Below are 42491 nucleotides of genomic sequence, written 5' to 3'. Positions count from 1 at the left end.
CGCCGTAGCGCCGATGGTAGTGTGGGGCCTCCCCATGCGAGAGTAGGGAACTGCCAGGCATCCAATTGCGATAACCCTGACCTCACGGTCAGGGTTTTTTGCATTTTCAGGCCCGTAAAAAGGTGCTGAGAGATCGCTCATTCAGCACGATAAATGGCGTTATGTCATGCCTAACCAGCCGGCAATAAAGGCGGTAATCTCGTCGGGACGATTGAGATCCAGCAAGGGCACGTCGGTTTCAAAGTGGCTGTCGCTGGCGACAGCAATAACGTGCTCGTCTGTCAGCGGCAAAGCATCCCCTTTAACACCCGCACGCCACAGGATAATTTTCGGCACTGGCTCATCTTTGAATCCTTCAACCAGCACTACATCCAGCAAAGCGGGATCCATCCGACTCACCAGATAGCGTAGATCGAGGGGGGTATCCGGCGTTTCACACATCAGCGCCCAGCGCTGCGAACTGGCGACAATCACCTGATCCGCACCCGCTTTTCGCAGCAGATAGCTGTCTTTTCCCGGCGTATCGATCTCCATCTGGTGATGAGTATGCTTTATTAGCCCGGGCCGAATACCTCGCGCTTTCAACAGTGGAATCACCTGCTGCAATAGCGTGGTTTTTCCGGTGCCGCTCCAGGCGGCGATAGCCAGTAACGGCAGCGTCATAACGCGTTATCCTCAAGATCCTCAGGCGTATTCACGTTGCGAAAGGCGGCTTCATCCTGATTCAACGTCACCGCATGGCCACCCTGCTCGCGTAAAAATTGCATCAGGCGACGCTCCCCGCGCTGCAGGTAATCAGCCAGCGGCTGCGCCAGACTGCGATGTAGTAAAGCCAGCGCAGGATGATCGCGCTCGCTTGAGCGCGCCCATACGCACAGCGTCTCTGCTCTCTGCCGCCTGAGCTGCTCCACGTAATCAGTCGGGACAAAGGGCGTATCGCAGGAACAGAAGGCTACCCATTCCGTTTGCGCGGCTTGCAGGCCGCTGAGCATGCCAGCCAGCGGCCCCGGATAGTCGGGTAAGGTATCTGAGATCACGCGACACCCGCTGGAATGATAACGATCAAGGTTACGGTTAGCGCTTATCATGACAATGTCGACTTGCGGCCTGAGCCGTTGAAGAACATGCTGATAAAGCGGGATGCCGCGAAACAGCACCAGCCCTTTATCCTGTCCGCCCATGCGACGCCCCTGTCCGCCGGCCAGAATAACGCCGGTTAATGCTGTCATGCCGATACTCCTGTTTAAAGGCTTATAACCAACCCGTTATGAGGAAAAACAGATGAAATACCATCGCCTTAATGAACTGCTCGAGCTGCTGCGCCCTGCGTGGCAACAGGATCCCGACCTCAACCTGACGCAATTTTTACAAAAGCTGGCGCAGGAGTCGGGTTTCAGTGGCCCATTAAGTGAATTAACCGATGACGTATTGATTTACCATCTGAAAATGCGCGATGCCGATAAGTATGCGGAAATTCCCGGCCGACAAAAAGATTATGAAACGGATTTTAAAACTGCGCTGCTGCGCGCGCGCGGTGTGATTAAGGACGATAACTAATGCTATGCTTGGCGGCTTCCAGTAAAGACAGTAACGGATAATCCTATGGATGCCGCTTTTAACTTCCAGACGCTTAACCCTGACGCCATTCTTGATGCGCTATGGGAAACAGGACTCCGGGTTGAGTCTGGATTAACCGCGCTCAACAGTTATGAAAACCGCGTCTACCAGTTTAGTGATGAAGAGCGGCATCGCTACGTGGTGAAGTTTTATCGCCCGCAGCGCTGGAGCGCGGCGCAGATTGAAGAAGAGCATCGCTTCACGCGCGATCTGCAGACGGATGAGGTGCCGGTTGCCGCTCCTTTGCTGCTGCAGGGAAAAACGCTGCATACCCACGCGGGCTTCTTGTTCACCGTATTTCCCAGTCTTGGCGGCCGTCAGTATGAAACTGACAATGATGAGCACCTGGAGTGGGTCGGCCGCTTTCTGGGGCGCATACACCAGACCGGGCGCAAGCAGCGCTTTGAGCATCGCCCTACGATGGGGTTAGAGGAGTATCTGCATCAGCCGCGCGCCGAACTGGCGAGCAATGCTCTGGTGCCCGCTTCCCTGAAGCCAGCGCTATTGCAGGCCATCGATAAGCTTGGCGTTGCTCTTGAGCAGCGCTGGCATCACAGCTGGCAGCCGCTGCGCCTTCATGGCGATTGCCATCCAGGCAATATTCTGTGGCGCGACGGGCCGCTCTTTGTCGATCTCGACGATGCGCGTAACGGGCCGGCGGTGCAGGATCTCTGGATGCTGATCAACGGCGATCAGCAGGAGCAGCGCATCCAGTGGGATATTCTGCTGGAGGCTTATACTGAGTTCAGTGATTTTGATATTAATGAATTGTCACTGATTGAGCCTTTACGCGCCATGCGCATGGTTTATTATCTGGCCTGGGTTGCGCGCCGCTGGCAGGATCCCGCTTTCCCACGAGCGTTTCCATGGATGACGGATGAGGATTTCTGGCGCAGACAGATTTCGCAATTTACCGAGCAGGAGAAGCTGTTGCAGGAACCACCGCTACAGCTGACCCCGCAATTTTAAATAGAGAAGTCAGGAGAATTTTGCACAATGAAGAAAATTTGGTTTGCGCTGGTTGGTTTAATGTTGGCGTTCAGCGCCTCTGCTGCCCAGTTTACCGATGGACAGCAATATGTCAGCCTGCCGAAACCGGTTGCTGGCGAACCGCAGGTGCTGGAGTTCTTCTCCTTCTTTTGCCCGCACTGCTATCAGTTCGAGCGTATTTACCATGTTGGCGAGGCTGTGAAAAAGAATCTGCCTGCTGACACCAAACTGGTTAGCTATCACGTCGACTTTTTAGGCGGCGATTTCGGTCCGGTTGTGACGCAAGCATGGGCGGTCGCAATGGCGCTGGGCGTCGAGGATAAAGTGACCGCGCCGCTTTTCGACGGCATTCAAAAAACGCAGACCATTACCGATGCTGCGAGCCTGAAAGCCGCCTTTATTAACGCGGCGGGCATCTCTTCACAGGAATATGACGCCGCCTGGAACAGCTTTGCTGTGAAAGCGCTGGTTGCGCAGCAGCAAAAAGCCGCTTCTGACCTCGATCTGCGCGGCGTGCCGGCGATGTTTATCAACGGCAAATATATGGTCAACAACGGCGGCCTCGACACCAGCTCCAAAGATAACTTTGTCGCGGACTACGCCAACGTGGTGAAATTCCTGGTCAGCCAGAAATAATAAACGCGTCTTACGCCTGAAAACGCCGACACTGTCGGCGTTTTTTTATAGTTGAAATCATTTAGCAAAATAGTCCATCTGCGTCCTTTCTAATTTAATATCCACATAAGCCACTGCCTGTGTAGAAAGGCACACCCTGTCACAGCAATAAATTAAGATACTGATTTAAAATGACTTTATAAATCAAGCCGGCATTTTATAGCGCGGCCAGCAATACGTTATGATTTTTGCGCACAAAGTTATCCACAGAAAGATCCTTGCGATCCACGCTGGAAAAGCGTGAAAAAATCGCAGCACAGACGCCCTGCGTTCAACATTCTGCTCAAGCTGTGGCATCCTTATAGTCCAATCCCTGGCAACGAAGATTACACAGACTTATGGCGCAAATTGCAGAAAATCCCCTGATTCTGGTTGATGGCTCATCCTACCTTTACCGCGCTTACCATGCGTTTCCGCCGCTTACTAACAGCGCGGGCGAGCCTACCGGCGCTATGTATGGCGTGCTGAACATGCTGAAGAGTCTGCTGGCGCAATATAATCCAAGCCACGTTGCCGTGGTCTTTGATGCCAAAGGCAAAACCTTCAGGGATGAGCTGTTCGAGCATTACAAGTCGCATCGCCCGCCGATGCCGGACGATCTGCGCTCGCAAACTGCGCCGCTGCACGAAATGGTGAAGGCGATGGGCCTGCCGCTGCTGGCGGTAAGCGGCGTCGAGGCGGACGACGTAATCGGTACGCTGGCGCTGCAGGCGGAGAAAGAGGGCCGTCCCGTGCTTATCAGCACCGGCGATAAAGATATGGCGCAGCTGGTAACGCCCAATATCACCCTGATCAACACCATGACCAACACCATTCTCGGCCCTGAAGAGGTGGAGCAGAAGTATGGCGTGCCGCCAGCGCTGATTATCGACTTTCTGGCGATGATGGGTGACAGCTCGGATAACATTCCTGGCGTGCCGGGCGTTGGTGAGAAAACCGCGCAGGCACTGCTGCAGGGACTGGGCGGCATGCAGTCGATTTATGACAATCTGGATAAGGTCGCAGAGCTCTCTTTTCGCGGTGCAAAAACCATGGCGGCGAAGCTGGAGCAAAACCGCGAGGTCGCCTTCCTCTCTTATCAGCTTGCCACCATTAAAACCGATGTCGAGCTTGAGCTTAGCTGCAGCGAGCTGACGGTTGCCGAGCCGGACGTCGCCGCTCTGCAGGCGTTATTCAGCCGTTACGAATTTAAACGCTGGCTGGCCGATCTGCAGGATGGCAAATGGCTGCAGGGTAAAAAGAGCAATCTGAAAGCGCAGCAGGCGCTGCCGGATGAGGCGCCTGTTAAGCCAGAGGCGACCAGCGTGCTCGCCTCTGACGGCTACGTTACTATTCTCGATCAGGCGACGTTCGACGCGTGGCTGGAGAAGCTCAAACAGAGCGATCTGTTTGCTTTTGATCTTGAAACCGACTCGCTTGATACCCTCAGCGCCAACATCGTCGGCATCGCGCTGGCCGTCGCACCGGGCGAGGCCGCCTATCTGCCGGTAGGCCATGACTATCTTGATGCGCCAGATCAGCTCGATCGCCGCGAAGTGCTGGCGCAGCTCAAGCCGATCCTTGAGGACGGCAGCGCGCTGAAGGTGGGTCAAAATCTGAAGTACGACCGCGGCGTTCTGAAAAACTACGATATCGAGCTGGCCGGCATTAAGTTCGATACCATGCTTGAGTCCTATATTCTTAACAGCGTGGTGGGCAAGCACGATATGGACAGCCTGTCGGCGCGCTGGCTGAATCATAAAACCGTGACATTCGAAGAGATCGCCGGCAAGGGGAAAAACCAGCTGACGTTTAACCAAATCGCGCTGGAGCAGGCGGCGCACTACGCGGCGGAAGATGCCGACGTCACGCTACAGCTGCACCTGAAAATGTGGGCGGAGCTGGAAAAAGAGGCGGGGCCGAAGCACGTCTTTGAAGAAATCGAAATGCCGCTGGTTACGGTGATCTCACGCATCGAACGTAACGGCGTGCTTATCGATCAGAACATCCTGGCGCAGCACTCCAAAGAGCTGACGCTCAGGCTGGCGGAGCTGGAGCAGAAGGCGCATGAGCTGGCGGGCGAGCCTTTTAATCTCTCCTCTACCAAGCAGCTGCAGACCATTCTGTTTGAAAAGCAGGGCATCAAGCCGACCAAGAAAACGCCGGGCGGCGCGCCTTCTACCAGCGAAGAGGTGCTGGCCGAGCTGGCGCTCGATTACCCGCTGCCGAAAGTCATTCTCGAACATCGCGGCCTGTCGAAGCTCAAGTCTACCTACACCGATAAGCTGCCGCAGATGATCAACCCGCTTACCGGCCGTGTCCATACCTCCTATCACCAGGCGGTCACTGCAACAGGTCGACTCTCCTCTACCGATCCTAATCTACAGAACATTCCGGTGCGCAATGACGAGGGCCGCCGCATCCGTCAGGCGTTTATCGCTGGCAAAGGCAACCGCATCGTCGCGGCGGACTACTCGCAAATTGAGCTGCGCATCATGGCGCATCTGTCGCAGGACAAGGGGCTGCTGGACGCCTTCGCACACGGTGAAGACATTCACCGCGCGACCGCCGCAGAAGTCTTTGGCGTTGCGCTGGATAAGGTAAGCGGCGAACAGCGCCGCAGCGCTAAGGCGATCAACTTCGGCCTGATTTACGGCATGAGCGCCTTTGGCCTGTCGCGCCAGCTCAATATCGGCGCGGGCGAAGCGAAGCGCTATATGGATCTCTATTTTGAACGCTATCCTGGCGTGCTGCGCTACATGGAAAACACGCGCGAGCTGGCGGCCAGCAAAGGCTATGTTGAAACGCTGGACGGGCGGCGCCTGTGGCTGCCGGACATTAAGTCCAGCAACGCTATCCGACGTAAAGCCGCTGAACGCGCGGCTATCAACGCGCCAATGCAGGGCACGGCGGCGGATATCATTAAGCGCGCAATGATTGCGGTGGACGACTGGCTGCAGCAGAGCAACGACGGCGCGGTCAGAATGATCATGCAGGTGCACGATGAACTGGTGTTTGAAGTGCAGGGCGATGCGGTGGAGTCCGCCAGCCAGCAGATCCGCGCGCTGATGGAAGGCAGCATGAAGCTGGACGTACCGCTGCAGGTTGAGGTTGGCGTCGGCGAAAACTGGGATGAGGCGCACTGATTGAGATCGCTCAGGCTGGCGACTCATCTTCGTCTCCAGCCCGATCTGGATATAAGAAAAAAGTTTGTTTAACCGATTCAGCGTGAGAGAAAAGCGCGCAGTTTCTAACTGCTTCTCGGTTAAGCATTTTTTTGGTAATTAAACTACAGTCAGAAGCGATTTTTGTGACGAACACATGAAAAATCATGTCGTTTGATGAAAGCTAACTACAAAAAACCCTTTGTCCGTCAGAAAAAATCAGGTAAAGTTCGAGGCGTAGGGTACAGAGGTAAGATGTTCTATCTTTCAGACCTTTTACTTCACGTAATCGGATTTGGCTGAATATTAGCCGCCCCAGTCATTTATGACTGGGGCGTTTTTTATTGGGCTTTTGCCAGACCTGCCGATGCCTTACGCCTCAGCGGAGTCGTCCTGCGCAGGCGCCAGTTCGTTAAACCAGATATCCAGTTTCTGACGCAGCTTGTCGACGCCCATCTTTTTCAGGGAGGAGAACATCTCCACCTGCACATCGCCCATAAAGGCCAATGCAGCTTCGCGCACCATATTGAGCTGCGCCTTGCGCGCGCCGGAGGCGAGCTTATCCGCCTTCGTCAGTAGCACCATCACCGGAATGCCGCTCTCTACCGCCCACTGGATCATCTGCTGGTCGAGATCTTTTAACGGATGACGGATATCCATCAGTACCACCAGGCCTTTCAGCGCTTCGCGCTTCTGCAGATATTCACCCAGCGCGCGCTGCCATTTGCGCTTCATCTCTTCCGGTACTTCGGCATAGCCGTAGCCGGGCAAATCCACCAGGCGTTTGCCGTCAGCGACTTCAAACAGGTTGATCAGCTGGGTGCGCCCTGGGGTTTTACTGGTGCGCGCCAGGCTTTTTTGGTTAGTCAGCGTGTTCAGCGCGCTGGATTTACCCGCATTAGAGCGCCCGGCGAAGGCGACCTCAATACCGGTATCGGCTGGCAAATGACGGATATCGGGGGCGCTGAGGATAAAGTGGGTAACGTGATAATTCAGTGCAGACAAAGTTTAACTCCAGAGACGAATGCGGGCATTGGCGCTGATTATACGCGTTATGGCGCAAAAGTGCCCGACAGCATCGATCGGCTGGCTTTTGTAAGATATCAGCTATAAAAGCTGCCAGTGATTACTGCTTTTATTAAAAAATTTGAAAATTTAAAATCATTATAATCAATGGCTTGAAGATGTGGCGCCGTTTAAATGCGCAAATAACGCAGATGTCAGGTTGTGGGTTCCGCAGGTTGGTCTACATTATTGGGCAGTGCAGGGCAGCACCCATCAGGATGATGTGCTCAGGAGCGTCGGGACGACCGCGAGCAAAGGAAAGGATACGGTCAGGGATAGCAGACCGGACAGGGACAGGGATTCGCTCAGGAGTTGAGCAGGCGCGGGATCGACCGGGACGTTGCGAGCCAAAAGGGATTAAAAATATGATTCCTTCTGCGGAAGGTGCGAAATAAGGCGACAGCATTAGGCTGTCGCCTTTTTTCTTTGTCCGCTTTCTGCTAGATTTCGCCGCAATTCTGTTCCCTCTAGTGTCAGACGAGCTTGAGAAGAGGATACGTACATTAAGGTGCGCATCGCCGACAAAAAAGTAGCGTCAGGAGTGAGAGGGTTATACTGATACTGATTAAAACAGTGAGACCTAACATCATGAAGCAACCTGTACGCGGCGCGCACGCTAAACCGGCAAGCAAAACAAAGCGCAAATCGCGCGAAGAACTCAATGCGGCCGCACGCGATCGCAAGCGTGACAAAAAGCATCGCGGCAACGCATCTGGCAGCCGCGCCAATCCTGCTGCCAGCGCAGAAAAATCTGGCCAGGGCAGCAAAGCCAAAGATCCGCGCATCGGCAGTAAAAAGCCGATCCCGCTGGTGGCGGATGGCGCAACGGTAAGCGCGCCGGTAAAAAAAGCGGCGAAGCCGGCTGCGAAAAAAGTGCGCCTTAGCCCGGAAGAGGAACTGGCACAGCTGGAAAACAGCGAGCGTCTCGACGCGCTGCTGGATCGCATGGAGAGCGGCGATACGCTGTCAGCGGAAGAGCAGGCCTGGCTGGATGAAACCCTGGACCGCATCGATGAACTGATGGAGCAGCTCGGCATCAACATGGATGATGAGGCGGACGACGAGCAGGCAGAAGAAGATATGTATCGCCTGCTGAAAGGCAACTGAGTTTTTTGATCGGCATGCGTTCCGGCGCATGCCGCGCCAGACAGGTAAATCGTTATGTTTTGGCCTGGATCAATTTTAGCGCTGCTGCTGACATGTTATCTCATCTGGTTATTGGCTAAACTACGCCGCCTGTCGCGTCTGAAGTCTCGTTTACGTCGGGTTCAGTGCCGCCCACCTTTCCTCTCTTCTGCATCGCGACCTTCTCTCAGACGTCACCGGAAGGAGTAAGCATGTCTTTGCAACCTGTCTCCTGGGACCAGCGGCTTATTGAAAAGTACAACTACGCCGGTCCGCGCTATACCTCATACCCCACTGCGCTTGAATTCAGCGACAGCTACGGCGAGGCGGATTTTCAGCGTGCCGTGGCGCGCTATCCGGAGCGCCCGCTGTCGCTCTACGTGCATATCCCGTTCTGCCATAAGCTCTGCTATTTCTGCGGCTGCAATAAGATTGTAACGCGTCAGCTGCACAAAGCAGACCGCTATCTCGACGCGCTGGCGCAGGAGATTCGGCAGCGCGCGCCGCTGTTCCGCGATCGACGCGTCACGCAGCTGCACTGGGGCGGCGGCACGCCGACGTTTCTCAACCATGACCAGCTTTCACGGCTGGTGGCATTGCTAAGGGATCACTTCAGCCTGGCGGAGGATCTGGAGATGTCGATCGAGGTCGATCCGCGCGAAATCGATCCCGATACCATCTCGCACCTGCGTCAGCTCGGCTTTAACCGGCTGAGTATGGGCGTGCAGGACTTTAATAAAGCGGTGCAGGAGCGGGTGAATCGCGTTCAGGATGAAGAGGCGATCTTTGCGCTGATGGCGCGGGCGCGCGAGCAGGGATTTCACTCTACCAGCATCGATCTTATCTACGGATTGCCGCTGCAAACGCCGGAGAGCTTCGCGTATACGCTGCAGCGGGTGATAGCGCTTAATCCAGACCGCATGAGCGTGTTCAACTACGCACATCTGCCGGCGCTGTTTGCGGCGCAGCGTAAAATCAAAGAGCAGGAGCTGCCGTCGGCGCAGCAGAAGCTGCAAATCTTGCAGCAGACCATCGCGACGCTGACGCAGCAGGGCTATGAATTTATCGGCATGGATCACTTTGCGAAGCCGCAGGACGAACTGGCTCAGGCGCAGCGCGCCGGGCTGCTGCATCGCAACTTCCAGGGCTATACCACGCAGGGCGACAGCGATCTGCTGGGGCTCGGCGTCTCCGCCATCAGCATGATCGGCGACAGCTACGCGCAGAACGAGAAAGAGCTAAACCGCTGGTACGACGCGGTGGCGACGCGCGGCGAGGCGCTCTGGCGCGGCGTCGCGCTTACCGCAGACGATTGCCTGCGTCGCGACGTGATCAAGACGCTTATTTGCAACTTCTCGCTCGATTTCAGCGCTATCGAAGCGCAGCACGGGATTCGCTTCTGCGACTATTTCGCGGAGGATTTAGCCCTGCTGCAGCCGCTGGTCGACGATGGGCTGGTGGAGCGGCGCGCGGGCGGTTTGCAGGTTACCGGCGCAGGCCGTTTGCTGATCCGCAACATCTGTATGTGCTTTGACGTTTATCTGCGCCAGAAGGCGCGCCAGCAGCAGTTTTCACGCGTGATTTAAGGCGAAAACGCGCTGGCGCGGTGTTCAGTTAAACAGGGTGACCATAATTGCGCACAGCACGGTCGCGAAGGCAGCCTGCGGCGAGTGGCCGAGGGCGCTGCCGATCGCGGCGGCATTTTGCGAAATCATGTGAAGAAAGGCATCTGTCATCGTTCATCTCCCGATAGCCGCCCGTATGATACTGAACGGCATCGGCATGTAAAGCGGGGCAAGGCGACGCTTCATGTAAAGGTCGCCCTGACCGATCGCCTGTTACTCCATGCCCAGCTCTTTCAGCTTGCGCGTGAGGGTATTACGTCCCCAGCCCAGCAGCCTTGCCGCTTCCTGCTTGTGTCCCTGCGTATGACGCAGGGCGGTAGTCAGCAGCGTACGCTCCATCTCCGGCTGCGCTTCAGAGAGCAAGTTTTGATGACCGGAACGCAGCGCGCGGTCGGCCCACTGCGCTAGCAGGGTCGCCCAGCTGTCCGGCAGCGACTGCACCGGATTTTCCGGCGTGCTGGACTCAAAGAGTTCAGGCGGCAGATCCTGAATCAGCACCTCCTGACCGGCCGCCATCACCGTCAGCCAGCGACAGGTGTTCTCCAGCTGTCGCACGTTGCCGGACCAGTGCAGTCGGGTCAGCGCCGCTTCGGTTTCCGGATGGAGGATTTTCGCCTCGACGCCCAGCTCGCGGGCCGCCACCTGCAGGAAGTAGCGCGCCAGGCGAGGAATATCCTCACGGCGCTCGCGCAGCGGCGGCAGATGCACGCGGATCACGTTCAGACGATGGAATAGATCCTCGCGGAATTTGCCTTCCTGCACCCGCAGCTCGAGATTCTGATGCGTCGCCGCAATAATGCGCACGTCGACTTTGACCGGCGCATAGCCGCCGACGCGGTAAAACTGTCCGTCGGCCAGCACGCGCAGCAGGCGCGTCTGCACGTCGAGCGGCATATCGCCGATCTCATCCAGAAACAGCGTGCCGCCGTCCGCCTGCTCGAAACGCCCCTGACGAATCTGATTCGCGCCGGTAAAGGCCCCTTTTTCATGGCCAAACAGCTCTGACTCGATCAGATCTTTTGGGATGGCCGCCATATTAAGCGCGATAAAAGGCGCTTTGGCGCGCGGGCTGTGACGATGCAGCGCGTGCGCGACCAGCTCTTTCCCGGTGCCCGATTCGCCGTTGATCAGCACGCTGATCGACGAGCGCGACAAACGGCCAATAATGCGGAACACATCCTGCATTGCCGGCGCTTCGCCGATGATATCGGTGGTTGGGCCGCTGACCGGCTGATTACGCGGCTGCTGCTGCTCCTGATAGTGGCTGATGGCGCGCTCGACCAGCGCTACCGCTTCATCAATATCGAAAGGCTTGGGCAGATAGTCGAACGCCCCTTGCTGATAAGCGCTGACGGCCGCGTCCAGGTCGGAATGCGCCGTCATAATGATGACCGGAAGCATCGGATGACGCTGTTTAATCTGTTTCAGCAGCGCCAGCCCATCCATGCCCGGCATGCGAATATCTGACAGTAAAACGTCTGGGGTTTTGCTCGAGAGCGCGTCCAGCACCTCATTGCCGCTGTCGAAAGTGGCGCAGCTTAACCCGGCTCCAGTAAGCGCGCGTTCAAGCACCCAGCGGATGGAGCTATCGTCATCGACGATCCAGACTATCCCTCGTTGCATAGAAACCTCACTGGCGAATAGGCAGATAAACCGAAAATTCGGTGTGTCCAGGCCAACTATTAAATTCAATTTTTCCTGAATGCTGATCAATCAGGCTACGGGCGATAGAGAGACCCAGGCCGGTGCCGCCTTCGCGCCCGCTCACCATCGGATAGAACAGCGTATCCTGCAGCTGAGCCGGGATACCGGGGCCGTCATCCTCAACGTCGATACGCGCCACCAGCCGATAGCGCGTGCCGTGCAACGTAAGCTGGAAGGCGGTGCGAGTGCGTAAAATAATGGTGCCGCCCTCGTCGCCCAGCGCCTGCAGCGCGTTGCGTACCACGTTCAGCAATACCTGCTCAATCTGATCGGGATCGTGCGGCAGCTCCGGCAGGCTGGGATCGTAATCACGCACCAGCGCGACATTCTCCGGCAGCTCCATCGACACCAGATTGACTACTCGCTCCGCCACCTGGTGAATGCTCTGCGTGATATGCATGCCTGGCTGTTGCGGGCCGAGCAGGCGGTCCACCAGATTACGCAGGCGGTCAGCCTGCTCGATAATCACTTTGGTATATTCGTTCAGCGACGGATCGGGCAGGGCGCGCGACAGCAGCTGCGCCGCGCCGCGAAGTCCACCCAGCGGATTTTTAATTTCGTGAGCGAGCCCCCGCACCAGATCGCGCGCTGCGACCTGCTGCGCATGCTGAAGCTGCTCCTGGCTAAGGCGGCGCTGGTTATCCATCGGCGCCATCTCCAGCAGAATAAACCCGTCCGGCAGCCGTTGCGCCGTCAGCGCCATCACATGCGCGCGGCCGTCAACCACCAGCGTCACTTCGCTGTCGGTAAAACCCTGGCCAGCACTCAGACTCTCGCGCATCACCTCGATATTCAGCGAAAAATAGCCGGTCAGATCGGGCAGCGGCGTGCCGAACAGTTTGCGTGAGCTTTGCGCCAGTAACTGCTGCGCCGCCGGATTGGCGTAGTGGATGACCAGATCGTCATCTACCAGCAGAATACTGTTTATCAGGGAGTTGAGAATTTGCCCTGCGTCGGGCAAGGAGCCAGTTGCCATACAGCGTTCCTCTGCACTAATTTAGTGCATTATACTCTTCCGCGCCCGTTTCCAGACGGCTGAACGATGATTTCGCGGCGAAAAAAGCCCATCCGGAGATGGGCTAAAGTTTCCACGGCAACAAAAATCTTCTGCGCCTTGCGCGTCGCCGCTGCGTTAGCAGCCTCGGGATCTATCCTGTTGCCGCCAGAGACGGCAACGCGACCGGTGCAGAATTAAAGATTAAACGCTGTAGTAGAGTTCGAACTCAACCGGATGCGGCGTCATGCGAACGCGGTCGTTTTCAACTTTACGCAGTTCGATGTAGGCATCGATGGCGTCGTCGGTGAACACGCCGCCGCGGGTCAGGAACTCGCGGTCTTCGTTCAGGGCGTTCAGCGCCTCTTCCAGAGAACCGGCAACTTTTGGAATCTCCGCTTCTTCTTCCGGCGGCAGATCGTACAGGTTTTTGTCCATTGCATCGCCCGGGTGGATCTTATTGATCACGCCGTCCAGGCCAGCCATCAGCAGAGCGGTGAACGCCAGGTACGGGTTAGCGGCCGGATCCGGGAAGCGCGCTTCGATACGACGTGCTTTCGGGCTGGCAACAACCGGGATACGGATAGAGGCAGAACGGTTACGGGCAGAGTAGGCCAGCATAACCGGCGCTTCGTAGCCCGGCACCAGACGCTTGTAGGAGTTGGTGGTCGGGTTCGCCAGGGCGTTGATCGCTTTTGCGTGCTTGATGATGCCGCCGATGTAGAACAGCGCGGTTTCAGACAGGCCGCCGTATTTGTCGCCTGCGAACAGGTTCACGCCGCCTTTAGAGAGCGACATGTGGCAGTGCATACCAGAGCCGTTATCGCCGAACATCGGCTTCGGCATAAAGGTCGCCGTTTTGCCGTAGGCGTGCGCGACGTTGTGCACCACATATTTGTAGATCTGAATTTCGTCTGCTTTCTTGGTCATGGTGTTGAAGCGGGTTGCCACTTCGTTCTGACCAGCGGTTGCGACTTCGTGGTGATGTGCTTCAACCACCAGGCCCATCTGCTCCATGGTCAGACACATAGCAGAACGGATGTCCTGCGAGGAGTCTACCGGCGGAACCGGGAAATAGCCGCCTTTCAGGCCCGGACGGTGGCCTTTGTTGCCGCCTTCGTACTCTTTACCGGTGTTCCAGGCCGCTTCGATATCGTCGATAGCAACGTGCGAGCCGGAGGTAGAGGAACCGAAACGAATGTCGTCGAACAGGAAGAATTCCGGCTCTGGCCCAAACAGCACGGTGTCGGCGATGCCGGACGCGCGCAGATACTCTTCAGCGCGTTTGGCGATGGAGCGCGGGTCGCGATCGTAGCCCTGCATGGTGCCCGGCTCGAGGATGTCACAACGGATGATCAGCGTCGGGTCTTCGAAGAACGGATCCAGAACGGCGGTCGTCGCGTCCGGCATCAGCACCATGTCTGATTCGTTAATGCCTTTCCAGCCGCCGATAGAGGAGCCGTCAAACATTTTGCCTTCTTCGAAGAAGTCAGCGTTAACCTGGTGAGCAGGGATAGTAACGTGCTGTTCTTTACCTTTGGTATCGGTAAAACGCAGGTCAACAAACTTAACTTCATGCTCGTTCATCATCGAGAGAACGTGTTCAGCGGACATACTCAACTCTCCTGGAAAGGGTCATTATCATCGTGGCGAGTGGCTGCGTCGTCTGAATCTACTGTGTCTGACCGCCATTCCCAACCAACCGATCTCGGCAAGCTCTGCAACTGTCGTGCAACTGCTGTTTTCGCTTGAAAGAGATAAAGCGAATTCTGTGCCAACTTTCTTTAACAAGGCTAAATCCCGCCTGCGCGCACCCTTTTGTTGCCAGCGGGCTGCACCAGGCTGGCAACTTTGCACCAAAACCGTGCTTCAGTGCATTTTATAAGCACCAAAAGAGTGCAAACCCCCAACTTAGTGCATTAACTGCACCGCATCCAGCGCAAATTTCCGCCATTGCAATAAACTTCAGGTGAAAAGTGTGATCGTGTTCAGTATCCCGCTTAATCCGTGTACAATAGCGCGCTATTTCTAATGCCTGAGGCAAAGTTGTGATCGAAAATTTGCGTAACATCGCCATCATCGCGCACGTAGACCATGGTAAGACCACCCTGGTTGATAAGCTGCTGCAACAGTCCGGTACCTTTGACGCGCGTACCGAAGCGACTGAGCGTGTGATGGACTCCAACGATTTGGAGAAAGAGCGTGGAATTACCATCCTCGCTAAAAACACCGCTATCAAATGGAATGACTACCGTATCAACATCGTTGATACCCCGGGACACGCCGACTTTGGTGGCGAGGTAGAGCGCGTCATGTCCATGGTTGATTCGGTGCTGCTGGTTGTCGATGCGATGGATGGCCCTATGCCGCAAACTCGCTTCGTGACCAAAAAAGCCTTTGCCCATGGTTTGAAGCCGATTGTTGTTATCAACAAGATTGACCGTCCGGGCGCGCGTCCTGACTGGGTTGTAGACCAGGTGTTCGACCTGTTCGTCAACCTGGATGCTACCGACGAGCAGCTTGATTTCCCAATTATTTACGCGTCTGCGCTGCAGGGCATCGCCGGTCTGGATCACACCGACATGGCTGAAGATATGACCCCGCTGTACCAGGCGATCGTTGAGCACGTTTCTCCGCCGCAGGTTGAAGTTGACGCGCCGCTGCAGATGCAGATTTCGCAGCTGGACTACAACAACTATCTGGGCGTGATCGGCATCGGCCGCATCAAGCGCGGCAAAATCAAGCCGAACCAGCAGGTTACCGTTATCGACAGCGAAGGCAAAACGCGCAACGGTAAAGTCGGTAAAGTGCTGGGCCACCTGGGCCTGGAGCGTATCGATACCGACCTGGCGGAAGCGGGCGACATCGTTGCGATCACCGGTCTGGGCGAGCTGAACATCTCCGATACCATCTGCGACCCGCAGAACGTAGAGGCGCTGCCGGCGCTGAGCGTCGACGAACCGACCGTGACCATGTTCTTCAACGTTAACACCTCGCCGTTCTGCGGTCAGGAAGGCAAGTATGTGACCTCACGTCAGATCCTTGAGCGCCTGAACAAAGAGCTGGTGCACAACGTTGCGCTGCGCGTTGAAGAAACCGAAGACGCAGACGCGTTCCGCGTATCGGGCCGTGGCGAACTGCACCTGTCGGTGCTGATCGAAAACATGCGTCGCGAAGGCTTCGAGCTGGCGGTATCTCGTCCGAAAGTTATCTTCCGTGAAATCGACGGCCGTAAACAAGAGCCGTTCGAGAACGTTACGCTGGATATCGAAGAGAACAACCAGGGCGCGGTTATGCAAGCCATGGGCGAGCGTAAAGGCGATCTGAAAAACATGGATCCAGATGGCAAAGGCCGCGTACGTCTTGACTACGTTATCCCGAGCCGTGGTCTGATCGGCTTCCGTAACGAATTCATGACCATGACTTCAGGTACCGGTCTGCTCTATTCCACCTTCAGCCACTACGACGACATCCGTCCGGGCGAAGTGGGCCAGCGTCAGAACGGCGTGCTGATCTCTAACGGCCAGGGTAAAGCGGTTGCCTTCGCCCTGTTCGGTCTGCAGGATCGCGGCAAGCTCTTCCTGGGCCACGGTGCGGAAGTCTATGAAGGCCAGATCATCGGTATTCACAGCCGCTCCAACGACCTGACCGTTAACTGCCTGACCGGTAAGAAGCTGACCAACATGCGTGCTTCCGGTACGGATGAAGCGACGACGCTGGTGCCGCCGGTGAAGATGACCCTTGAGCAGGCCATCGAATTCATCGATGACGACGAGCTGGTTGAAGTTACGCCGCAGTCGGTCCGTATCCGTAAGCGTCACCTGACCGAAAACGACCGCAAACGCGCGTCGCGTGGTCCGAAAGAGTAAGACGTTTTGCTCTGATAAAAAGCCCCGTTCAGCGGGGCTTTTTTATTTCTGCCGCCATTCTGATTCGCGCTATCCCGCCGTAACAGCCCAGCCTGCCGCCTGCGCGCGCTAAACCCCTATGCGTCATCTTCCATAACGGATTTTTCTCCTGCCTGTTACCTGTTCAGCCCCTGGTTTTGCCGCTAGAGTGAATGATCCAGGGAATCAGAGGAGTAACGACATGTTGTACATTTTTGATTTAGGCAATGTGATTGTTGATATCGATTTTAACCGCGTGCTGGGCGTCTGGAGTGACCTCGGCCGCGTACCGCTGGCGATGTTGCAGAGTCGCTTTCAGATGGACGAGGCGTTTGAGCAGCACGAGCGCGGCGAAATCAGCGACGAACATTTCGCTGCGGAGCTGTGCGAGCGACTCGACATCGCGCTGAGCTACGAACAGTTTGTGGCGGGCTGGCAGGCGGTATTTATGGGCGCACGCGCCGATACGCTGGCGCTGATGAACCAGCTGCGCGCCGACGGGCATCGCGTGGTAATCCTCTCCAACACCAATAAGCTGCATACGGAGTTCTGGCCGACGCAGTATCCGGAAGTGCGCGCCGCGGCAGACGCCATCTATCTCTCGCAAGAGCTGGGCATGCGCAAGCCTGAGCCGCGCATCTTTGAGCATGTGCTGCAGCAAGAGGGCTACCGCGCCGACCAGGCGGTTTTCTTTGACGACAACGCCGATAATATTGCCGGTGCTGAGGCGCTGGGCATCAGAAGCGTACTGGTGACCGACAGCAAAACCGTGCCGACCTGGCTGGCAAGCCACCGCTGAATGATGAGGTCGCGCCCTGTTATTTCGACCTGCCACGCGCTCTGGCTGTGGATCAGGCTGCTGTGGAAACGCATCGACGACGACAATATGACGACGCAGGCCGGTAACCTGGCCTTTGTTTCGTTGCTGGCGCTGGTGCCGCTGATCGCCGTGGTGTTCGCGCTGTTCTCTGCGTTTCCGGTCTTTTCAGAAGTCAGCGTTCAGCTGAAAAACTTTATCTTTACCAATTTCGTGCCAGCGACCGGCAACGTCGTGGAGCGCTATCTGGATCAGTTCGTCGCCAACGTGCACCGCATGACGGCGCTGGGGGCGATAGGACTGATCGTTACCGCGCTGCTGTTGATGCATTCGGTTGATACCGCGCTCAACACCATCTGGCGCAGCCATAAAAAGCGGCCGCTGGTTTACTCTTTCGCCGTCTACTGGATGATCCTGACGCTGGGGCCGCTGCTGGCCGGTGCCAGCCTGGCGATCAGCTCTTATCTGCTGTCGCTGCGCTGGATAAGCGCCAGCGGCGTTTACGGCATTATCGATCAGGTGCTGCGCGTCTTTCCGCTGCTGCTCTCCTGGTTCGCGTTCTGGCTCCTTTACAGCATAGTGCCGACGCGCAGCGTGCCGTCGCGCGACGCCCTGATCGGCGCGCTGGTGGCGGGCGCGCTGTTCGAGCTGGGTAAAAAAGGCTTTGCTCTCTATGTTACGATGTTTCCTTCATACCAGCTGATTTATGGCGTGCTGGCGGTTATTCCTATCCTGTTTCTCTGGGTCTACTGGACCTGGTGTATTGTGTTGTTAGGCGCGGAAATCACCGCGACGCTGGGCGACTATCGCCACTTAAAACAGCAGGAAAGCGAAAAAGAACGAGAGGTTGCATGATTGCGTTGATTCAACGAGTGCTTAATGCCAGCGTCAGCGTGGATCGCGCGGTGGTGGGTGAAATTGGCTCTGGCTTGCTGGTTCTGCTGGGAGTAGAAAAAGGGGATGACGAAAAGCGCGCCGAGCGCCTGGCGGAGAAGGTGCTGGGCTACCGTATTTTCAGCGACGAGCAGGGAAAAATGAACCTGAACGTCCAGCAGGCGGGCGGCAGCGTGCTGGTGGTGTCGCAGTTTACGCTGGCGGCGGATACGCAAAAAGGGATGCGGCCCTCTTTTTCCGGCGGCGCGGCGCCCGCCGAGGCGAACCGCCTGTATGAATATTTCAGCGACTGCTGCCGTCGCCAGGGCGTAACCACCGCCAACGGACGCTTCGCCGCCGATATGCAGGTCGCGCTGGTCAACGATGGTCCTGTGACCTTCTGGTTGCAGGTGTGAGTCTGGCAGCCGAGCGGCACGGGATCGGCCACGCAAGCTCTGAACGAGAGAACCACTTTATGTATCATCTTCGGGTACCGCAAACTGCGGAAGAGCTGGATATGTACTACCAGTTCCGCTGGGAAATGCTACGCAAGCCGCTGCGCCAGCCGCAGGGCTCGGAGCGGGACGGCTGGGACGCGCTGGCGCATCATCAGATGGTGGTGGACGAGCATGGCCAGCCGGTGGCCGCCGGACGTCTCTATATCAACGCCGACAATGAAGCGTCGATTCGCTTCCTCGCCGTCCATCCGTCGGTTCAGGGCAAAGGGCTGGGCACGCTGGTGGCGATGACGCTGGAATCGGTGGCGCGGCAGGAGGGCGTGAAGCGCGTGACCTGCGCCGCGCGCGAAGACGCGGTCGAGTTCTTCGCCAAGCTGGGCTATCTCAATCAGGGAGAGATCACCGCGCCGCAGACTACGCCGGTGCGCCACTTCCTGATGATTAAGCCGGTGGTCACGCTGGACGATATTCTGCACCGCGCCGACTGGTGCGGGCAGCTGCAGCAGGCCTGGTATGACAATATCCCGCTCAGCGAGAAGATGGGCGTGCGCATTTTGCAGTTTACCGGGCAGAAATTTATCACCACCATGCCGGAAACCGGCAACCAGAACCCGCACCACACGCTGTTCGCTGGCAGCCTCTTCTCGCTGGCGACGCTCACCGGCTGGGGATTGATCTGGCTGCTGCTGCGCGAGCGCCACCTTGGCGGCACCATCATTCTCGCGGACGCCCATATTCGCTACAGCAAACCGATCGCCGGACGTCCGGGTGCAATTGCCGATATCGGCTCGATGAGCGGCGATCTGGATCGGCTGGCGCGTGGCCGAAAAGCGCGCGTGCGTCTTGAGGTCGAGCTGTTTGGGAATGAAGAGCCGGGGGCGGTGTTTGAAGGGGTCTATATCGTACTGCCTGCCGATCCCGACGAACCGCTGGAAGAGGGCGGTTCCGGCGCGCGCATCAACTAAACCCTCAGGGCCGAATCATCGGCCCTGAGAGGTTCTTTATTTCACTTCGCCCGCCTGCATCTGCTGCTGAACCTGCTGCGTATCGGTGCGCAGCGAGAGCGAGCCGTTCGCCGAGGCGCTCAGCGGCGTGCCCGCCTTCAGCGAAGCGTTGAGCTGAAGCTGGAAATTGCTGGGACCGCTCGCCGGCAGCGCAGGCCAGCCCCAGTTTTGCAGCACGCTGGCAGGCACCGCCTGGCCTTTCAGCGTCAGCGCCACCGGGCGATCCGGCTGCTGGCCGACGCTGGCCGATCCCTCCAGAAGCCCGTTGCCGCTAAAGGCGCTCATCTCCGTGATCTGAATCTGCCGATCGTCGGCGATAAGCGACAGCGACGGGTGACGCAGGTCGGCGCGGTTAAAGGTTGCTTCGGCGGCATTAAGGCTCAGCTTGCCTGACCAGATCCCCCACTGATGCTGACGCGCCAGCAGCAGATTTTCGCCGCTGCCCTCCAGCGAGGTCATCTGAAACGGAAACGCCGGATTGATATCGATAATCAGGTTGCGGCTGGAGGTGAAGCGGCGCACTTCCAGCGAGTCGAGCCAGCCCGGCAGCGCCGCCTGCCAGCGATCGCGCCAGCTCTCCGGCAGGGTATATTCCAGTCCGGCGACCGCCAGATTGTTCAGCGTCAGACGCTTGTCGCTGCGGCTCCAGCTGCCGTCAGCGCGGATCACGCCGTTGACCCAGCGTGAGCTGAACTGGGTAAGCGCGATGCCCTGCGGCGACAGATCGAGATTGAGGATCGGATCGTTAAGCTCGAAGCGGCCGTTGATAAAGTTGCTGGCGTTCAGCGACAGGGAACCGTCGTCGCTGCGCCAGTCGTCCCCCTGCCACGTAAGGTTTTTCAGCGTCAGATCGAGATCGGTGACCGCCCAGTCTGGACCCTGAAGGCGCGCGTCGGTCATATCGAGGCGGTTAATGGTGACGGAAGGCAGCGCCTGAATCGGGCGCAGAAAATCCGCCAGGCTCTGGGCGGTTTGCAGGCGAATATCGTTGAGGCGAAGCTGGCGGATCAGCCAGTTGCCCTGGGCGTCGCGCTCGGCGCTGCCGGTCATTGAACCGCGCGCCAGATCGGCACCGACGTTGCTGAACAGCATACGGCCCTTCGTGACGCTGCCCTGAATCAGCACGTTAGCGCCTGACACCTTGTTGAGCGTCATAGTGCCGGCGCTCATCTGAAACTGCGCGTCGCTGCCGAGCATGCTCTTCGCCGTAGGGATCCACGGCATAATGCCGCCGTTTACCTGCTGGGCCGCCAGCGGCAGCGGCGTCTCTGGACTGTCGATGCGCATATTGTTCAGCTGCAGGCGTCGCGCCTGGAAAGGCAGGGCGTTGCCAGGCGTCAGGTTCGCCAGGTTCACCACGCCGTCGCGCAGCTCGATGCTGCTGAAATTCAGCGGGTCGCTGAACTGCAGCAGGGCGAGCCCGAGATCGACGCGCTTCGCCACCACCGCGGCCGGCTGGCCGTCGTGGCCAAAGCTGAAGTTGTCGAGAATGATGTGCGAAGGCGAGGAGAAGTTATGCTCTATCTTGCTGAGGGAGAGATGCCAGGCGGTTTTATCGCTAACGTAGCGGCTGAACCAGCCTGCGCCCCATTGCGTCTGCAACAGAACGTAGATCACCACCAGGCTCAGCACCAGCAGCAACAGTACCGTAAGAAAAAATTTTCCAAGAAATTTCATTGTATCCATCCCGCCATCTTTCCGGTCAGTGCTTGTTATGCCTGAATTACCGTTGTAGCTCAACAGCCTGGATGTAAATACGAATAAATAGCAGAGGCGGGCCGCAGCCCGCCGGAGAGGTTACTTTTCCTGAGGGAAGATCAGGTTGAGCACGATGGCGGTGATGCCGCCAGCGGCAATGCCGGAAGAGAGCAGGGTCTTCAGCCAGTCAGGCGCGAACTGCAGGATCAGCGGCTGCTGCGATACGCCCAGCCCGACCGCCAGCGACAGGGCGATAATCATAATCGCGCGGCGGTTCAGCGGCTCGCGCGACACGATGCGCACGCCGGACGCGGCAATGGTGCCGAACATCACGATGGTCGCGCCGCCCAGCACCGGTTCCGGAATATGCTGCACGAAACCGCTTACCGCCGGAAACAGACCCAGCACGATCAGCATCAGCGCCACCACAAAGCCGACGTAGCGGCTGGCAACGCCGGTCAGCTGGATCACGCCGTTGTTCTGGCCGAAGCAGGAGTTGGGAAAGGTATTGAACAGCGCGGAGACAAAGGAGTTCAGCCCGTTCGCCAGCACGCCGCCTTTCAGGCGCTGCATATAGAGCGGGCCGCTGACCGGCTGCTCTGACACGTCCGAGGTGGCGGTAATATCGCCGATCGTCTCCAGTGACGTGACCATAAACACCAGCATCAGCGGAAGCAGCAGGTTCCAGTCAAAGCCCAGGCCGTAGTAGAGCGGCGTCGGCACCGCCATCAGCGGCTGGCTGGTCGACGCGACGGTTTGCGGCAGCATATCCATCAGCCAGGCGGCGAGATAGCCGATCGCCATGGCGATAACCAGCGACGCGACGCGCAGCCAGGGGTTGCGCTGGCGGTTGAGCACAATAATCACCGCCAGCACCAGGCCCGCCAGCAGCAGGTTCTTCGGCGCGCCGAAGCTGTGATCGTTCATCGCCGCGAAGCCGCCGCCAATGGAGGTCAGCCCGACCTGAATCAGCGACAGGCCGATAATCATCACCACGATGCCAGAGACCAGCGGCGTAATAATGCGGCGCGCCAGGTGAAGCACGCGCGACAGCAGCATCTCGGTACAGGAGGCGACCATCAGGGTGCCGAACAGCGCCGCCATCATGGTTGGCACGTCGGCGCCGCCGTTTTTCAGCGCCATGCCGCCCATAATCAGGGGGGTAACGAAGTTGAAGCTGGTGCCCTGAATCGACAGCAGGCCTGAGCCAACCGGACCCCAGGTTTTGATTTGCAGCACGGAGGCGACGCCGGAGGCGAACAGCGACATGCTGATAATGTGCTGCGTATCCTGCGCAGGCAGGCCCAGCGCCTGACAAATCAGCAGCGCGGGCGTGATCACCGCCACGAACATCGCCAGCAGATGCTGACCGGCAGCAAACAGCGTTTGCGGCAGCGGCGGGCGATCGTCAAGGCGGTAAATCAGCTCGCTCTGGCGCGGCGTTGTCGGTTGATGAAGTGTGGCGTCTGGTTGATTAACGGACATAAAGTGGCTTCCCAATCTGCGAAGAGGGGGATTTTAAACCGCTGCGGGCTGAAAGCAATCGTTTGCCAGCCTTTTGTTGCGCGTGCGCAGGCAAAAGCGCTGCCGGGGCAAACAGAGGAGGATTAAACGTTGGTATAGCGCGCGGTTTCCGGCAGCCAGCGCTCAATCAGCGCCTGTGCCTGTTCAGGGTAGTGATGGTGGATATGGCGCGCCACGCGCTGCACTTCCGGCACCATCGCCTGATCGCGCAGCAGATCCGCGACCTTGAATTCAGCGTTGCCGGTCTGGCGCGTGCCGAGCAGTTCGCCAGGACCGCGGATCTCCAGATCGTGCTGGGCGATGACGAAGCCGTCGTTGCTGTCGCGCAGCACCTGCAAACGACGCTGCGCGGTTTTGCTCAGCGGCGCTTTATAGAGCAGCACGCAGTGCGATGCCACCGCGCCGCGCCCGACGCGCCCGCGCAGCTGATGCAGCTGCGCCAGGCCCAGGCGTTCCGGGTTTTCAATAATCATCAGGCTGGCGTTAGGCACGTCGACGCCGACTTCAATCACCGTGGTCGCCACCAGCAGCTGCATCTCATTGGCCTTAAAGGCCGCCATCACCGCCTGTTTTTCCGCAGGCTTCATGCGGCCGTGTACCAGACCGATATTCAGGTCGGGCAGCGCGACTTTCAGCGCTTCCCAGCTCGCTTCCGCAGCCTGCGCCTCCAGCAGATCGGACTCTTCGATCAGCGTACAGACCCAGTAAGCCTGGCGACCTTCCTGGCAGGCGTGACGCACGCGCGCGATAATGTCGTCGCGGCGGCTGTCGGGGATTGCAACGGTGGTAACCGGCGTACGGCCTGGCGGCAGTTCGTCGATGGTCGAGGTGTCGAGATCGGCGTAGGCGGTCATCGCCAGGGTACGTGGAATCGGCGTGGCGGTCATAATCAGCTGATGCGGATGAAAGCCCTGCTCTTCGCCTTTCTCCCACAGCGCCAGCCGCTGATGCACGCCGAAACGATGCTGCTCATCAATAATCACCAGCGCCAGGCCGTTGAACTGCACCTGCTCCTGGAACAGCGCATGGGTGCCGACCACCATCGCCACCTGGCCGCTGGCAATCGCCTCCTGCTGCGCCTGACGCGCTTTGCCTTTCTGCTTGCCAGCCAGCCAGCCGACCTCGATGCCGAGCGGCGCGAACCAGCTGCGGAAGTTATTCGCGTGCTGCTCTGCCAGCAGTTCGGTGGGCGCCATCAGCGCTACCTGCTTGCCGTGCGCAATAACGTCAAGCGCCGCCAGCGCCGCAACCAGGGTTTTACCGGAGCCGACGTCGCCCTGCACCAGGCGCATCATCGGAAAATCGTTGGCCAGATCGCGCTCAATCTCCTGTACCACGCGTTTTTGCGCGTTAGTCGGGGAGAAGGGCAGCGCCGCCAGCAGTTTGTCGCTCAGGGTGTGGCGCGGCGTCATCGGCAGCGCGTAATAGCGCTGCGCCCCGGCGCGCACCGCCAGCATGCTGAGGTTGTGCGCCAGCAGCTCTTCGAGGATCAGGCGACGCTGCGCCGGATGACGGCCGTGCTCCAGCTCGCTCAGGCGCAGGTCCGGCGGCGGGCGATGTAGCGTGCGCAGCGCTTCCGGCAGGCTAATCAGCCCCTGCGCCAGCTCCTGCGGCAGCAGCTCCGCGATCGGCACGCTCTCCAGCAGCGTCAGCGCCTGATCGGTAAGGCTGCGCAGCGTGGCCTGACGAATGCCTTCGGTGGTGGGATAGACCGGCGTCAGGGTCTCTTCCAGCGTGACCGGGCTCTGCTCGCCCTGAACGCGATATTCAGGATGAATAATTTCCGCGCCGCGCTGGCCGCGCTTGATCTCGCCGTAGGCGGTCACGCGACGGCCTGGCGCCAGGCTGTTCTTCATTCCGGCATTGAAGTTGAAGAAACGCATGGTCAGCACGCCGCTGCCGTCGCTGATCTGACACACCAGCATGCGGCGTCTGCCAAAGGAGATGTCGGACTGCAAGACTTCGCCCTCTACCGTCGCCCAGATGCCGGGCAGCAGATCGTTGATAGCGTAGAGCTGGGTGCGGTCTTCGTAGCGTAGCGGGAGGTGGAGCAGCAGATCCTGAATGGTATGCAGGCCGAGCTTAGCCAGCTTCGCCGCCTGACTGGCGCCGACGCCGGTCAGGGTACTGAGCGGAATGGCATCCAGCAGGCGGCCTTTCATTTCTTTTTCCCCGCGGCCTGCATACTGGCCCACCAGTCGGCGTCAGCTTCCACTTCGCCCAGGGCGTTGATATGCGGATAGGGCAGGCCTTTCTGCTTTGCCACGCGCGCCAGTACCGGATAGCCGCCTTCGAACAGCAGTCGCTGCTGCTCCTCTTCATCCAGCAGGCTGTGCTGACGCTGGTACATTCCCGCATTCTGCCGCTGGCGCTGCGCTTCATACAGGATCAGCGCGGAGGCCACGGAAACGTTGAGCGACTGCACCATACCGACCATCGGGATAATAATATCGCGGTCGGCCAGCGCCAGCGCTTCGGCGGTGATGCCGGTTTTTTCCTGGCCCATCAGAATGCAGGTCGGGCGCGTGTAGTCTATTTCGCGGAAATCGACCGCTCTGGCCGACAGGTTGGTCGCCAGCACCTGCATGCCGCGATCTTTCAGGTGGGTAACCGCCTGGGCGATATTGCGATGCGTTTTGACCTTTACCCAGCTGTTGCTGCCGGCGGAAGCGGAGACCATAGTGCGCATCCGCTCGCTGGGCCAGACGGCATGTACTTCATGAATGCCCACCGCATCCGCCGTGCGGATCACCGCCGATACGTTGTGCGGCTTGTGTACCTGTTCCATACAGACGGTGAGGTCGTGCTGGCGCAGCGCCAGCATCTCCTGAATACGAGCAAAGCGTTGGGCATTCATGCGCTAATTACGGTTACGGTGGACTTTGATCACGTCCGGCATTACGCGGATTTTGCGCATAATGTTCGCCAGATGGACGCGATCGCGCGCGGTCAGGCGGATAAAGGCGCTGTAAACGCGGCCGTCGCGCTCTTCGGTATTGAGACTCTGGATATTCGAGCCTGCGGTATTGATCGCCGCCGTCAGGTTCGCCAGCGCGCCCTGATGGTTAAACATGTCGACCTTTATTTCCGCCACGAACTCCTGATCGGTGACCTTATCCCACTCCACCGGCATGAATTTTTCCGGCTCTTTCTGGTAGCCGCGAATATTGCGACAGGATTCGTGATGCACCACCAGCCCCTTGCCAGGGCTGACATGGGCCACGACAGGATCGCCGGGAATGGGGCGGCAGCACTTGGCGAAGGTGATAAGGACGCCGTCCGCGCCTTTGATCGGCAGCTTGCCGCGTTTGCTGCTGCTCGGCGGCGTGGCGCTGGTTGACTGCAGCAGGTTCTTCGCCACCACTACGCTCATGGCGTTGCCGAGGCCAATCTCCGCCAGCAGGTCGTCCAGCGACGTCAGCTTCATGCGATCCAGCTCTTGCTTGATATTCTCGGGCGGGATCTCCGCCAGCTTGCGGCTGCCGCCGAGCGCGTGGCTCAGCAGACGACGGCCGAGATTAACGGAGTCTTCGCGCTTGAGGTTTTTCAGCAGCTGACGAATTTTGGCGCGCGCTTTGGAGCTGACGACAAAGTTGAGCCAGGCGGCGTTGGGACGTGCGCCCGGCGCCGTGATAATTTCTACGGTCTGCCCGCTGGTGAGCGGCTGCGACAGCGGATAGGGCTGGCGATCGACGCGCGCGCCGACGCAGGCGTGACCAATATCCGTATGTACCGCATAGGCGAAGTCCACCGGCGTTGCGCCAGCCGGCAGTTCAACGATGCGGCCTTCCGGCGTAAAGACATAGATCTCATCAGGGAAGAGATCGGATTTTACGCTCTCAATAAATTCAAAAGAGCTGCCCGCGCTCTGCTGCAGCTCCAGCAGGCTTTGCAGCCAGCGCTGGGCGCGGATCTGCGCGGTCGTGCCGCTTTCGCCCGCCTGTTTATAAGCCCAGTGCGCGGCGACCCCCATCTCTGCCATCTGATCCATATCTTCGGTACGGATCTGCACCTCAACCGGCACGCCGTGCGGTCCGATCATGGAGGTGTGCAGCGACTGATAGCCGTTGGCTTTGGGGATAGCGATATAATCTTTCATACGGCCTGGACGCGGTTTGTACAGGCTGTGCATCTGACCGAGCACGCGATAGCAGGTGTCCACATCCTTCACGATCACGCGGAAAGCGTAGATATCCATGATGGAGTGAAAGCGCTGCTCTTTCAGCGTCATTTTGCGGTAGATAGAGTAGAGATGTTTTTCACGGCCGCTGACGCGACAGGGAATACCCGCTTCCTGCAGACGCCCGTCGATTTCGGACAGGATCTTCTGAATCATCTCTTTGCGGTTGCCGCGCGCCGCTTTCACCACCTCTTTAATCACGCGATAGCGATTCGGGTAGAGCGCCTCAAAGCCCAGCTCTTCCAGCTCGGTTTTCAGGTGATGGATACCCAGGCGATGCGCCAGCGGACTGTAGATCTCCAGGGTTTCCAGCGCGATGCGGCGTCGCTTGTCCGGACGCAGCGCGCCCAGCGTGCGCATATTGTGCGTGCGGTCGGCCAGCTTGATGAGGATGACGCGGATATCCTGCACCATCGCCATGATCATCTTGCGGAAGTTCTCTGCCTGCGCCTCTTTCTTGTCGCGGAAGGTGAGCTTATCCAGCTTCGATACCCCTTCCACCAGCTCAGCCACGCTTTTGCCGAACAGCTGCTCCATATCCTGATAGGTGGCCGGCGTGTCTTCAATCACGTCGTGCAGCAGCGCGGCCATCAGCGTTTCATGGTCGAGCTTCATCTCCGCCAGGATGCAGGCGACGGCAACAGGATGGGTAATGTAGGGCTCGCCGCTGGAGCGTGTCTGTCCCTCGTGAGCATCACGTGCGACAAGATACGCTTGCTGGAGGCGCTTGATTTGCTCCTCCGGCAGGTATTTTTCAATCAGCTGATTGAGGCTTTCAAACAGATACAAGGTTGGCCTGCAGGTTGCTGTTAACGACGACCTTCAGCGATAGCGGTAACGGCCTGTAATTCAGCGGCTTCCTGCTCTTGCTGTTCCTGACGATCGCGCACGTCAAGGATCTGGTTAGTGATCAGGCCTTCTTCGATTTCGCGCAGGGCGATAACGGTGGCTTTATCGTTCTCTTCCGGAACCAGCGGATCTTTGCCGCCTACCTGCATCTGACGTGCACGACGTGCAGCGACCAACACCAGGTCAAAACGGTTACCAATTTTTTCTACTGCGTCCTGAACGGTTACGCGTGCCATAGGTGTGCTACTCCACAGATGAAGAAATGACTGGGCATAATACTGAAACTGACTTCAGACTGCCAATAGTTTGCTGATTAAAGCATCGTGGCGCGCCTTCTGGCGCCCCATGCGCAGGCGTTCAGCGCGGATGATGGTCTTCAGATCTGACAGCGCCAGATCGAAATCATCATTGATAATTAAATAGTCGTATTCGGCGTAGTGGCTCATCTCGGAGACCGCCTGCGCCATGCGGCGGGCAATCACCTCTTCGCTGTCCTGGCCGCGACCGCGCAGGCGGCGATCCAGCTCATCCTGCGAAGGCGGCAGCACAAAGATGCTGCGCGCGGCGGGCATTTTCGCACGGATCTGCTGCGCGCCCTGCCAGTCGATATCGAGGAACACATCGACGCCGGTCGAGAGCACCTGCTCAATCGCCTTACGCGACGTACCGTAGTAGTTGTCGAAGACCTTTGCATGCTCGAGGAAGGCGTCTTCCGCGATCATCGCTTCAAATTCATCTTTCGAGACGAAGTAATAGTGTTCGCCATGGACTTCGCCAGGACGCATGCCGCGGGTGGTATGAGAAACAGACACCTGCGTATCGTACAGCGGTTGTGTCTTCAGTAACGCCTGAATCAGGCTGGATTTACCCGCGCCGCTGGGGGCGGAAACAATAAAAAGCGTGCCTTGAGCCATGGTCTTCTTGAATTGAGTAAAGAGCGGAGTCGATTTCCTGCACAGTATACACGGCTTAAGGCCGTCACGCAGCGTTTGCGCATGACGCTGCGCTAAATCTTTTGCGGCGCGGCGCGTAAAACCGCGCTTATCAGCCTGCAAAAGGCGCCTTTTTCTGCCTGCGCCGTTCCGTTCTCTCTCTTTGACTCTCGCTCTGCAGCTGCCGTGCCGCTTCAATAGGCGAAACCTTGAGGAGGCATATGATGAAAACGAGGTTACGCCAGCTGCTGTGCCTGCTGCTACTGGCTGCCGGTTCGACGCAGGCGCTTTGCCCGGCATGGACGCCTGCGCGCGCCGGAGATGAAATCGACCGCCTGCAGCATCAGCTGCAGCGCTGGGACGACGCCTACTATCGCGACGGCAAAAGCCTGGTCAGCGATGCGGACTACGACACGCTGCTGCAGCGGTTGAAAAGCTGGCAGCGCTGCTTTGCGCCCGCCCGGCCCGTTTATGCGTCTCAGCTGCCTGCCAGCGGAAAAGCCGCGCATCCGGTCGCGCATACCGGCGTCAAAAAATTACGCGATAAGCTGGCGCTGGCTTACTGGATGCAGGATCGGCGGGATTTATGGGTGCAGCCGAAAATCGACGGCGTCGCGGTAACGCTGGTTTACGAGGCGGGAAAGCTGGCGGCGCTCACGAGCCGCGGTGATGGCCTGCACGGCGAGTCCTGGCTCTCGAAAGCGGCCTGGATTCCCGCTATTCCGCTGAAGATTGAGAGCGATGCGCCGCGGGTGGTGTTGCAGGGTGAACTCTTTCTGAAGATGACCGATCATCAGCAGTCACGCGACGGCGGCAAAAACGCCCGGGCGCGGGTGGCGGGCGCGCTGATGAGTCAGACGCCAGGCCCGCTGCTGACCGATATCGGTCTGTTTATCTGGGCGTGGCCGGATGGGCCGGCCACAATGACGGAGCGTTTGCGACAGCTTGCCGCCTGGGGACTAACGCTGGCGCAAACGTGGAGCCAGCCCGTACGCGACGAGGAGGAGGTCGCGGGCTGGCGCGATCGCTGGTTCAACGCGCCGCTTCCCTTCGCAACTGACGGCGTGGTGGTGCATCAGGGGATGCGTCCCGCCGGAAAAAGCTGGATGCCAGGGGAAGGCGACTGGGCGGTCGCGTGGAAATTTCAGCCGCCGGACGTTACCAGCGAAGTGCGGTCAGTGGACTTTACAATCGGCCGCACCGGCAATATCACCGTGGTACTCACTCTTCAGCCGGTGGCTCTCGACGACAAAATCGTCCGTCGGGTAAACATCGGCTCGCTGCGGCGCTGGCGCTCATGGGACGTTATCGCAGGCGATCAGGTGGCCATTAGCCTGGCGGGCCAGGGCATCCCGCGTCTTGAAAGAGTGATATGGCGAGTCGCCAGACGCGACTACCCGCAGCCGCCGGATGCGGAAAGCTTTACGCCACTCAGCTGCCTGAGCGTTACGCCCCGCTGCCGCCAGCAGCTGCTGGCGCGTCTGAGCTGGCTGAGTCAGAAATCGGTGCTGAATATTGCCGGCGTGCAGCACAGCACCTGGCTGCGGTTGCTGGAGAACCGCGCCATGTCGCATCTCTTCTCCTGGCTGACGCTGACGCCAGAGCAAATCGCCCAGAGCTCAGGCATCAGCCCGACGCGCGCACAGCAGCTCTGGCACCGGTTCAACCTGACGCGCCAGCAGCCGCTGCGGCGCTGGATCGGCGCGCTAGGCATTCCGCTTCCCCGGCGCGCGCTAAACGCTTTGCCGGATATGACATGGGATGAGGTGCAGCAGCGCGACGTGCAGCAGTGGCAGGCGCTGCCGGGCGTCGGCGCGATCCTGGCGCAGCGCATTCACGCGATGCTGCAGGACGCGCGCGTGCAAAAGCTGATCGCCTTTCTGCGACAGCAGGGTATCCCGGACGAGGTCAGTGTTCCGGGTGGGGATAGTTGAAAACGGGCAGGCCGAGCCGAAAGCGCAGCGCCAGCAGGCGCGCCAGAAAACCGAACAGCAGGGTAATAATCACCACCGCCTCATGCGCCAGCGAGGTTTTCAGCAGCAGGATATAGATCCAGCCGGAGGCGAAGGCGATGCCGGCATAGAGCTCTTTCTGAAACACCAGCGGAATACGGTTACAGAACATATCGCGCAGCACGCCGCCAAATACGCCGGTGATCACCGCGGCGATAGCGGCAATAATCATCGCATGGCCGCTGTCCAGCGCCACCTGCGCGCCGATAATTGAGAAGACCACCAGGCCCAGCGCATCCAGCACCAGAAAAACTTTGCGCAGGTGGTTCATTAGTGGCGCAAGCCAGGTAGTAAGCACGGCGGCGGCGGCAACAATCATGATGTATTCCGGATGCTTCACCCAGCCGAGCGGGTAGTGACCCAGTAAAATATCCCGCACCGATCCGCCGCCAATCGCCGTTACCGAAGCGATGATAATGACGCCGAACAGATCCATTTTGCGTCGTCCGGCGGCCAGCGCGCCGGTCATGGCTTCCGCCGTAATGCCGATAATATAGAGGACGGTTAATAACATAGCGGGCTCCAGAGGGTGGGCGGCAAGGCTACGGGGTGAGTTTAATGTCAGCAACCGAAATGGCTCAGGCGATCGCTCCACATCAGTTTAACTTATGGCGGCCTGCGGAAAAACGCTGATGTAGCAGCAAAGGGAACGCACCGCTGCGGCAAAATGATAAGAAAAGCGAATTGCTATAACAGCAGGTGATGAAAGCAAGAGTGATGTAAAGCCAGAAGGGAGAGGATAAAAGGCGCGGTTTAGCTGGTCAGGCCTGTTTGCGGCAGAAATAAAAAATTAGCCCAGATAAGTCGGCTGGATAAAAAAGAAAAAAGCGTGCTGTCGCCAGCACGCGAACGCATCTTATCAGATGCCCAGAGCCCACCATACAGACTTATTTTTATTATGCGATTCTTGCGCGAATGCGGCTGTAATCTTTGAGATTAAAACGATATTCCGGCTGAAAGCTCGCGCGGCCGTAATAGCAGTAGATCAGCATACGTACGGAGGCCATTGCCAGATAACCCCAGATGGCACACAGCACCGACGGCGTCAGCCAGACGGTAAATAAGGTCACGCCAAGTCCAAAAAGCACCGACAGCGTTTCAGTAAAGGCGATGCGGGTATATTGTTTTTCGCGCTGTAAAATGGCGCGATAATGCTGTCCCTGCGGAATAATAATAAAAACAACAGAGGCCATTTCCAGCATAATAGCCAGTTCAGGCTGCTGCAGATAGTTGCCAATTAAGTCGCTGCCGGTAAAGAGCACGGCGAAAATAACCAGGCTCAGCAGCATATTTCCCCAGTAAAGCATCGACTGCTCGCGCACTGACAGGGTGCCACTGCGGATCAGCGCATTTGAAAAGCTGCGGTCAGCCAGCGTATCGATGACCAGCAGCCCGATAATGGCGATTGCCAGCAGGTTTAGCTCGTTAGCCTGCAGAATTTGCGCCAGTAAAGAGAGCTGAAGTACCCCTATGCCGATGATTTTAATTGATGAAAGAATCGACCACTTTGCGCCAGAAAAGCTTCGTTCACGTATCGCCATGATATGCTCGTTAGGTACAGGTACCGAGTAAAGTGTGACGCATGAAATAGCAGGCTATTTCACACCAGTAATTAATGCCATTCGCCTGCGCGAAGTCCAGACGCAGTACGCCAGGCCTCACCTGTTATTATTGATTCAATGCGATGGATTTCTGAAACGTAAATAATTTCCCCGTTATTATTATTATCCCGGGACAGGGCCGTCTTTTCTGTGGTTAACAGAAAAGCGGCCAGGTCCTGGGCAAATCCTTTTATATTTTTATATTCTCCAGCCAGCATCCTGCCGGCGATCTCAACAAGTTCATCTTCTGACAGCAGAGCCATAGTTGAGCAGTCCATTTTTTATTTCCTGGTGTTGTTATTTTAAGTGTTGCTGTGTGTGTGGCTAATTTATACCTCGTTTTTTTTAAATTCACACCATAAGAAAACTCCGATAACGCCGCTGCAGAAATAAATGGTTTCACTCTTTGCATGAAATTTTTTTAACTTCCGTTCTAAAGGTTTATTAATCGTTGTGCAGTAAAAAGCGCAAACCGTGGGGATAAAAAATGCGCAGGCGCTGAGAATGCATGTATTTCAGGCGTTACAGCGAAGCGGTAGCGCCCGCTGTCCAGGAATTTTCCCGGATAACGGGCTTTAACGAATCTGTTGTGAATGAGGAAAGTTGCTTATGAAAAACGGAAAAGCGCTTATGCGTTTTTATCAAACTTTTTTCACTTTTCTGAGCCGAAAGGCCCAGCCATGACTAAAGATCGGCGGCTTCTTCGCCGTTTTTACCGGGTAAGCAGGTTATTAAGGCGGGCAAGATCGCTTCTTACCCATTCAATATCCTGAGAAAATTTTTCGTCAGACATAAGCGGCTGGCGATAAACCACCATGACAACTTCAGCGCCCTGTTCATTCGCCACCACGCGCATCGGCATATAAATCTCTTTACCAAAGCCGCTGTCAATCCAGTGATCCATCACGCCGAACGGATTATGCGGCGTAAAGCGGAGCTTTACTGAACCTTCAGGCCCGCGGGCGCGCCAGTAACCGTTCTCCTGCTCCAGCGTGCTGCTGCTCAGCCCGGAGGCCCATCTGGCGAAATATTCCGGCTTCCAGATGGTTTCATATAAATCTAACCAGTTACGCGCAATGGTCTGACTGACAATCTGAGACAACAGCATGCTACCTCCGGAACCGGGTGAAAAAGGCATTAAAGCATGTCGGATGCAGCGGGAGAATCACGCGCAGCCAGAAGTGTGGCGCAGACGGGATTTCATCCGGCTGGGCTGCCGGGAGTCGTCAGAGAAAACGGCCGCGCGCCTCAATCGGCTGGATCTCTGCGCGGCCATCGGCGTGACGCAGCACATAGCTGTCTGACTGCGCCATAACCGCGCAGCTGTGATTGGGATAAATACGCAGCAGGGCGCCGACGCGGGGCGCGCTATCCTGCCAGACGATAAACCCATGCTCTTCCGATAGCTTGCTGACCTCATAGCAGACGCCGTTTTCATCGACGGCAACGCCGAAGCCGCTGGCATTGGTGCCGTGCGGTCCCTTGTCCGAGCTCAGCATTTTGGATCCGGCATCGATAATGGCGAAATGGCGATTTACCGCCACCACGCGGACGATCACGCTCAGTGCCAGCTCGTCAACGCGGCTCAGGCCGAGACGGCAGGCGGTCAGATCGAGCAGGGCATAATTCCCCGGCCGGATCTCATCGGTCCCCTCGGCCACCGGCGCGGCGAGCGCGGTGGGCGTCGCGCCGACGGAGACAGGGCAGTTGGCAAAACCAGCAGCGCGCAGCTGCTCTTGCACATGCTGCATCAGCCGCGCCTCCTGCAGAGCGATCTCCGCAATGGCGTCACGATCCCCCGCGCCGTAGGCGTGCCCGGCGTGCGACACCAGACCAGCGAAGCGCAGTCGCGCCGCCTGGATAGCCTGTGCCACCCTTAGCGCGTCGTCGCGCTGCGGATCGACGCCAATGCGATGCAGCCCGACATCAACCTTGATCGCGACGCCAGCATCGGCATCAGGCTGCTGGCGCAGCGCTTCGGCAATAGCGGCTACGCCGTGCGGCGCATCGGCAATCAGCGTAACCTTCGCCTGATGCTGCGCCGCCAGCCTCAGCAGCGGCGCGATGCTTTCAGCGCGAATCACCGGGTAAGCCAGCAGGATGTCGCGCTCGCCGCCGCGAATAAAGACTTCGCCTTCGCTCGGTTTGGAAACGGTGATGCCGCATGCGCCCAGCGAACGCTGGCGGCGGGCGATATAGAGGCTTTTATGGGTTTTGATATGGGGACGCAGCGTAACGCCCGCGCGGCTGGCCTTCTCCTGCATCGACTGCAGATTGGTTTCCAGCCTTTGGGCGTCAATTTCAATATAGGGCGTCAGGCGATCGTCAGGCAGAGGACGTTGCCAGCGTTGATTCATATCCATACGAGGTTCCTGCACAAACAGACAGAACCCCATCATTCAGCAATCTGCGGCGGGATGCCAGCCGCAGATAGCGAAAACCGCATCATGAGGGTTGTCATGATGCGGAGTCAGTTAAACGTAGAGCGAGGCTTCACCTGGCGGGCGGGTTTTGAAGCGGCGATGCAGCCACAGATACTGCTCCGGGGCACGCAGAATCTGGCTTTCGATGACCTTATTCATATAGGCGGCGGCGGCAGCTTCATCGGTGTGCGGGTAGTTTTCCAGCTCGGGATCGATAATCAGCTGATAACCGTAGTTATCGGGGTTGCGGATCAGCGAGATGGTCAGCATTGCCGGATTTGCCAGGCGCGACAGAACGAAGGTGCCGTTGGTGGTCGCGGCTTTCTCAACCGCGAACAGCGGCGCAAAGACGCTGCCTTTCGGGCCGTAATCCTGATCCGGCGCAAACCACACCGATTCACCTTTCTTCAGCGCGTGAACCATACCGCGCAGATCGCGCCGATCGATCATCGCTTTGTTGGAGCGCATACGGCCTTTGGTCTGCGCCCACTCCATCGCCCGGTTGTTGTGCGGGCGATACATCGCCATCATCGGCTGACACAAACCGCTGATGCGGCCGCCCAACTCCAGCGACATAAAGTGTACGCCGATAACCATTACGCCGCGCTTCTGCTCCATGGCAGAGTGCAGATGGTGCAGACCCGTCACGTCGAACAGTTTTCTTACCGCGCGATCGGACCAGAACCATGCGATGCCGGTTTCCAGCAGCGCCATACCCAGCGAAGCGAAGTTGCCGGCGATCATGCGTTCCAGGTCATGTTCAGCAATGCCGGGAAAGCAAAGCTCAATATTGCGTCGGGTAATGCGTTCCCGCCGCTTGAGGAAATGGCGAGAAAGCGTGCCGGCATTGGCGCCGAGACGCATCAGAAGAGGATAAGGGAGCTGAACCAGCAGCCACAGGATGCCCAGACCAAACCAGGTTAACCAGTAACGCGGATGCAGCATTGAACGGCAGAAAGCTCCGGTCTTTTTCATAGCGCACCTTTATGTGATGAGTGTATGTATCGCATAAAGAAGCACTTCCATAAGTTCCCCAGGCGCTACAGCTTGTAGTCATTCGGACCGGCACATTAGCAAAAAGTGCCGCGAAAGAAAGTGAAACTGCGGAATCATATAGAGATAAATGTTTCATTGAGCGGGTGATTATCGTGGAGAGCAGTAACCGGCTGGATAAAATCGATAGAGCAAACAAAAGGTTGGGATAGAGGAAAAGCGGTAGACCAGAAAGGGCATATTCACATTCAGAGTGGTCTGGAAATGAAAGTTTATGTTTATTTACGCAGAATTTACGCAGGGGAGCGGGAAACCTGGCTAAAAGCTCGCCCGTAGGCGAGCGCTTGTTACAGCAGGCGTCGCAGGTTATTCGATATTCTGAATCTGCTCGCGCATCTGCTCGATCAACACCTTCAGTTCAATCGCCGATGCGGTGACGTCTGCGTTGATTGACTTCGACCCCAGCGTATTCGACTCGCGGTTGAACTCCTGCATCATAAAGTCGAGGCGGCGGCCGACGGCCTCTTTTTTGCCCAGAATGTTATAGGTCTCTTTAACATGCGCTTCGAGACGATCCAGCTCTTCCGCAACGTCGATGCGCTGCGCCATCATCACCAGTTCCTGTTCGAGACGGTTGTTTTCCAGCTGCACTTCCGCCTCTTCCAGCTTCGCCACCAGACGCTCGCGCTGCCATTTCAAAATCTCAGGCATCTGGGCGCGTACTTTCGCCACTTCCTGCTTCACGCCCTCAAGACGCTGTTCAATCATCCCTTTCAGCGCGGCGCCTTCGCTTTCGCGCGCCACGATAAAGTCATCCAGCGCGCCGTCCAGCGCGCTCAGCAGCTGGGCGTTAATCGCGTCGAGATCCTGTTCCTGCGCCGACATCACGCCAGGCCAGCGCAGAATATCCATTGGATTAATGGCGCCTTCGTCGCTCTGCATCTTCACCCAGTTGGCGGCCTGCACCAGCTGCTTCGCCAGGGTTTCGTTCAGCATCAGTTCGCCCTGCGCGCCCGGATCGGCGTCGAAACGCAGGTTGCACTCAATTTTGCCGCGCGTCAGACGCTGACGAATGCGTTCGCGGATAACCGGCTCCAGGCTGCGAAACTGCTCCGGCAGACGGATATAGGTTTCAAGATAACGCTGGTTAACGGAGCGGAGTTCCCAGGCGGCGCTGCCCCAGGTGCCTTTGGCTTCGCGGCGGGCGTAAGCGGTCATACTGCGGATCATAATCGGCTACTCTTTGTCAGAAATTATGCAGCAAGTATAGCGACACCCGCCGCGCGCTAACAGGCATAAGCGCAGGTGGGTGCGAATAACGAAACATTTCCGCTTTTGCGGACAGACACTTATAGTGGCCGCTGACCGTTTTAATAAGGATTCTGCCGATGTTCCGCTCTGTAGCCCTTTCCGTGGCGCTGGCCGCGCTGCTGGCTGGTTGCCAGGCACCGCGCTCGCCCGCGCCGCCGACCAAACCGATTGCCGTGTGCGCTGGCGGCGAAATGATGATGCAGACCACGCTGTGGTTCGGCCTCAGCAAACCGCAGGGCGGAATGGTGAGCCGCTACGACTGGCAGCAGTTCCTCGATAAAGAGGTCACGCCGCGCTTCAAGGCGGGACTCAGCGTTTACGACGCCAGCGGGCAGTGGCTGGAGAAAAGCGGTAAGCTGGCGCGCGAGCCGAGCAAGGCGCTGATGCTTATTCACGGCGTGGAGAATGGCGTAAACGACGATATCGAAGCGCTGCGCACCCTTTATAAGCAGCGCTTTGGCCAGGAGTCGGTGATGCGCGTCGACGCGCCGGTGTGTGTGGGCTTCTGAGTAAAACGGCGGCTGGAAGGCCGCCGTACAACCCTTAAATAAAGAGGCCGGCGAAAGCTGCCGACAACAGGCTCACCAGCGTGGAGCCGTAGACCAGCTTCCAGCCGAACCGCGAAACCACGTTGCCCTGCTGCTCGTTCAGTCCCTTGATTGCGCCAGCAACGATGCCAATTGAGGCGACGTTGGCGAACGACACCAGAAATACCGAAAGAATGCCCAGCCCGCGCGGCGTCATGCCGGCCGCCACCTTCTGCAGCTCAATCATCGCCACGAACTCATTCGCCACCAGCTTGGTCGCCATAATGCTGGCGGCCTGCAGCGCATCGGCGGCGGGAATACCAATCAGCCAGGCGAAGGGATAAAAGAGATAGCCGAGGATCTGCTGAAAGCTGTAGCCGAACAGCGCGCTGAACAGCGCATTCACTGCAGCAATCAACGCGATAAAGCCGATCAGCATCGCCAGGATAATCATCGCGACCTTAAAGCCCGCCAGAATGTACTCGCCGAGCATCTCGAAAAAGCTCTGCTCTTCGTGCAGCTTGTCGAGCTGGATGGCCTGTTCATCCTGCGCTTTGCCGGGATTGATAATCGAAAGAATAATAAAGGTGCTGAACATATTGAGCAGCAGCGCCGCGACCACATATTTCGGCTCGATCATCGTCATATAGGCGCCGACGATAGAGAGCGACACGGTGGACATCGCCGTCGCGGCCATGGTGTAGAGGCGCATCGGCGGGATATCGCCGAGGATGCCTTTATAGGCGATAAAGTTCTCGGACTGGCCGAGGATCAGCGTGCTGACGGCGTTGAACGACTCGAGCTTGCCCATGCCGTTCACTTTCGAGAGCAGCGTGCCCACCAGCCGAATCAGCAGCGGCAGGATGCGCCAGTGCTGCAGAATGCCGATAAGCGCCGAGATAAACACGATGGGGCAGAGCACGCCGAGAAAGATAAAGGCCAGTCCTTGCTTGCTCATATTGCCAAAGACGAAGTCGGTGCCCTGTGCGGCGAAGGTTAGCAGCTTCTCAAAAAAGCCGCTAAAGGCGCCGACCGCCGCCTGTCCGCTGACGGAGTGCAGGAAAAACCAGCCCAGCGCGGCTTCTACTACCATCAGCTGCACGATATAACGCAGGCGTATCTGTTTGCGGTCATGACTGACCAGCAGCGCAAGGGCAAAAATCACCGCCAGCGCCAGCATGAAATGAAGAATTGAGGTCATACTTTTTATTTTTCAGTGAGTGAGGAAGGCGCATTTAGCCACAGACCGCGCGGAAATTCATCTGCCGCTGCGTCATCCCGTCAGCAAGACAGGGGACGAGGAAGTCCGTATAATGCGCAGCCAATTCATTTCAGCCGGAGATTACCATGCGTCCAGCAGGCCGAAGCGCACAGCAGGTGCGTCCCGTCACCCTGACCCGAAACTACACCAAACATGCCGAGGGCTCAGTATTGGTGGAGTTCGGCGAAACCAAAGTGCTCTGCACGGCTACCGTGGAAGAGAGTGTCCCGCGTTTCCTGAAAGGCCAGGGACAAGGATGGGTAACCGCCGAATATGGCATGCTGCCGCGCTCTACCCATAGCCGCATGGCGCGCGAAGCGGCCAAAGGCAAACAGGGCGGACGCACGCTGGAAATTCAGCGTCTGATTGCCCGTTCGCTGCGCGCGGCGGTCGATCTCAAAGCGCTGGGCGAATTCACCATCACGCTGGACTGCGATGTGATTCAGGCTGACGGCGGCACGCGTACCGCGTCGATTACCGGTGCCTGCGTGGCGCTGGCCGATGCGCTGAACAAGCTGGTGGCGGACGGCAAGCTGAAAGCTAACCCGATGAAAGGCATGGTGGCGGCGATCTCCGTTGGCATCGTCGATGGCGAAGCGCGCTGCGATCTGGAATATGTGGAAGACTCCGCCGCTGAAACCGACATGAATGTGGTTATGCTGGAAGATGGCCGCATGATCGAAGTGCAGGGCACGGCGGAAGGCGAGCCGTTCAGCCATGAGGAGTTGCTGTCGCTGCTCGCACTGGCGCGCGGCGGCATTGAAGAACTGATTCAGGCGCAGAAAGCGGCGCTGAACAACTGATTTACCAGGCGACCAGAGAGTCGCCTTTTTTTTGCGAGAGGAGTGAGAAATGAAAGCCTGGCAGCGTCAGTTTATTGAATTCGCCCTTAACAAGCAGGTGCTGAAGTTCGGCGAATTTACCCTGAAGTCTGGCCGTAAAAGCCCCTATTTTTTCAATGCCGGCCTGTTTAACAGCGGTCGCGATCTGGCACTGCTGGGCCGTTTCTATGCGCAGGCGTTAGTCGACGGCGGCGTGGATTTCGATCTGCTGTTTGGGCCTGCCTATAAAGGCATTCCTATCGCCACCACCACCGCCGTGGCGCTGGCCGATCACCATGACCGCGACGTGCCTTACTGCTTTAACCGCAAAGAGGCGAAGGACCATGGCGAAGGGGGTCTGCTGGTGGGCAGCCCGCTGGCGGGACGCGTAATGCTGGTGGATGATGTGATCACCGCCGGCACGGCGATCCGCGAGTCGATGGATATTATCAATGCGCATAACGCCACGCTGGCGGGCGTGCTGATTTCACTCGATCGGCAGGAGCGCGGACGCGGCGATATTTCAGCGATTCAGGAGGTGGAGCGTGACTATAAATGTCAGGTGACCGCCATCATTACCCTGAAGGATCTGATTAGCTACCTGGAAGAGAAGCCGGAAATGGCGGACCATCTGGCGAAAGTACGCGCCTATCAGAAAGAGTACGGTATTTAACGCCGATAGCTTCCCTTTCCCGCTCGGGAAAGGGAAGCCAGCCCGGTACGCAGCCTACACCAGCTGCGCGGCCAGCAGCGGCCAGCGGATATCGAAGTCGGCGGTCGGCCGAAAACGGAATTCCGAGCGCACGTAGCGCGACAGAATGCCCTCGCAAAAGGCCAGCAGCTGGCTTGCCAGCAGCGCCTCATCTGTCTCAAAGCCTTCACCTTCACGCATTCTGCGTTCGCGCATCACCTGACGCAGCTGTACTTCAATACGTTCAAACAGCTGATTGATACGTCCCTGCAGGCGATCCTGCTCAAACATCAGCGCGTGGCCGGTCAGAATACGGGTCAGCCCGGGATTACGCTCACCAAAGCCCAGAATCAGCTGCACGATAAGACGCAGGCGCGCCATCGTCTCTTTTTCATCTTTCAGGATCAGATTGATGCGGGTAATCAGACTGTCTTCAATAAACTCAATCAGGCTGTCGAACATGCGCGTTTTGCTGGGAAAGTGGCGATAGAGCGCCGCTTCAGAAACGCCGACGTTTGCCGCCAGCTTGGCGGTGGTAATACGCTGGCTTCCGTCACTCGACTCCAGCATTTGTGCCAACGCCTGCAAAATTTCTTCGCGACGGTTCCGTTTGGCGAGTTTTTTTTCTGCCATGACCTTAAAAACCCCTGAAATTCACCTTAAACAGGCACATCTTCCTGTCAGCCCTAAGCGCGCGCTTAAGGCTGATAAGAAATAAACAGATGGTTAAGCAAAAATGGGCGTTACTGGCGGCCTGAATGGCCGAAACCGCCTTCTCCACGGGCACTGGCGTCGAAATCTTCCACCAAGTTGAACTCTGCCTGAACGACCGGTACAAAAACCAGCTGGGCAAGACGATCCCCAGGCTGCAGCGTGAAGCTCTGCTGACCGCGGTTCCAGACCGATACCATTAGCTGGCCCTGATAATCGGAGTCGATCAGACCCACCAGGTTGCCCAGCACGATGCCGTGCTTATGACCCAGGCCGGAGCGCGGCAGGATAACCGCCGCCAGGCCGGGATCGCCAATGTGAATCGCCAGGCCAGTTGGCACCAGCGTGGTCATGCCTGGTGCGATCTCCAGCGCGCTATCCAGGCAGGCGCGTAGATCGAGCCCGGCGGAACCAGAGGTCGCGTAGGCAGGCAGCGGAAACTCCGCGCCCACGCGCGCATCAAGAATCTTTACGTCGATTTTTTTCATCATAAAGGCGGACAATCTCGTCTAATAAATGTTGGCCAAGGAGCGTCTTATCGCTGAGCGGTAAGCGTTTTTCTCCTTCCTGCCAAAAAAGGTGAAGCGCGTTGGTATCGCTATTAAATCCCTGTCCGGCTTTCGCCACGTCGTTGGCGCAGATCAGGTCCAGATTTTTTCTTACCCGTTTTTGTCGTGCGTATTCTTCCACATTCTGGGTTTCAGCGGCAAATCCAACCACGTAAGGGCGGTTCTGCTGCATCGCGGCGACGCCCGCCACGATATCGGGGTTTTTTATCAGCTGGATAGTGACGGCATCATCTCCGCTGCCCTGTTTTTTCATCTTTTCCGCCGCGACGGTGGCGGCGCGATAGTCCGCCACGGCGGCGCTGGCGATAAAAATATGCTGCTTCGCCGCCTCTGCCATCACGGCGGCCAGGCGTATCGACGTCACCTCCGCGCTGGAGATGGAGGCCGCCGTGATGGCAGAGGCGGCGAAGC

Annotated in this window: 39 protein-coding genes and 1 pseudogene; 15 read left to right on the top strand and 25 right to left on the bottom strand. The window is 57.8% G+C overall.

What is annotated here, in order from left to right; genetic code table 11:
* Window positions 1–159: 159 nt before the first annotated feature.
* Both mobB and mobA read right to left on the bottom strand, forming a co-directional pair.
* Entirely contained in the window at window positions 160–663 is a 504-nt protein-coding gene (gene mobB, locus MHZ97_RS20415) for a molybdopterin-guanine dinucleotide biosynthesis protein MobB (protein ID WP_239315557.1), read from the bottom strand.
* Entirely contained in the window at window positions 660–1229 is a 570-nt protein-coding gene (gene mobA, locus MHZ97_RS20410) for a molybdenum cofactor guanylyltransferase MobA (protein ID WP_239315556.1), read from the bottom strand. The genes mobB and mobA overlap by 4 nt, the downstream gene beginning before the upstream one ends.
* Window positions 1230–1281: 52 nt before the next feature.
* Here mobA and MHZ97_RS20405 point away from each other — a divergent pair, with 52 nt between their 5' ends.
* The 4 genes from MHZ97_RS20405 (at window position 1282) to polA (ending at window position 6407) form a co-directional block, all read left to right on the top strand.
* Window positions 1282–1557 (top strand): DUF1040 family protein, encoded by a 276-nt coding sequence (locus MHZ97_RS20405; RefSeq protein ID WP_103797553.1) that lies wholly within the window; start codon window positions 1282–1284, stop codon window positions 1555–1557.
* Between the two features lie 45 nt (window positions 1558–1602).
* Window positions 1603–2586, top strand: a complete 984-nt coding sequence (locus MHZ97_RS20400; RefSeq protein WP_103797554.1) for a serine/threonine protein kinase — start codon at window positions 1603–1605, stop codon at window positions 2584–2586.
* Window positions 2587–2613: 27 nt separating this feature from the next.
* Entirely contained in the window at window positions 2614–3243 is a 630-nt protein-coding gene (gene dsbA / locus MHZ97_RS20395) for a thiol:disulfide interchange protein DsbA (RefSeq protein WP_103797555.1), read from the top strand.
* A 377-nt stretch (window positions 3244–3620) separates the two neighbouring features.
* The gene (gene polA, locus MHZ97_RS20390; RefSeq protein WP_239315555.1) at window positions 3621–6407 is read left to right on the top strand and encodes a DNA polymerase I; all 2787 of its coding nucleotides are present in this window, start codon (window positions 3621–3623) and stop codon (window positions 6405–6407) included.
* A gap of 390 nt (window positions 6408–6797) precedes the next feature.
* On the opposite strand, the gene yihA is transcribed toward polA, so the two are convergent.
* On the bottom strand, window positions 6798–7430 hold the full coding sequence (gene yihA, locus MHZ97_RS20385) for a ribosome biogenesis GTP-binding protein YihA/YsxC (RefSeq protein ID WP_103797557.1): 633 nt from the start codon (window positions 7428–7430) through the stop codon (window positions 6798–6800).
* A gap of 648 nt (window positions 7431–8078) precedes the next feature.
* Here yihA and yihI point away from each other — a divergent pair.
* Window positions 8079–8597, top strand: coding sequence for a Der GTPase-activating protein YihI (gene yihI, locus MHZ97_RS20380; RefSeq protein WP_239315554.1), 519 nt, complete (start codon window positions 8079–8081; stop codon window positions 8595–8597).
* A gap of 230 nt (window positions 8598–8827) precedes the next feature.
* Window positions 8828–10201, top strand: a complete 1374-nt coding sequence (gene hemN, locus MHZ97_RS20375) for an oxygen-independent coproporphyrinogen III oxidase (protein ID WP_239315553.1) — start codon at window positions 8828–8830, stop codon at window positions 10199–10201.
* A gap of 24 nt (window positions 10202–10225) precedes the next feature.
* On the opposite strand, the gene MHZ97_RS20370 is transcribed toward hemN, so the two are convergent.
* From MHZ97_RS20370 to glnA, 4 genes are all read right to left on the bottom strand, one after another.
* A complete protein-coding gene (locus MHZ97_RS20370) occupies window positions 10226–10351 on the bottom strand; it encodes a YshB family small membrane protein (RefSeq protein ID WP_146053879.1) in 126 nt (41 codons plus the stop codon).
* Between the two features lie 102 nt (window positions 10352–10453).
* Window positions 10454–11863, bottom strand: coding sequence for a nitrogen regulation protein NR(I) (glnG, locus tag MHZ97_RS20365; protein WP_103797560.1), 1410 nt, complete (start codon window positions 11861–11863; stop codon window positions 10454–10456).
* A 7-nt stretch (window positions 11864–11870) separates the two neighbouring features.
* Window positions 11871–12920, bottom strand: coding sequence for a nitrogen regulation protein NR(II) (glnL, locus tag MHZ97_RS20360; RefSeq protein ID WP_239315552.1), 1050 nt, complete (start codon window positions 12918–12920; stop codon window positions 11871–11873).
* 222 nt (window positions 12921–13142) lie between these two features.
* Window positions 13143–14552: a glutamate--ammonia ligase gene (glnA, locus tag MHZ97_RS20355; protein WP_103797562.1), complete on the bottom strand. Its 1410-nt coding sequence runs from the start codon at window positions 14550–14552 to the stop codon at window positions 13143–13145.
* A 434-nt stretch (window positions 14553–14986) separates the two neighbouring features.
* Here glnA and typA point away from each other — a divergent pair, with 434 nt between their 5' ends.
* From typA to fabY, 5 genes are all read left to right on the top strand, one after another.
* On the top strand, window positions 14987–16807 hold the full coding sequence (gene typA, locus MHZ97_RS20350) for a ribosome-dependent GTPase TypA (protein ID WP_033792919.1): 1821 nt from the start codon (window positions 14987–14989) through the stop codon (window positions 16805–16807).
* 220 nt (window positions 16808–17027) lie between these two features.
* The gene (yihX, locus tag MHZ97_RS20345) at window positions 17028–17624 is read left to right on the top strand and encodes a glucose-1-phosphatase (protein WP_103797564.1); all 597 of its coding nucleotides are present in this window, start codon (window positions 17028–17030) and stop codon (window positions 17622–17624) included.
* Between the two features lie 3 nt (window positions 17625–17627).
* Window positions 17628–18497: a virulence factor BrkB family protein gene (locus MHZ97_RS20340; RefSeq protein WP_103797583.1), complete on the top strand. Its 870-nt coding sequence runs from the start codon at window positions 17628–17630 to the stop codon at window positions 18495–18497.
* Complete coding sequence (gene dtd, locus MHZ97_RS20335; RefSeq protein ID WP_103797565.1) at window positions 18494–18931, top strand: D-aminoacyl-tRNA deacylase; 438 nt, start codon at window positions 18494–18496, stop codon at window positions 18929–18931. Before MHZ97_RS20340 ends, dtd begins: the two co-directional genes overlap by 4 nt.
* A gap of 59 nt (window positions 18932–18990) precedes the next feature.
* Window positions 18991–19938, top strand: coding sequence for a fatty acid biosynthesis protein FabY (gene fabY / locus MHZ97_RS20330; protein WP_103797566.1), 948 nt, complete (start codon window positions 18991–18993; stop codon window positions 19936–19938).
* 36 nt (window positions 19939–19974) lie between these two features.
* On the opposite strand, the gene MHZ97_RS20325 is transcribed toward fabY, so the two are convergent.
* The 7 genes from MHZ97_RS20325 to gmk form a co-directional block, all read right to left on the bottom strand.
* On the bottom strand, window positions 19975–21654 hold the full coding sequence (locus MHZ97_RS20325; RefSeq protein ID WP_239315551.1) for an AsmA family protein: 1680 nt from the start codon (window positions 21652–21654) through the stop codon (window positions 19975–19977).
* Window positions 21655–21774: 120 nt separating this feature from the next.
* Window positions 21775–23160: an NCS2 family protein gene (locus MHZ97_RS20320; RefSeq protein WP_103797567.1), complete on the bottom strand. Its 1386-nt coding sequence runs from the start codon at window positions 23158–23160 to the stop codon at window positions 21775–21777.
* A 122-nt stretch (window positions 23161–23282) separates the two neighbouring features.
* Window positions 23283–25361 (bottom strand): ATP-dependent DNA helicase RecG, encoded by a 2079-nt coding sequence (gene recG, locus MHZ97_RS20315; RefSeq protein ID WP_239315550.1) that lies wholly within the window; start codon window positions 25359–25361, stop codon window positions 23283–23285.
* Window positions 25358–26056 carry a tRNA (guanosine(18)-2'-O)-methyltransferase TrmH gene (gene trmH / locus MHZ97_RS20310; protein WP_239315549.1) on the bottom strand — a complete coding sequence of 233 codons (699 nt, stop codon included), beginning with the start codon at window positions 26054–26056 and terminating at the stop codon, window positions 25358–25360. The genes recG and trmH overlap by 4 nt, the downstream gene beginning before the upstream one ends.
* Window positions 26057–26059: 3 nt before the next feature.
* Window positions 26060–28168 (bottom strand): bifunctional GTP diphosphokinase/guanosine-3',5'-bis pyrophosphate 3'-pyrophosphohydrolase, encoded by a 2109-nt coding sequence (gene spoT / locus MHZ97_RS20305; RefSeq protein WP_103797570.1) that lies wholly within the window; start codon window positions 28166–28168, stop codon window positions 26060–26062.
* A gap of 20 nt (window positions 28169–28188) precedes the next feature.
* The gene (gene rpoZ, locus MHZ97_RS20300; RefSeq protein WP_013511051.1) at window positions 28189–28464 is read right to left on the bottom strand and encodes a DNA-directed RNA polymerase subunit omega; all 276 of its coding nucleotides are present in this window, start codon (window positions 28462–28464) and stop codon (window positions 28189–28191) included.
* Between the two features lie 54 nt (window positions 28465–28518).
* Window positions 28519–29142: a guanylate kinase gene (gmk, locus tag MHZ97_RS20295; RefSeq protein WP_103797571.1), complete on the bottom strand. Its 624-nt coding sequence runs from the start codon at window positions 29140–29142 to the stop codon at window positions 28519–28521.
* A 242-nt stretch (window positions 29143–29384) separates the two neighbouring features.
* On the opposite strand from gmk, the pseudogene ligB reads away from it, so the two are divergent.
* A pseudogene (ligB, locus tag MHZ97_RS20290) lies at window positions 29385–31128 on the top strand (NAD-dependent DNA ligase LigB); the annotation flags it as partial.
* On the opposite strand, the gene MHZ97_RS20285 reads toward ligB, so the two are convergent.
* The 7 genes from MHZ97_RS20285 to MHZ97_RS20255 form a co-directional block, all read right to left on the bottom strand.
* Complete coding sequence (locus MHZ97_RS20285; RefSeq protein WP_103797572.1) at window positions 31069–31686, bottom strand: trimeric intracellular cation channel family protein; 618 nt, start codon at window positions 31684–31686, stop codon at window positions 31069–31071. The pseudogene ligB and the gene MHZ97_RS20285 overlap by 60 nt on opposite strands.
* Window positions 31687–32068: 382 nt before the next feature.
* On the bottom strand, window positions 32069–32713 hold the full coding sequence (locus tag MHZ97_RS20280) for an oligosaccharide flippase family protein (RefSeq protein ID WP_103797573.1): 645 nt from the start codon (window positions 32711–32713) through the stop codon (window positions 32069–32071).
* A 71-nt stretch (window positions 32714–32784) separates the two neighbouring features.
* Window positions 32785–33051 (bottom strand): hypothetical protein, encoded by a 267-nt coding sequence (locus MHZ97_RS20275; RefSeq protein ID WP_103797574.1) that lies wholly within the window; start codon window positions 33049–33051, stop codon window positions 32785–32787.
* 434 nt (window positions 33052–33485) lie between these two features.
* Window positions 33486–33881: a polyketide cyclase gene (locus MHZ97_RS20270; RefSeq protein WP_103797575.1), complete on the bottom strand. Its 396-nt coding sequence runs from the start codon at window positions 33879–33881 to the stop codon at window positions 33486–33488.
* A 118-nt stretch (window positions 33882–33999) separates the two neighbouring features.
* Entirely contained in the window at window positions 34000–35136 is a 1137-nt protein-coding gene (locus MHZ97_RS20265; protein WP_239315548.1) for an alanine racemase, read from the bottom strand.
* A 111-nt stretch (window positions 35137–35247) separates the two neighbouring features.
* Window positions 35248–36171: a kdo(2)-lipid IV(A) palmitoleoyltransferase gene (gene lpxP / locus MHZ97_RS20260; RefSeq protein WP_103797577.1), complete on the bottom strand. Its 924-nt coding sequence runs from the start codon at window positions 36169–36171 to the stop codon at window positions 35248–35250.
* Between the two features lie 384 nt (window positions 36172–36555).
* A complete protein-coding gene (locus MHZ97_RS20255; protein ID WP_033754290.1) occupies window positions 36556–37419 on the bottom strand; it encodes a YicC/YloC family endoribonuclease in 864 nt (287 codons plus the stop codon).
* A 158-nt stretch (window positions 37420–37577) separates the two neighbouring features.
* On the opposite strand from MHZ97_RS20255, the gene MHZ97_RS20250 reads away from it, so the two are divergent.
* Window positions 37578–38009 carry a DUF3574 domain-containing protein gene (locus tag MHZ97_RS20250; RefSeq protein WP_103797578.1) on the top strand — a complete coding sequence of 144 codons (432 nt, stop codon included), beginning with the start codon at window positions 37578–37580 and terminating at the stop codon, window positions 38007–38009.
* Window positions 38010–38043: 34 nt separating this feature from the next.
* On the opposite strand, the gene MHZ97_RS20245 is transcribed toward MHZ97_RS20250, so the two are convergent.
* Complete coding sequence (locus MHZ97_RS20245; RefSeq protein ID WP_239315547.1) at window positions 38044–39228, bottom strand: NupC/NupG family nucleoside CNT transporter; 1185 nt, start codon at window positions 39226–39228, stop codon at window positions 38044–38046.
* 146 nt (window positions 39229–39374) lie between these two features.
* Between MHZ97_RS20245 and rph the strand changes: the two genes are divergently transcribed.
* Window positions 39375–40091 (top strand): ribonuclease PH, encoded by a 717-nt coding sequence (gene rph, locus MHZ97_RS20240; protein WP_103797580.1) that lies wholly within the window; start codon window positions 39375–39377, stop codon window positions 40089–40091.
* Window positions 40092–40140: 49 nt separating this feature from the next.
* On the top strand, window positions 40141–40782 hold the full coding sequence (gene pyrE, locus MHZ97_RS20235) for an orotate phosphoribosyltransferase (RefSeq protein WP_033754300.1): 642 nt from the start codon (window positions 40141–40143) through the stop codon (window positions 40780–40782).
* 54 nt (window positions 40783–40836) lie between these two features.
* Here the strand turns inward: pyrE and slmA are convergent, their stop codons facing one another.
* The 3 genes from slmA to MHZ97_RS20220 all read right to left on the bottom strand — a co-directional run.
* On the bottom strand, window positions 40837–41433 hold the full coding sequence (gene slmA / locus MHZ97_RS20230; protein WP_048782857.1) for a nucleoid occlusion factor SlmA: 597 nt from the start codon (window positions 41431–41433) through the stop codon (window positions 40837–40839).
* A gap of 110 nt (window positions 41434–41543) precedes the next feature.
* Window positions 41544–42002 (bottom strand): dUTP diphosphatase, encoded by a 459-nt coding sequence (gene dut / locus MHZ97_RS20225; protein ID WP_146053880.1) that lies wholly within the window; start codon window positions 42000–42002, stop codon window positions 41544–41546.
* A partial coding sequence (locus MHZ97_RS20220) for a phosphopantothenoylcysteine decarboxylase (RefSeq protein WP_304624494.1) occupies window positions 41971–42491 on the bottom strand: 521 nt, incomplete at its 5' end. The genes MHZ97_RS20220 and dut, both read right to left, overlap by 32 nt.

Origin of the sequence: Pantoea sp. ACRSC (assembly GCF_022346785.1) — a bacterium.
GTDB classification, from domain to species: domain Bacteria; phylum Pseudomonadota; class Gammaproteobacteria; order Enterobacterales; family Enterobacteriaceae; genus Pantoea; species Pantoea alvi.
This window is presented reverse-complemented; position numbering and strand designations above follow the sequence as displayed.

What these genes read in the sequence shown, in the direction of transcription:
- mobB (WP_239315557.1), bottom strand. Translation starts at nt 663, where the DNA reads ATGACGCTGCCGTTACTGGCTATCGCCGCCTGGAGCGGCACCGGAAAA.
- mobA (WP_239315556.1), bottom strand. Translation starts at nt 1,229, where the DNA reads ATGACAGCATTAACCGGCGTTATTCTGGCCGGCGGACAGGGGCGTCGC.
- MHZ97_RS20405 (WP_103797553.1), top strand. Translation starts at nt 1,282, where the DNA reads ATGAAATACCATCGCCTTAATGAACTGCTCGAGCTGCTGCGCCCTGCG.
- MHZ97_RS20400 (WP_103797554.1), top strand. Translation starts at nt 1,603, where the DNA reads ATGGATGCCGCTTTTAACTTCCAGACGCTTAACCCTGACGCCATTCTT.
- dsbA (WP_103797555.1), top strand. Translation starts at nt 2,614, where the DNA reads ATGAAGAAAATTTGGTTTGCGCTGGTTGGTTTAATGTTGGCGTTCAGC.
- polA (WP_239315555.1), top strand. Translation starts at nt 3,621, where the DNA reads ATGGCGCAAATTGCAGAAAATCCCCTGATTCTGGTTGATGGCTCATCC.
- yihI (WP_239315554.1), top strand. Translation starts at nt 8,079, where the DNA reads ATGAAGCAACCTGTACGCGGCGCGCACGCTAAACCGGCAAGCAAAACA.
- hemN (WP_239315553.1), top strand. Translation starts at nt 8,828, where the DNA reads ATGTCTTTGCAACCTGTCTCCTGGGACCAGCGGCTTATTGAAAAGTAC.
- MHZ97_RS20370 (WP_146053879.1), bottom strand. Translation starts at nt 10,351, where the DNA reads ATGACAGATGCCTTTCTTCACATGATTTCGCAAAATGCCGCCGCGATC.
- glnG (WP_103797560.1), bottom strand. Translation starts at nt 11,863, where the DNA reads ATGCAACGAGGGATAGTCTGGATCGTCGATGACGATAGCTCCATCCGC.
- glnL (WP_239315552.1), bottom strand. Translation starts at nt 12,920, where the DNA reads ATGGCAACTGGCTCCTTGCCCGACGCAGGGCAAATTCTCAACTCCCTG.
- glnA (WP_103797562.1), bottom strand. Translation starts at nt 14,552, where the DNA reads ATGTCCGCTGAACACGTTCTCTCGATGATGAACGAGCATGAAGTTAAG.
- yihX (WP_103797564.1), top strand. Translation starts at nt 17,028, where the DNA reads ATGTTGTACATTTTTGATTTAGGCAATGTGATTGTTGATATCGATTTT.
- MHZ97_RS20340 (WP_103797583.1), top strand. Translation starts at nt 17,628, where the DNA reads ATGAGGTCGCGCCCTGTTATTTCGACCTGCCACGCGCTCTGGCTGTGG.
- dtd (WP_103797565.1), top strand. Translation starts at nt 18,494, where the DNA reads ATGATTGCGTTGATTCAACGAGTGCTTAATGCCAGCGTCAGCGTGGAT.
- fabY (WP_103797566.1), top strand. Translation starts at nt 18,991, where the DNA reads ATGTATCATCTTCGGGTACCGCAAACTGCGGAAGAGCTGGATATGTAC.
- MHZ97_RS20325 (WP_239315551.1), bottom strand. Translation starts at nt 21,654, where the DNA reads ATGAAATTTCTTGGAAAATTTTTTCTTACGGTACTGTTGCTGCTGGTG.
- MHZ97_RS20320 (WP_103797567.1), bottom strand. Translation starts at nt 23,160, where the DNA reads ATGTCCGTTAATCAACCAGACGCCACACTTCATCAACCGACAACGCCG.
- recG (WP_239315550.1), bottom strand. Translation starts at nt 25,361, where the DNA reads ATGAAAGGCCGCCTGCTGGATGCCATTCCGCTCAGTACCCTGACCGGC.
- trmH (WP_239315549.1), bottom strand. Translation starts at nt 26,056, where the DNA reads ATGAATGCCCAACGCTTTGCTCGTATTCAGGAGATGCTGGCGCTGCGC.
- rpoZ (WP_013511051.1), bottom strand. Translation starts at nt 28,464, where the DNA reads ATGGCACGCGTAACCGTTCAGGACGCAGTAGAAAAAATTGGTAACCGT.
- gmk (WP_103797571.1), bottom strand. Translation starts at nt 29,142, where the DNA reads ATGGCTCAAGGCACGCTTTTTATTGTTTCCGCCCCCAGCGGCGCGGGT.
- MHZ97_RS20285 (WP_103797572.1), bottom strand. Translation starts at nt 31,686, where the DNA reads ATGTTATTAACCGTCCTCTATATTATCGGCATTACGGCGGAAGCCATG.
- MHZ97_RS20280 (WP_103797573.1), bottom strand. Translation starts at nt 32,713, where the DNA reads ATGGCGATACGTGAACGAAGCTTTTCTGGCGCAAAGTGGTCGATTCTT.
- MHZ97_RS20275 (WP_103797574.1), bottom strand. Translation starts at nt 33,051, where the DNA reads ATGGACTGCTCAACTATGGCTCTGCTGTCAGAAGATGAACTTGTTGAG.
- MHZ97_RS20270 (WP_103797575.1), bottom strand. Translation starts at nt 33,881, where the DNA reads ATGCTGTTGTCTCAGATTGTCAGTCAGACCATTGCGCGTAACTGGTTA.
- MHZ97_RS20265 (WP_239315548.1), bottom strand. Translation starts at nt 35,136, where the DNA reads ATGGATATGAATCAACGCTGGCAACGTCCTCTGCCTGACGATCGCCTG.
- lpxP (WP_103797577.1), bottom strand. Translation starts at nt 36,171, where the DNA reads ATGAAAAAGACCGGAGCTTTCTGCCGTTCAATGCTGCATCCGCGTTAC.
- MHZ97_RS20255 (WP_033754290.1), bottom strand. Translation starts at nt 37,419, where the DNA reads ATGATCCGCAGTATGACCGCTTACGCCCGCCGCGAAGCCAAAGGCACC.
- MHZ97_RS20250 (WP_103797578.1), top strand. Translation starts at nt 37,578, where the DNA reads ATGTTCCGCTCTGTAGCCCTTTCCGTGGCGCTGGCCGCGCTGCTGGCT.
- MHZ97_RS20245 (WP_239315547.1), bottom strand. Translation starts at nt 39,228, where the DNA reads ATGACCTCAATTCTTCATTTCATGCTGGCGCTGGCGGTGATTTTTGCC.
- rph (WP_103797580.1), top strand. Translation starts at nt 39,375, where the DNA reads ATGCGTCCAGCAGGCCGAAGCGCACAGCAGGTGCGTCCCGTCACCCTG.
- pyrE (WP_033754300.1), top strand. Translation starts at nt 40,141, where the DNA reads ATGAAAGCCTGGCAGCGTCAGTTTATTGAATTCGCCCTTAACAAGCAG.
- slmA (WP_048782857.1), bottom strand. Translation starts at nt 41,433, where the DNA reads ATGGCAGAAAAAAAACTCGCCAAACGGAACCGTCGCGAAGAAATTTTG.
- dut (WP_146053880.1), bottom strand. Translation starts at nt 42,002, where the DNA reads ATGATGAAAAAAATCGACGTAAAGATTCTTGATGCGCGCGTGGGCGCG.